Here is a 56,436-nt window from a genome sequence, read left to right on the forward strand (position 1 = left end):
GCGCCCTGATGGGCCCGATCCTCACGGGGCTGCTGCAGACCACCGTAGGGTTCCACTACGGCTTCGGTCTGGCAGCCGTAGGTATGGCCATCGGCCTTGTGCAGTATTCTCTCGGACGCAAGCGCCTGCCCGATTCCGCGCGCATCGTGCACGACCCGCTTCCGAGAGCGCGTTTCGCTGCGTACGGAGCGCTGGCCCTCGCGGCCGTTGCCGTCATTGTGGTGCTCTCCATGACCGGCGTCATCACGGCGAGCAACCTCGTCACGATCGTGATCGGTCTCACGATCGTCGCGACGGTCGTGTACTTCGCGGTGATCCTCACGAACAAGCAGGTCACCGGCGTCGAGCGCAACCGCGTGTACGCCTTCATTCCGCTGTTCATCGCGAGTGCTGCGTTCTGGTCGCTGTACCAGCAGCAGTTCACCGTGGTCACCCTGTACGCCGTCGACAGACTCGACCGTGGACTGTTCGGCTGGGAGATGCCCGTCTCGTGGGTGCAGTCGATCAACCCTGTCTTCATCATCCTGCTGTCGGGAGCGTTCGCCGCTCTCTGGACCTGGTGGGGCACCAAGCAGCCCTCCACGCCGATCAAGTTCGCGATCGGAACCGGAGTTATGGGTGCCGCGTTCCTGCTATTCCTGCCGTTCGTCGGCGGCGGCGACAACTCCACGCCTCTGCTCGCGCTTGTGGGAATCCTCTTCGTGTTCACGATCGCCGAGCTGCTGCTGTCGCCAGTTGGCCTTTCGGTCGCCACAAAGCTCGCCCCCGGTGTGTTCAAGACGCAGATGGTCGCCCTGTTCTTCCTCTCGGTCGCGCTCGGCTCGGCGATGTCGGGCCTTCTCGCCCAGTGGTACGAAACCGTGCCCGAGACGGTCTATTTCGGTGTTCTCGGCGGCATCGCTATCATCCTCGGCGTTCTCCTGGCCCTGATCGCACGCCCCGTTCTGCGCCTGATGGGCGGCGTGCGCTAGCCAGACCGAACGCGCTCAGCCCCACTCCGCTGCCGCTGCGGTGCTGTTACGCCGGGAGCCGGAGCGGCGACCCCAACTTCAGCGGTGATTTGCTCACCAGGAGGATCGGGGTTTGGGCGGGGTCGGTTGCGGGCGGCGGGATCAACCAGAAGACGGTGCCGAGGCGGATGATCTTCCATCCGTCATTATGGAGGCGGAGGTGGTGGGGGCTGCAGAGCAGGATGCCCTCCTCGAGGTTGGTGAGCCCTCCGTCTGCCTTCCACTGGTGTAGGTGGTGTGCTTCGGAGAAGCTGGGTGGTTTCAGGCAGTCCTTCCACATGCACCCGCCGTCCCGAAGCGCCAACGCCACGCGTTGCGGCTGCGTAAAGAGCCGTTGCTCCCGTCCGACGTCGAGCACCGATCCGTCGCGGCCGAACAGCACCGGGGTGAATCCGGTGTCGCACAGGGCCCTGTCGATCGTGGCGGCGGTCGCCGCATTCGAGGTTCCTTCGATGAATCCGTCTCCAAGGAACTCCAGCGCCGAGGAAGGTGTTGCGGGCGCCGGTGCCTCCATCACCACGAGCTTCACAGACGGCCGAATGCGGCCGAAGATTGTGCCCGGGTCGGCGCCGGCTGCGACCTTGATGGCCTCGATGAGTGATTCGGCGGCGATCTGGTCGGTTGAGCGGGGGTCGTCGATGATGCGTTGCGCTCGTTCCTTCTCGCCCTTCTCCACGAACCTGGGGCCGCCGGTGCGCGGACCGATGACCTGCTGCAGGAAGTCCTTGAAGTACGCCCCGTTCTCCGGATCGAGCTCAAAGCTGCCGTGGAGCATGCCGTCGGGCTTGTCACTGTACCTATCCAGTGCCGGCCCGCAGGTATTGCCGGGCTCGCATGGCGTCGGCGCGGGAGGCGATCCCGGCGGCGTCGATCGAGTCCCGGCAGTGCCTCGCGGCCTTCGCGGCCTGGTCGGCGTTTACAGTGCGGCACTCGGTAAGGAGATGCGCAACTGCTTCGGCCAGCATCTCCTCCGTGACACCGATGGCCGGTTCTCCGAGGCCCCGGCGAATGGCCGTGGCGGCTTCGGCGCTGAGCGTGCCGTCGGTGACGGCGTCGCCCAGTGGAGCGAACCAGGGCCGGTGCACCTCCACCGGCGGGGCCTCCGGGTGCTCGAGGGCCTGTTGGTCGGCCTCGTCCTGCCTGTCCCTGGCGGCTTCGGCTTCGGTGGCCATGGTGCCGGCCTCGATGAGGCGGCGGGTGTCTGCCTTGGTGCCTCCGCCTCCGCCGCCGAGGGCTTGTACGTAGTCTTCGGGGCTGTTGTAGCCCTTCTTTCGTGACAGTCCTTCTCTGCCGAGTGTCCAGTCGGATCGGTTGGCCATGTTCGCCGCCGAGAGGGCGTAGGCCGCGGTGACTTCACGTAGGTGGCGGGCGATGGCCCGGTGGGTGCTCTCCGACCCGTCGTCGGACAGCTCCGCGAACGCTTTCGCGGACGTATCTGACCGGGCTAACGCCCCGGCCAGATCAACGAAAACGACTTCGATAGGGGTTGTCATGAGAGAAGTGTGACAGGCACCACCGACACTCGACCGGGCCGCTGCAGCCCCTGCGCGACACGAGAATTGGGTCGCGATTCCTAGCGGGAGTTTCCTAGCTATTTCAGGGACGCCAGACTGCGCCGAGTCGAATTTCTGTGCTGGTCTGGCGTTCTTCGGCGTGGTGGCGTGACTTTTGGTCCTTGCGAGCGTATGACCTAAAGTATGGCTAGTTTGTATAAGAAGACGATCAACGGGAAGCCGTACTGGTACCTGCGCGAGATGGCGCGCGTCGACGGCAAGCCCAAGATGGTCTCGGAGCGCTATCTCGGTTCGGCGGCCGATATCGAGGCGTTGCATGACGCCCGCGAGGCCGAATCGTTGCCGTCGAAGACGCAGCACCTCGGCTTCGGAGACACGGCCGCGGTCTGGGAAATCGTGAACCGACTCGACGTGGCCGGGATCATCGATTCCGTCGTCGGTGCGCGCCGCAGCGACGCGGGAGCGTCGGTGGGGACCTATCTGGCATTGGCCGCGCTGAACCGGGTCGTCGCCCCCACGTCGAAGCTCGGCTTCGCGGACTGGTGGAAAAGCACCGCCGCGGACCGGTTCACGAAGGTGCCGGCGAGTGTATTGGATCACCGCCGGTTCTGGGACGCGATGCATAAAGTCACCGAGGATCAGCTCGCCGAGATTGAGCAGCGCCTCGCGGTCGCGATGATCACCACCTTCAACCTGGACATTTCGGCGTTGGCGTTGGATATGACCAACTTCGCGACCTACATCGATTCCGCCAACACCCTCGCCCCTATAGCTCAGCGCGGCAAAGCGAAACAGAAACGCACCGACCTGCGCCTGGTCGGTTTGGGATTGGTCGTCACCCGGGATGGCGGCGTTCCCCTGGTTGCCCATGCCTATCCCGGGAACAAGCCCGACGTCACGCAGTTCCCGTTGATGATTGATCTGCTCAGCTCCCGGCACGCGGCCCTGGCCGCGAAGGCTGGCCGGGCGACGCCGGCGGAGATGACTGTCGTCTTCGACGCCGGCCAGAACTCCCTCAGCAACTTCGCCCACGTCACCGCCAAAGGGCTCGCGTTTGTGGGTTCCATCCCGCCATCCATCGTCGCCGATCTCCTCGCGCTGCCCGCGAGCGACCGTCGCATCGTCGCTACGGACAGGTTCGGCGGACTCAGCGCCGTGGAGACCCGACGGGTTGTCTATGGCTCCGAACGCCGTGTGATTCTCACGCACTCCCCGACCCTGCACGAGAAACAAGCCGTCGGATTCGCGCAAACCCTCCACAAAGCCGAGGGTCTCCTGACCGAACTCGCGGCGACGCTGGAGCGCGGGAAAACTCGACGCAGCACCGAGCAGGTCGCAGAGGAAATCCGGTCGATCACTCACGACGCCTGGGTTCGCCGCGTCCTGATCTGGGACCTGACCGGCACCACGCCGGCCACGCACCACCTGACGTTCACCGTCGACGACGATGCCCGCCTGATGCTCGAGGCGGAGGTGTTTGGCAAACGCATCCTCGTCACCGACCACGACGACTGGCCAGTCAGTGACGTCGTGGCCGCTTACCGGTCCCAGTCCGATGCGGAGTTCAGCTTCCGACAGCTCAAAGACCCCCACGTGGTGTCGTTCTCACCCATGCATCACCGGACCGAGCACAACATCCGCGTGCACACCTTCACCTGCGTCCTCGCCCTCCAAATCGCGCACCTCATGCGCCGCCAAGCCGAGCACGCAGGTCTGCATCTTTCGGTCCGCGAGCTCCTCGACCAGCTCGAGAAAATCCAGGAAACCGTCATGATCTTCCCCTCGACCGGCGGGCGCCCCAAAGCCCGCCGCATGCTCACCACAACCACCCCCACCCAGGACCAGCTTGCCGAGATCTTCAACCTCGCCAAGTGGGCCCCGAAGAAGAATTAGGTCATACACAACACAGCAGCAAAAATCAAAGCTGACCAGCACATCCACAACTCTGACCAACGCTAGCTAGGAAACTCCCGCTAGGTATTCGCCGCCACCAGGAGCCAGACCGCGATCGTGGGGATGAACTTCACACCGAGAATGCCGGCGCCCAGGAGGAACCCGGCGAGGGACAGCCCAAAACCTGTCATGCTCGGATTGGCCTTGAGCTCTCCTCGTGCGACAACCCCGCTGACGACAGCCGCCACGGCCGCCAAAAAGGCCAGCACTGGAACCAGCATCAGGAGCGTCAACGACAGGGCGGCACTCGCGAAGCAAATTATGGCCGTGCCGGAATAGCTGCGAGGCTTCTTCGTGTATGTCAGGGGGTCAGCCATTCGCCAGTCCTTCGATGTCATCGAACCGAAGTTGCCCTCGTCCTACAGCTCCCGCGATGCCGGTCGACATCGGCTAAGGTCCGCTTATCAGCGTGACCATGACAACCAAAACCTGGATCAACGCAAAGCCCCACAGCGCGGACACGACCGCCCACCACGGGTGGCTGGCACGCACGGCGAATGCCGCGCCAATGAACCCCAAGACGACGGGGACCGCGAATATCCACAGCGGCCTCGCGTCACCGGAACCGGTCCAGTCCGGCATGAGCGCCACCACTGCCACGGCGAGACTCATCAGCGACCAGGTGACAATCGGCCGACGACCGGCAGTCGCCCCTGCACGGGTTGCTTCTGAGCTCGTCATGGGAAAAGGCTCCAGTCCTAGCTGAACGGGTTACACAGGCAATAGGTGAAATACGTGCTGACGGCAACGGCCATGGCCTTTTCCCCGCTCGTCATCAGATGGATGCTGTTGCGAATGTCGGCGACGATTTTACGGTCGCAGGAGCACGCGAAGTAGCCGCGATCTTCGTAACAGCGGTCATGGGTCTGGCAGATGGAATCCAATACGTCGACCGCCGATCCGCCGCCGTGGCCAGGGCCGCACCAATTTCCCCAGATCGGAACGCCGGCCATAGTGGTCATCGTGCCGTCGCCGGAACCCCGTTGGCCGGCGGCGAGTTTGTTGATCATCTCGCCGATTGCCAGGGTGGCGGCATCCGCCCCGCCGACGCGTGCCGCTGTCACGTCGAAGTACGTTGACCCATCCGGTGCCGTGCGCATGTACTGCAGGGCCAGGGACACCTGGGCATCGAATTGCTCAATTCCGGTCTTGTCCGGTGCGCCAGCGGCGACCGGCACGGGGGCCACTGCCGCTGCCTGCGCCGCGGGGGCAGGTGAGAAGCCGAGGGCGAGAGCCACCACAACTGTGAAAGTGAGCCAGGCGTGGATGGCGCGAACTGAATGTATTTTCGGTGATGACTCGGTCGGACTAATCACGATCGTGGAACCCCCGCAAGCTTTTCAGTACAAACGTCACCCAGTTATGTATGTGGTAGCGACCCTATGCGTTTGCGTGCTGGTGCGTCAAGAAACTTCCGGCGGGCTCTAGCGGGCCGTGGCGCGACGACGACGGTCGGAGCCGCCGCGCAGGTTGCGGTTAAGTCGGCGGTCGCCGTAGTAGAGCACGGAGGCCCAGTCGATGTCCATTGGCTCCTTCGGCAGGAATTCCGGGGCGGCCTGTTTCGGTTTGCGAGGCGCGACGTATAGCCAGCTGAGCATGGCGAGGAACACGTCCACGATCGAGTTGCGCAGGCCTATATAGGCCTTGATGGCGTAGGCGGCGAGCACGGCGTTCAGCACAGCGAAGGCCACGTTGCCCCAGTTGCCGGCGTCGACGTTGCGCCAGACTGTGAGCACGGAGAAGGCCACGATCAGGTACGGAACGACCACGTAGAGGGCGGGGGCCGCGGTGCGGTCTTTCACCTTGGGCGTGCGCACGAACGGGATCTTCTCGCCGGTGATGGCCTGCTGCATCGACTTCAAGACGCCGGCGAGGTTGACCGGAAGCAAGACGAGGTTGAACCCGTAGATGCGGAAGATGTCGCTGAAGCGGTGCCCGCATTCCCGGAGGTCGCTGCCCATCGCTAGAAAATAGGGCAGGGCGGCGAAGAAAACCAGCGGACTCAGCAGACGGCTGTCGTAGGGGTAGGCCAGCAGAAAGATGAGGCCGAAACTCGACCACGCGATAGAGGCCATGTAGTTGACCCGCAACAGGAGTTCCCGAAAGAGCACACGTTCGCGGTTGAACCGCCGGTGTGTCACTTGGTTCCACAGCTTGGGCAGAATCAGCAGGCCGCCATTCGCCCAGCGGCGTCGCTGCACCACCAGGGCTCCGAAGTCGGGCGGGGTGGCGCTGTAGCTGAGGCGTTCCGGGTAGTTGGCCAGGGTCCAGCCGTGCGTGCCCAGGTCGACGCTCGACTCGGTGTCTTCGATCACCGTGCGGTCCTGAATGTACGTGCGGATCTCGAAGCCGCCCACGCTCTCGACCTCCACAATGTCCTCGAGCGCGCGCTTGCGAATGACGGCGTTCGCCCCCACCCAGAATGTGGCGCCGTAGTAGGTCATGCCCTGGTGCAGAATGTGCTGGATGTCGGTGGTCGCCCCGGCAACGCGCTCGATGCGGGTCGGTGCGCCGCGAAAAGACGAGTATGGCGTCTGCGTCACGGCCACGCGTTCGTTGCCGGCCGACTCCAGAAAATACACCAGGCGCAGGCAGTAGTCCCGCAGCAGCAGCGAGTCCGCGTCGAGGGTCAGCACGTACATCGTGTCGGGCACCACGAGATCGTCGTCGGCCTCGTAAGCGGATGCGCGCAGCACGATAGATCCGGCGTTCTCGTCGCGGTGCCAGCGCCCGCCCATCAGGGAGATGTATGAGTTGAGGTTCATCGCCTTGTTGGCTTCGTGCGAGAGGTTGGCGTACATCTTGCGCTCGAAGGTCTCCATTTTCACGGAAAAGATTGAGGTAAGCCTGGCGTAGAGGCGCAGGATGTTGTCACGGTCAGGGGACCCGCCCTGCACGAGGGCAGATTCCAGCCCCAGCAGGGTGAGCCTCAGTTCGCTCGCGAGCCCCATCAATACCGAGTCCACGAAAAAGTCATCCACGTGGTCCTCGATGAGTTCCGCCTGGGCCATCTCCTCGAGCCACGCGGCGGCTGCTTCGTATTCCGCGATCAGGTGCGGGAGCTCGCCGTCGAGGGAAGCGTGGGCGGGCAGCATCCGCTGTTGGAATGCGGCGCTGGCCAGCGCGAATCGCTCGGCGGGCGCAGCAAGCGCCCGGGCGATGTCGTCGGCGAGGGCGCGCGTGCTGTCGAGCCGCTCGATGATGGCGGGATCGGTGGGGTACGGCGGGTCGTCCACGAGCAGTACGACGGAGAGGTCGGGAAATTCCTGCAGCGCGGCCGACCAGAGCGTACCGCGCACGACACGGGGTTCCTCGGCGTACGACGGCACCAGAACCGTGATCGCCTCGGCGTAGTTCTCGAAATGACGGTCGAGTTCGCCGCGGGGCACCCGTTCGTGGTCGCGGAAGCGATAGAGCGCGCCCTGCCGCGCGAGGAGGTACATCAGCGCCGAAAACGTCAACATGGTGACGACGATGAGGTACGAAACCGCCTCGAACTGAAACCGGGAGCCCGAGTTCGGGTTGTTGATCAGCTCGGCGATGATCGTGGTGACGACGTAGCTCATCCAGGCGAGGATCGTGATCACGATGCCGAGCCGGCCCAGGGCGATCTTGCGAGACGATGGGATCGGATGCACGATCGAGAGCGGTTCGGGGCGTTTTTCAGCTCCCCACTGGCGTCGACGTGCGGAAACTACGGACACCGATCGGCCGATCTCGCCGGTTGGTCCGGACTCGATGGTCGGCACTGTCGTGTCAGACATGATCCCCCTTGGGCTGCGCGTGCTGGCTGGCGTATTACGCAGTAGGGGCGTCTGTTGCCAATGTAACCCCCATAATAGGGTACGGACGCCGCGTTCGGGGCAAATGCACATTGTAGGTGGGGGATGCCGAAAAGGCTGGTCTTTCGCCGGTGTGTTTTTTCTTGGGGGTAATCATCGTGTTCCTCGGTTCGTCGAGGGCGTGAAATTGGAGAAGAATCGTGAGCCAACGTTTTCCGGGTCGACGGCTGTCTATCGTGCGCGTCGCCGCAGTGGTGTGCGTGGCCGCGATTGTGGTGGGTGGGGGTGTGTTCGGCCTGAACCAGATTGAAGACGCGAAGGCGGCCTCCACCGGGGATTCCTTCTTCGCCGGGTACGTCGACGTCACGGCGATTCCGGAATTCTCCTTCGAATCCGCCACGACCGATGACGGCCAGAGTGCGATGCTGTCGTTCATTGTGGCCGACGAACAAGACACGTGCAGCCCCTCGTGGGGCACATTCTTCGCGCCCGGCGAGTCTGGTCAGGGACGCGACCTCGACCGGCGCATCGCCCGGTTCGCGGAATCCGGTGGCGAGGTGGCGATTTCCTTCGGCGGTCTGCTCAATGACGAACTCGCCACTGTGTGCACCTCACCGAGCGAGTTGGAGAAGGCTTACGCGGCCGTTGTCACGCGCTACGACGTGGCAACGATCGACCTCGACATCGAGGGAGACAACCTGAGAGACAGCGAGGCGGGGGCGCGACGCGCCACCGCGATCGCGGCGGTACAGCAGGCTCGCGCTGCCGAGAATGCGCCGCTGGCTGTCTGGCTCACCCTTCCGGTCTCCCCGACAGGTCTCACCGAAGCCGGAACGACAGCCGTGCGCCAGATGCTCGCGGCGAACGTCGACCTCGCGGGTGTGAACCTGATGGTCATGGACTACGGCAGCAGTCGTGACGCCTCACAAACCATGTACGAGACAGCCGTCGCCGCGGCCGAGGCCACCCATTCCCAGATCGGGGACGCCTATGCTTCCGCGGGCCAGGATCTCGGAACCCGCGCGGTCTGGCGCAAAATTGGCCTGACGCCGATGATCGGCCAGAACGACGAGCCCGGAGAGGTGTTCGGTTTGCGAGACGCGACCCTGCTCAACGCCTACGCCCAGGACAACGGCGTGGGGCGGATGTCGGCATGGTCGCTCAACAGGGACCGCACCTGCGGTGGCAATTATCCCGACCTCACTCGGGTGTCCGATTCCTGCAGCGGCGTGGAGCAGGGTGACCTGCGCTTCGGCGAGGTGCTGTCCCTCGGGTTCTCCAACCGACTCGCCCCGGTCCCGAGCACGCCGGCGCCCGTGCCCACGCTGGTGGCCGACAACCCCGCCACGAGCCCATACCCCATCTGGGCGGCGGACAATTCCTACGTCGCCAACGACCGCATCGTCTGGCACGGACACGTCTACTCCGCCAAGTGGTTCACCCTGGGCGACCAGCCGGACAATCCGCTGGTAAACGCGGCATCGGCGCCGTGGAACCTGATCGGGCCTGTATTGCCCGGCGACCGCCCGGCCGTCGTTCTCGTGGTGCCCCCGGGAACCTACGACGGCTGGTCGAGCTCGGTTGTCTATCAGCAGGGTGAGCGCGTGCTCCTCGGCGACCGCGCTTTCGAAGCCAAATGGTGGACCCTTGGGGACAGTCCGCAAGCGTCGTTGGACGGTTCCGACAGTTCGCCCTGGCTGCTGTTGTCCGACGCTGACATACAAAAGATCCTCGACGCCCGGTAGTCACTTATCGCGGTGCGGTGGCTTCCACGATGGCGATCTCGCGGGTGGCCGTTTCCCTGTCGCGTTCCATCTCGTCATCGATCGCGAGGCCGACGGGAGCGGGGCGTCCGTCGCCGGCGTGATGCAGCAGCATCCGTGGTGACGTGCGCAGCCGCAGTTGCAGGCGGAGTTCTCGGTAACGGATCATCCAGAACAGGATCGCGGCGGCCGCGAGCAGGCCGGACGCCGCGGCGAGGCCGAGTGCCCAGCGCGGCCCGTATTGGTCGGCGACCCAGCCCACGAGCGGGGCGCCGAGGGGCGTGCCGCCCACGAAGATCGCCATGTAGAGAGCCATGACCCGACCGCGCATCTCCGGGCGGGTCGAGGTCTGCACGTAAGCGTTTGCAGTGGTCATCAGGGTGAGCGAGGACAGCCCCACGAAGGCCAGCGATACGGCGAAGGTCCAATAGCTGGGCATCACGGCGGCAACTGCGCAGGACAAGCCGAACAGCGCCGCACCACTCACGATCAGCCGCAGCCGGGCCCGGCTGCGGCGCGCGGCGAGCAGCGCGCCGATGACGGCGCCGATCGCCATGATCGAGCTCAAGAGACCGAATTCGGTCGCCCCCATTCCGAATTCGATCGTGGCCATGGTCGAGGTGAAGATCGCGAAGTTGAGGCCGAAGGTGCCGATCAAAAATACTGCGATCATCACCACCACAATGTCGGGGCGGCCTCGCACGTAGCGGAAACCGGCCATCAGCTGACCGCGTTCCCGGCCGGCCTTGGGGCTTTTTCGCAGCTGCGCGGTGCGTAACAGCGTCATGGCGAACACCGTCGCAGCGAACGTGACGGCGTTGATCATGAAAACCCAGCCCGCGCCGACGGCGACGGTGAGCAGGCCGGCCGCGGCGGGGCCGATCAGGCGCGCGCCGTGGAACGACGCCGAGTTCAGGGCGACTGCGTTCGAGAGATTGTCTTCCGAGACGAGCTCTGAGACAAAGGTCTGGCGGGCAGGGGCATCGATGGCGGCCACGACTCCGAGGCCAAGCGCGAAGAGGTACACGTGCCAGAGTTCCGCGAGGCCGGTCACCGTGAGGATACCGAGTCCGAGGGCGAGCAGGCCCATCAGGGTCTGGGTGAGAATCAGCAGCTTGCGGCGGTTGAAGCGGTCGGCGATCAGGCCGGACCACGGCATCAGCACGAGCTGTGGTCCGAGCTGCAGGGCCATCGTGATGCCCACGGCCGTGGCGTTGTAGTCCGTCAGTTGGGTGAGCACGATCCAGTCCTGGGCGGTGCGCTGCATCCAGGTGCCGATGTTCGACACCAGGGCGCCGGCAAACCAGATCCGGTAATTGACGACGCTCAGGGAGCGGAACATGGCACTCAACTGTCGGCGAGCTCCCTCATGATCACTGTCGCCTGCGCAAGAACTCGCTGCTGCTCGTGGCTGAGTGCGACCACTCGTTGGGCGAGCCAGGCGTCTCGGCGCTTGCGTGTTTCGCGCATCAGGGCGAGCCCGGCATCCGTTGCGGTCAGCTCCACCTTGCGACCGTCCTCGGACGATCCTGCCCTGTGCACAAGGCCGGCGTCGACGAGGGCGTTCACCGTGCGGCTCATGGACGGCGGGGTGACGCGCTCGTGATCGCTCAAGGCGCGCAGAGTGAGCGGGCCTTGCACGAAGAGGGCGCCGAGGGCCGAGAACTGGCCGGCGCTGAGCTCGTTGTCGACTTTCTCCTGTCGCAGGCGGCGAGCCAGACGGCCGTTGGCCAGCCGGAAGTCGTGACTCAGCTCGGCCACTGTGCTTTGGTGGTCGGGGGAGTCCGCAGAGGGGTGAGGTGTGGTTTCCGTTAGCATGTCTAATTAGCCTAGCCAATTAGCAATGCTAACTATTCCCGTTCTGCCACATAAGAGTGTCAGAATTATCCCGTGCCTACATACACGGATGCCTCGGGTCTCGTCGTCACCTACTACGTCTGGGCCGTAGACCAACCGCGTGCCATCGTGCAGATCGCCCATGGCGTGGGGGAGCATGCCCTGCGGCACGCGGAGCTGGCCACCACGCTCAACGCGGCCGGCTACACGGCGTACGCCGATGATCACCTCGGCCACGGCCAGACCGGTCTCGACCAACACCACGGCGACCGCGCCAAGATCGGAAGCCTCGGCCCCGGCGGCCTGCGCGCGGCCGTGGCAGGCGTTTACCAGCTGAGCACGATCATTCGTGAGAAGCACCCCGACCTGCCCCTCGTTCTGCTCGGACACAGCTGGGGATCGTTCATGGCGCAGATCATCGTGAACGAGCATGCCGCCGAGTACGACGCCGTCGTGCTCAGCGGCACCGCCTACCGGTGGCCGGGCTACCTCGATGGAGGCGATCTCAACCGCCGGCACAAGAAGCTCGGCAACACGGGCGCCGAGTGGCTAAGCCGCAACCCGGCGGTGGCCGAGGAGTTCATCGCCGATCCGCTCACCACGACCACGCCGCTCGCGAAGCTCTTCGGGGTACGTGAGGCCGCCCGCCTGTTCGGCCGCCCCGCCAAGGATCTACCGCCGGACCTGCCCATTCTCATGCTCGTCGGAAGCGACGACACCGTGGGTGGGGAGCGCAGCGCACTGCGACTCATGAAGGCCTACGCCGAGCGCTCGGGACTGCGTGACCTGCACCTCATCGTGTACGACGGGGCCCGCCACGAGGTGTTCCACGAGACGAACCGCGCAGAGGTCTTCGCCGATCTGGTGGCCTGGCTCACCGAACGCATGGCGCCCGTTCGCGAAATCGACGGAGATTCCCGCCCAAACTGACGGTTTCCGCATGCATCGGCCCGATACCGCGCCAAATCTCCGTCGATTTCGCGGGGCGGAGGGCAGTTAGGCTGGCGTTATGCACGGTGAATATAAGGTTCCTGGCGGCAAGCTTGTCGTGGTTGATCTCGATGTTATCGACGGTACGATCGTCGACTTTCGGCTGGCAGGTGACTTCTTCCTCGAACCCGACGACGCGCTCGAGCACATCAACGCTGCCGTGACCGGCCTGCCCGCCGACAGCGACGCACCCACCATCGCCGCCGCCGTGCGCGCTGCCCTGCCCGAGAACGCCGTACTGCTCGGCTTCTCCCCGGAAGCCGTGGCCGTGGCCGTGCGTCGTTCCCTCGTGCAGGCGAGCACCTGGCGCGACTATGACTGGCAGATCATCCACTCCAGGGCGGTCGCCCCGGTGCTGCAGATGGCCCTCGACGAGGTGCTCGCCATCGAGGTGGGCGAAGGCCGCCGGCAGCCCACGCTGCGCATTTGGGAGTGGAACGAGCCAGCCGTGGTGATCGGCAGCTTCCAGTCGCTGCGCAACGAGGTCGACCCCGAGAACGCCGCCAAGTTCGGCTTCACGGTGGTTCGCCGCATCAGCGGGGGTGGGGCCATGTTCATGGAGGCCGGCTCCGCCATCACCTACTCGATCTACGCGCCCACCGACCTCGTGCACGGCATGACCTTCGCCGATTCTTACGCCTTCCTCGACGAGTGGGTGATCACGGCCCTCAAATCCCTCGGCATCGACGCCTACTACCAGCCCCTCAACGACATCACGAGCCCCAAGGGCAAGATCGGTGGCGCCGCGCAGAAACGCCTCGGCAGTGGTGCCGTGCTGCACCATGTCACGATGAGCTACGACATGGACGGCGAGAAGATGGTGCAGGTGCTGCGCATCGGCCGTGAGAAGCTCAGCGACAAGGGCATCACGAGCGCCGCCAAGCGCGTGGACCCGCTTCGCAGCCAGACCGGCCTCAGCCGCAGCGACATCATCGACCGAATGAAGGCCACCTTCACCGGGCTGTACGGTGCCACCGTGGGAGATATCACGGACGACGAATACGCCAAGGCCGAGGCCCTCGTGCAGAGCAAATTCAGCACGGATGCCTGGCTCACCCGAGTGCCCTAGCCCGCGCGCCGCACCGGTGTTCCAGGGGCGTGAGCGGCCGCATCCGCTCGAAAACGCCGCCGAAAATGTAAGCTGGTGAGATGAACTGGTGGATTCTCCTCGGTATGGCGGGCATTGTGCTGCTTGGTTATGTGGCGAGCCGCCTGGGTTGGATCGATCTGTCGAACAAGAACTCCCGACGCGGCAGCGGTGCGAGCGTGCTCGGAATCGGAGACGAGATCTTCGCCCCGAGCCGCCATGAAGCCGCGGTCGAGATGGACCGCCAGACCGTGCTGCCCGCCCCGGCTCCGCTGGCCGGCGACCGGGGTGCCTTCGACTCCGGCATCTACGACGGCCGCATCGTGATCGACGTGGAACGCCCGGTGGCGAACGACCGCGTACGCCGTTAGCTCAGCAACTCGGCGCAGCTACCGCCCGCGGGTCAACAGGTCCTGGTATTCGGCGTGATCGTCGATCCAACGGGCCACATACGGGCATTGCGGCACCACCGTGAGACGCGAATTCGTGCAGAAGTCGGTGAGCGCGTGCTCGATCAGAATTCCGGCGAGGCCTTGGCGTCTTCGTCGCGGATCGATCTCGGTGTGCGTGAAGCGCACCTCGCGCGGCGTCAGGACGTAGTCGGCGATGCCGACGGTGTCATCGCCGATCACGAGCGAATAGCGGCGACGAGCTTCGTCGTGCCGCACCTCGGGAATCAGGTCGTCAGTCATCCCGACATCATAATCTGACCTGACAGAATAGAAGGATGCCAATTGCGTGGTCTCCGACAAGTCCGAGTCGGGTAATTCACGCCGACAACCTCGACGTGCTCCCGAACTTTCCCGACGGCGCATTCACCCTCATCTACCTCGACCCGCCGTTCAACACCGGCCGGCCGCAGACCAGGCAGACCACCACCTCGGTTCGGTCGGCCGTGGGCGCCGGAACCAAGGCCAAAGGCACGATCACGGGCTTCAAAGGCCTGCGTTACGAGCGCATCAAGGGCGACCTGCTCGGCTACGACGACCAGTTCGAAGACTATTGGGCCATGCTCGAGCCACGGCTGATCGAGGCCTGGCGCCTGCTCGCCGACGACGGCACGCTCTACCTGCACCTGGATTACCGCGAGGCGCACTACGCCAAGGTGCTGCTCGACGCGCTGTTCGGCCGGGACTGCTTTCTCAACGAGCTCATCTGGGCCTACGACTACGGCGCGAAGTCTAAGAACCGCTGGCCTACCAAGCACGACACCATCCTGGTGTACGTGAAGAACCCGGCCACGTACTACTTTGATTCCACGACGGTCGACCGTGAGCCGTACATGGCGCCCGGCCTCGTCACGCCCGAAAAGGTGGCCAAGGGCAAGCTGCCAACGGATGTCTGGTGGCACACCATCGTGTCACCCACCGGCAAGGAGAAAACGGGCTATCCCACCCAGAAGCCGATCGGCATTCTGCGCCGCATCATCCAGGCCTCGAGCCGCGAGGGGGACTGGGTGCTCGACTTCTTCGCCGGCAGCGGCACCACCGGCGCGGTGGCAGCCTCGCTCGGGCGCAAGTTCGTGCTCGTAGACCAGAACCCTGACTCAATGACCGTCATGCGCGCCCGCTTGGGCCCGCGCGTCGACACCGACTTCCTCGCCGGCACCGAATACGGAGAGCAGGTTGACTTCTTCCCAGGCGTCACCGTCGGGGTCGAGGGTACCGAGCCTGCTTCGGCGGCCCCGATCGCGCCACCAACACCAACCACAGACCAGAAACTGAATCCATGAAATTCCGCGTATTCACCGAGCCCCAACAGGGCGCCACCTACGATGACATCCTCGCGGTGGCCCAGGCCAGCGAGCGACTTGGCTTCGACGCGTTCTTCCGGAGCGACCACTACATGTTCATGGGCGATGAGATCGGACTGCCCGGGCCCACGGATGCCTGGACCACGCTGGCGGGTCTCGCCCGCGAAACCGAGAGCATCCGTTTGGGCACCCTCGTGTCGTCAGTCACCTACCGCCTGCCGGGCATTCTCGCCATCCAGGTGGCCCAAGTCGACCAGATGTCGGGCGGGCGGGTCGAACTCGGTCTCGGCACGGGCTGGTTCGAGAAGGAACACCTCGCGTACGGCATCCCGTTCCCGTCCAAGCGCTTCGGCATGCTCGAAGAGCAGCTCGAGATCGTGACTGGCCTCTGGGGCACGCCGGTCGGCGAGACGTACAGCTTCGCCGGCGAGCACTACGCGCTCGTCGACTCGCCTGCGCTGCCCAAGCCCACCCAATCGCGCGTTCCGGTGATCGTGGGTGGCGGTGGAGCCAAACGCACCCCGGCCCTGGCCGCGCGCTTCGCGACCGAGTTCAATCTGCCTTTTCCTGACTTTGCGGATGTTGCGGGCAAGTTCGCCGGCGTGCGTGCGGCGTGCGAAGCCATCGGTCGTGACCCCCGCGAGCTCGTATACTCGGCGGCGCTCATCGCTGTGGCCGGGGCTAACGAGGCGGAGTTCTCGCGGCGGGCGGCGGCGGTGGGTCGCGAGCCCGCCGAGCTGCGCGAGCACGGCCTCGCGGGAACCGCGTCGGAGATCGTGGACCGGCTCGGTGCCCTCGCAAACGACGGCGTGGAGTGCGTGTACCTGCAGATCATGGACATGTCCGACCTCGACCACCTGGACTTCATTGCCTCAGAGGTTGTGCCGCAGCTGCGCTGATCGGCGGGGGAGTTCCCTGTGTGTTTGCTGAAGTTGGTAACGGAACGGTAACAGGTTGGTGGGTTTCCAAACCTTTTCGAGGGTGGAACCGAACACCAGTCAGACCTCATCACCACCCCACACCATCACAGCACACAGACAAGGAATCCCTCATCATGCGTACATTCGCCAAGTCCACCATCGGTTTCGCTTCCGCCGGAATTCTGATGGCCGTCCTCGCCGGTTGCTCAACCGACGCCGCGACCACGTCCTCCTCCAGCGCCACGAGCTCCTCGAGCTCCAGCTCCGCTACCCCCGAGGCTCCCCTCGCATCCATCCCCAGCCTCTCCGGAGTCGACACGGCCGTTCTCCTGGACGCCGACTTCGCCGCCGCTCTCGGAACCCTCGGCCTGACGCCGGGCGTCATCGGAGGCGCCACCCTCGAAGAGGGCAGCCTGCACTTCCCCATCACCGGCGGAAACGTTGACTACTACGACCCGAACGGCACCGTGCGCCCCTACGTGCAGGGCACCCTCGAGCACGAAGGCTCCGGCTTCTCCCTCACCGCCGGCGACACCGTCGTGGAACTGACCAACTTCACCATCGACCCCGGCACCTCGGAGCTCTTCGGTGACGTGGCCGTGAACGGCGAGTCCGCCGCCACCCAGGTCAAGGTCTTCGACCTCTACGGCGGAACCCTGAAGCCCCTCGAGATGGACGGCGACAACGCCATCCTCACCGGCACCACCGTCCACATCTCCGCCGACGCCGCCGGCCTGCTGAACACCACGTTCGGAACCGACGCCGTCGCCGACCAGCTCCTCGTCGGCATCGCCACCATCACGGTCGCCACGAAGTAACAGCCCTCACCTCACAACAGAAACGGGCCCGTCGCACACGCGACGGGCCCGTTTCTGCGCGCCCCCGCCCGCCGTTCGCGCATAACTCCTGCAAATCGGCACGCTCGAGCCGCACGCCCGCATGATTCCGCGGCCAAACGGCGACCGGCCCAAAATCTGCAGGAGTTATGCGAGAGGAACGGGACGGGAGGCGAGTCAGGCCTCGTGGGCGGCGGCGATGAGGGCCGCGTAGGCGAGGCCGCTGTCCTTGATCGTGCGTTCGAGGGTGTCATAGTCCACACGCACGATACCGAAGCGCTTGTCGTAGCCGTACGACCACTCGAAGTTGTCCAGGAGCGACCAGACAAAGTAGCCGCGAACGTCTGCGCCCTCGGCGATGGCCTCGGCGACGGATGCGACGTGGTCGCGAATGAAGCGACTGCGGTCGGGGTCGTGCACCGCGCCATCCGTTGCGACAGTGTCGTCGAAAGCCGCGCCGTTTTCCGTGATGTAAAGCGGCGGCAGGGCCTCGTATTCCTGACCGAGGCGCACAAGCAACGACCGCAGGCCGTCGGGGTTGATCTCCCAGTCCATGGCCGTGCGCGGCAGCCCGCGGCTGGGAAACGTGATGTGTTCCGAACCCACCCAGGGCGAGCCCGCCTCGCGGTCGGCTCCGCCGGAGTGGCTGTCGGCGTCGGACGCGTTGGGACGGCCGCTCACGAGGTCGTCGTGGTAATGGTTCACGCCGAGGAAGTCGATCGGGGCGCCGATCATCTCGAGGTCGCCCGGCAATATGACATCGGCGAGGCCGTACGGCTCGAGGTCGGCGAGGGTGTCCGCCGGGTAGGCTCCGCGCAGGATCGGATCGAGGAAGATTCGATTCGCGAGGGAGTCGAGGCGGCGGGCCGCGTCGACGTCCACCGGGTCGGCCGCGTCGCGCGGTATCGCGTTCGTGAGGTTGAGGGTGATGCCGAGGTGCTCGGCGCCGGCGGAGCGCAGGGCGCCGACGGCGAGGCCGTGGGCGAGGTGCTGGTGGTGCACGGCCGAGACGGCCGCGCGTGGTTCCTGCCGGCCCGGCGCGTGCACGCCGGAGGCATAGCCAAGCAGCGACGAACAGAACGGCTCGTTGAAGGTCGTCCAGTGGGTGACCCGGTCGCCGAGCGCCGCGTAGACATCCGCTGCATAGTCGCGAAACCGGAAGGCGGTGTCGCGGTCGGCCCAGCCGCCGGTCTCTTCGAGGGCCTGCGGCAGATCCCAGTGGTAGAGCGTGAGCCACGGCAGAATACCCGCTTCGAGTAGTTCGTCCACGAGCCGGGAATAGAAGTCGAGCCCCTCGGGGTTCACTGCCCGGTCGCCCGGGCGCACGCGCGCCCAGCTCACCGAGAAACGGTAGCTGTCGAGGCCGAGCCGCTTCATGATCTGCACGTCGGCGGGCATGCGGTGATAGTGGTCGTCGGCGACCTCGAGGTCATGGCCGCCATACACGGCCCCGGGCAGGCGGGCGAAAACGTCCCAAATGGAGTCTTCCTTGCCGCCCTCGTGCGCGGCGCCCTCCACCTGTGCCGCGGCCGTGGCCGATCCCCAGATAAACCCGTGCGGCCACGTGCCCTGTGTGTACTCGCGCTCTGACATAGGGTCACGTTACCGTGCACGGGCATCTCCGTGGCGACCGCCCGACGCATGGCGACGTCGGGCGGTGCGAGCTCCCGGCTAAGCTCGAAATTGTGCCAGAAATTGCTCGGCCCGGCGGGGTATCGCGGCCGGCGCGCCACCGCCTGATCGCGATCCTGGCCTTCGTGATGCTCGCTGCGGCATCCGTCGCCGGGGGCGCGCTGAGCGGCACGACACGCAGCGGCACACCACACAGCGCGCCAGCATCAAGCACAACCCCGACAGCGGATGCCCCGCTCGCCTCCGCCACGCCGCGCCCGGCTCCCGCCGCTCTGCAAGCGCCGGTGCCGGTACTCGGGGGCACGGCGCTCTCGCTCGAAGACCCGGCGAGCCTGTGGGTGGTCGTGAACAAGCAGCGCCCCCTCCGGCCCGCTGACTATTCTCCGACCGACCTCGTGGCCGTTCCGGTGGCGCACACCTGGCAGCCGCAGCTGCGGCAAGAGGCATCCGGTGCCGTCGTGAACATGTTCGCGGCGGCCCGCGACGAGGCCGGGCTCACGCTCGCCTCGAACAGCGCCTATCGGGGGTTCGCGGCGCAGACCCGCGTGTACGACGCGGCCGTGGCCGCACGGGGAACGGCGTCTGCCGACTCGGGCATCGCACGCCCCGGCAGCAGCGAACACCAGACCGGCCTGGCCATTGATGTGGGTGCAGTGTCGGGCCGCTGCTCCCTCAACGCCTGCTTCGGGGAAACCTCCGAGGGTCGCTGGCTGGCGGAGAACGCCGGGCGCTTCGGTTTTCTGCTGCGCTACCCGGCCGACAAGGTGCCGGTGACCGGCTACGAATTCGAGCCCTGGCACTTTCGCTATATCGGCACCGACCTCGCCGCCGACATGCACGAACGAGGCATCACGACTCTCGAGGAATTCTTCGGTCTGCCGCCCGCTCCCGGGTATCCCTGAGGCCGCCGAGGGTCGTACTCAGGGGATTGCCAAGGGCGCCGTGTTTAGGTGGAGGCATCCCATAAGCGACAAAGAAACGAATCCGTGCGCCCAAATTTCACTCCAGAACACCGCGACCAGCTTCACAACCAGACCCGCGCCCAGCTCCGCAACCAGCTGGCACACACCCCTCGCAGCCCCCCGCGCCGCGAGTCCTTCGAAGCTCCCCAGCCCCTCACCCGCCGCGAGGCCCGCACTCAGCCGCGGCACCGCGTCGAGGCTGCCGCAGCTCCCAAGAAGACCCGCCACCTCGTTCTGACCGGCGTTATGGCCCTCGCCTGCGCCCCCATCGCCGTCGGCATCGCACTCGCTCACTCGGATTCCCCGGCCGGCGCCTCCAGCTCCGCATCCAGCGTCGCGTCCACGCCGACACCGTCGGCAAGTGTCACCGCCGCCCCCGTCGCCAAGCCTGAGCCCACCGTGAGCAGCATGGTCGCCTCCGACTCCGTCACCCCGATTCCGGCCGACGGCACATCGACCGGCCCGGTAACCGGCGGCACCGTCGTCACCCTCACCGGCGCGGACCTCGACACCGTCGCCACCGTCACCTTCGGTACGAACGCCGGCACCGTCGTTGAAGCCACGGAAACCACGATCACCATCCAGACCCCGCCGTCGACCGACTTCGACCCTGGCGTCGTGCCCGTCGAGCTCCTCAACGCCGCCGGCACTCCGATCGTCGTCACGGAGAGCCCCTCGCCGAGCGCCAGCCCAAGCCCCACGGCCACGCCGGCGCCCGCGGCATCCGCTGTGTCGCAGGCACTCACCTTCAGCTACGTGCCCGACCCCCGCATCACCGCACAGATCAACTACGTGAACGCGCACTGGAACGACTACAACACTGAGGAATACGGAAGCATTCGCGGCAACGACTGCGTGAACTTCGCGAGCCAATCGCTCATCGAGCGCGGCTGGACCATGGACGCCGAGTGGAACTTCAGCACCGAGGGCGCCATGTACAGCACGGCGTGGGCGAGCTCCACGGCCTTCGCCGCGTACCTCACGGCGCACCCCGAGCGGGCGACGCCCCTCACCGACGAGCAGCGCGACCAGGTGAAGGTCGGCGACGTCGTGCAGTTCGACTGGGACCGCTCGGGCGACCGGGACCACACAGGCATCGTCACGAGTGTCACCAAGACGGATGCCGGCGTCACCATCCAGTACGCCGGCCACACGTTCGATACCATCGACAAGTCCGTCGACGAGTCGCTCGCCAACTCCGGCGGAACGGTGTCGTACTTCAGCGTGAAATAGCGGTCACATGCAGCAGTAACCACACAGAGTGCTGCATGGGGGCCCGGCGCGATGCGCCGCACGGGCCGCATGTGGTTGTCTTGAGTCGTCCGGTCGGGGGTTCTCGCCGGCTCACCTACGAATTGAGGCAGTTGTGGTTTTTTCCCGGTGGCAGAGGGTCGGAGCGGCCGCGGTCGTCGGCGCCGTGGTCGTCGTGGGCGCGACGGCCCTGGTCGTGCAGGCGGTGACCGACCCGTCGGAGCCGACGGCGGCTACGACACCGGTCCCCACCGAAACGGATGCCGCCCCGCGCGCCACCCCGCAGGTCACCACCGCCCCGGTGCCCGTTCCCACCGCCCCGCCCCTTGACCCCGCCGTTCAGGCCCAAGTGGACTACGCGCTCGTGCACTGGCAGAACTACAACGCCGCCGAATACGGTGTGCTCGGCGAGAACGACTGCGTCAACTTCGCCAGCCAGACGCTCATTGAGCGCGGCTGGGCCATGGATGCGACCTGGAACAATCCGCTTACCGGCGACGCGTATGCGGCATCAGCCGCGTGGCGCAGTTCGACGGCGCTCATGCGCTACTTGGCCGACTCAGGGAGGGCCACTGCGTTGACGGACCAGCAGCGCGATCAGGTGAAGGTCGGCGACATCGCGCAGTTCGACTGGGACAACTCCGGTGACCGTGACCATACGGGAGTTGTCACCAAGGTTGAGCGCGTCGGCGACACCATCTCGATCTCATTTGCCGGGCACACGCTGGATTCCGACTTCCGCTCGGTCGACACAGCGATCACAGTGGACCACCCCGGCGGTACCGCGTACTACTGGTCTATCCCTTAGCCAGGCGCGAGGCTCGGCTCGCGTGGTCTCGATCCCTCCTTCGTCGCGCCTCGACCAGCGAATGGGTGGGAGGCTCGGCTCGCGTGGTCTCGATCGCTCCTTAGTTGCGCCTCGACCAGCGAATCCCGCTGGTCGAGGCGCGAGGCACGAGCGATCGAGACCCCGTGACCCGCTACGCGATCGCGGCGTCCACGATGGCCTTGGCCTCGAGCTGCACGGCGCGCAGGTGCTCGTCGCCGAGGAACGACTCCGCGTAGATCTTGTACACGTCTTCAGTGCCGCTCGGCCGGGCCGCAAACCACGCGTTCTGGGTGGTCACCTTCACGCCGCCGATCGCGGCGCCGTTGCCCGGGGCAACGCTGAACTTTCCGGTGATCTTCTCGCCAGCCAACTCGGTCGCCGTGATGGCGTCACCGTTGAGCTTGCCCAGCGCGGCTTTCTGCGCTGGCGTCGCCGCGGCATCCACTCGGGCGTACGACGGCGAGCCGAAGTGCTCCGTGAGCTCGGCGTAGCGCTGGCTCGGGGTTTTGCCGGTCACCGCGAGAATCTCGGCGGCGAGCAGCGCGAGCAGAATGCCGTCTTTGTCGGTGGTCCACACTGTGCCGTCGAAGCGCACGAAACTGGCGCCAGCGCTCTCCTCGCCGCCGAACGCCACCGAGCCGTCGATCAGCCCGGGAACGAACCACTTGAAGCCCACAGGCACCTCCCAGAGGTCGCGGCCGAGAAAGCCGGTCACCCGGTCGATCATGGTCGACGAGACGAGCGTCTTACCGACGGCGGCATCCGCTCGCCAGCCCTCGCGGTGGCTGTACAGATAGTCGATGGCCACGGCCAGGAAGTGGTTCGGGTTCATCAGACCGCCGTCGGGCGTCACGATGCCGTGCCGGTCGGCGTCGGCGTCGTTGCCGGTGAGTAGGTCGTACTCGTCTTTGTGGGCCACGACGGATGCCATCACCGACGCACTCGAGGGATCCATGCGGATCTTCTCGTCCCAGTCCAGGGACATGAAGCGCCAGGTGGAGTCGACGTGCGGGTTGACCACGGTCAGGTCGATCTCGTACCGGTCGCGGATGGCACCCCAGTAGCCCACGCTCGCGCCGCCGAGCGGGTCGGCGCCGATGCGGATGCCGCTGGTCTTGATGGCCTGCATATCGATGATGTTCTCGAGGTCGTTCACGTAGTTGCCGCGAAAGTCGTAGGTCTCGACAGCGCTCGGCTCGCTCATTTTCACGTCCTGCAGCCCGCCGGCGATGAGTTCGTTGGCGCGGTTCGCGATCCACGAGGTGGCGTCACTGTCGGCCGGTCCGCCGTGGGGCGGGTTGTACTTGAAGCCGCCGTCCATGGGCGGGTTGTGGCTCGGGGTCACGACGATGCCGTCGGCCAGGTCGCCGTGCTCCGCGCGGTTGTAGGCGAGGATCGCGTGGGACAGCGAGGGGGTCGGCACGTAGTCGTTGAACTCGTCAACGAGGGCGCGCACGCCGTTGGCCACGAGCACCTCGAGGGCCGTCGTGTAGGCAGGTCCGCTCAAAGCGTGCGGGTCCGTGCCGATGAACAGCGGCCCGGTGATGCCCTGGCCCGCGCGGTATTCCACGATGGCCTGGGTCGTGGCGATGATGTGTTCTTCGTTGAACGCCGTGTTGAGCGAGCTACCCCGGTGCCCCGACGTGCCGAAGACAACCCGCTGGGCGGGGATATCCACATTGGGTTTCAGGTCGTAGTACGCCTTCACCAATGCGTCGACATCGATCAAATCTGTTTCCTGGGCGGGTGTTCCTGCGCGTTCACTCATGTGCCCATACTGGCACCCACAGTAGGCTGTGAGCCATGCCAGAGACCCCCAATGTGACGTACAGCTTCCTGGGCCCCGCCGGAACCTTCACCGAAGCGGCCCTCGCCCAGGTGCCGGAGGCGCAGGGCAAGCCGTGGCGCGCGGTCAACAACGTGGGCGAAGCGCTCGCCGACGTCGTGTCCGGACGCAGCGTCGCCGCCATGATCGCCATCGAGAATTCAGTCGACGGCGGTGTCTCCGCCACGCAGGACGCCCTCGCGAGCGTGCCCGGCCTGCGCATCATCGGCGAGTACCTCGTGCCGGTGAAGTTCGTGATCGTCGCCCGTCCGGGCACCACGCTCAAGCAGGTGCGCGTGATCAACGCGCATCCGGTCGCCTACGCGCAGTGCCGCGTCTGGCTCGAGGCGACGCTTCCCAACCACGGCCACATTCCCGCTTCGAGCAATGTCGCCGCGGCGAGTTCCCTGTTCGAGAACGGCCTCGCCGATGCCGCGATCGCCCCACCCGGAATCGACAAGCACTACGACCTCGTCGAGCTCGCCCATGATGTGGGCGACAACCCCAACGCCGTCACCCGGTTCGTTCTGGTGGCGCGCACGAATGAGATCCCGCCGCCCACCGGCGCCGACAAGACGAGCATCATCGTCGAGCTGCCCGAAGACCGCTCCGGCGCGCTGCTTGACATGCTCGAGCAGTTCGCCACCCGCGGCGTGAACCTGAGCCTGATCCAGTCGCGTCCCATCGGCGACGCCCTCGGCCGGTACCGCTTCGTGATCGACGCCGACGGCCATATTCTCGACGAGCGCATGAGCGACGCGCTGCTCGGGCTGCGCCGCTTCAGCCCGAATGTGCTGTTCCTCGGCTCGTATCCCCGGGCCGACAAGGCGCCGAACGAGTTCACCTCGCGCTACGACAACGAGATCTTCATCGAGGCCCGGGAGTGGCTGACCGAACTGATCACGGGCGAGCCGAGAACCTGATGGCCCACGAGCCGGTCTTCGACCCCCGGCACGACGCCGTCTTCCAGCGCGGCTACGAGGCCGGCAGCACGCCGGGCACGCGCCCGACGGCGGCAGCGGATGCGCCAGCGCCCGCTCGAGAGGCGCCCGCCGCGGCATCCGCTTCCGTGCCCGGTCACCGGGCCGGCAGCGCCCCGAGCGGCGGCCCCAGTGCCCGCACGGAGGCGGACACCCTGCGGCAGAACCTCGCCGACCTGAACGTCGCCGAAGAGCAGGCCCCGCCCCTCGCCGAACTGGCAGACACGCACCTGCAGGAGGCCGCGCTCGTGCCGCCGCGCAAGCCGTCGAGGTTCAACCCGTTCATCCTTGCGCTCTGGGTTCTTGGCCCCGCGCTGTTCTTGGGGGGTTCCTGGCTGCAGGTGCAGGCGGCCACGCGGTCCTACAACAGCAATTTCTCCGGCACGGCGGAAATGCCTTTCGACATGGTGATTCAGCAATTCCTCTGGTCACTCACTCCCGCAATGGTGGCAGCCGGCATCACAACAATGCTCGGCCTGCTGTTCTGGCATGCCTGGCACTGGCGCGCCGCCCGCCGCTGACCCGCCCAGCCGCTCCCCCTCCTGCGAATTCGACGGAGATTACGCCCCATTCGGCCGCGTTTTGCCCCGAAACGGAGGGTTTCGTGTGAAATCTCCGTCGATTTTGCACAGGAATGGGGCGTCGGCTAGGCGGGAACGCGCACGAGCATCGCGCCACGGTCGGCCCGCAGCGTCACGGCCCGCACGAGGCCGAACTCGTCGCCGTCAAGCTCGAATTCCTGCGGATGCTCGAGCGCGATGCGCACGTTCGCGCCGCGCAGTGTGGTCATCACCCGCTCGGTCGACCAGGCCGTGCGCTCGATGATCTTGCGCCCCACGGCCGACCGCCGCAGCACCCCGTTCTCCCAGGTGACTCGGCGCCAGATCATCAGCCAGCCCAGCACGCCCTTGGGCTGCAGCACCGCAATGTCGAGAATGCCGTCGTCGAGGCGCGCGTCGGGCAGAAACTGGATGTTGCCGGGCAGCAGCCCGCAGTTCGCCACCAATATCGAGCTCACGTGCACCGGCCGGTCGGTGCGGCCTTCGATGCTGTAGCGGATGCGAAAGGGCCGCAGTTTGGGAAGTGCCCGCACCCCGGCGTCCACGTAGGCCAGCCAACCCACCTGCTTCTTCAGGGTGGAGTTCGTGTTCGCGATCATCTGGGCATCGATTCCCAGGCCCGCCATCACGAGGAACACGTGCTCGGTGGTCGTGCGCTCGGCCGAGGTGATCGACGCGATGCCGAGGTCCATGGCCAGGTCGGTCCCGCCGAACGCGATCGCGGTGGCCGCGTCCATGCTGGCAAGCGGGAGCTGCAGGTTGCGCGCGAGCAGGTTGCCCGTGCCGGACGGCACAATCCCGAGGCTCGCGTCCGAGCCGCGCAGGGCCTCCGCCACGGCCCGAACGGTGCCGTCGCCGCCGGCAGCGAGCACCAGGGTGGCTCCGGCGGCGAGGGCGTCTACGGTGGCCTGCTGGCCGGCATCCTCTTCGCTGGTCTCGAACCAGTGGGTCTCGGGCCAACCCGCAGTCGACTCGGCCGCGGCCACGCTCAGGCGCAGCTTCGCAAGGCCAACCTTGATCGGGTTGTACACGACGGCGGCCTGCCGGGTGATGCGTGTGGTGTCGGGGGCTGTCACGTTGCCTAGGGTAGCCGGTCGAGTTGCCGGGCGCTTGTAGACTTGCGCGTGTGATTGATCCGGTGCTGTTACGCGAAAATCCTGACCTCTTCAAGCGTTCGCAGGAGGCCCGTGGGGACTCCGTCGAGGCGGTGGATGCCGCGCTCGTCGCCGATGCCGAGCGCCGGGCGTCCATCACGGCGTTCGAAGACCTGCGCGCCACGCAGAACCTGTTCGGCAAGACGGTGGCCCAGGCCCCGCCCGAGCAGAAGAAGGCCCTCGTGGCCGAGGCCCGTGGCCTCGCCGCGGAGGTGAAGGCGGCCGGCGCGGTGGCCGCCGAGGCCGAGGAACGCTTCACGAAGATCGTGAAGACCATCGCCAACCCCATCATCGACGGCGTCCCGGCCGGCGACGAGGCCAACTTCGTCACCCTGCGCACGCACGGCGACACCCCCGTCTTCGACTTTGAGCCGCGCGACCACCTCGAGCTCGGCGAGCTGCTCGGCGCCATTGACATGCCCCGCGGCGCCAAGGTCTCCGGCACGCGCTTCTACTTCCTCAAGGGCATCGGCGCGCGCCTCGAGATCGCGCTGATGAACATGGCGCTCGACAGGGCACTCACGGCCGGCTTTGTGCCGCTGATCACCCCCACTCTCGTGCGCCCCGAAATCATGGACGGCACCGGCTTCCTCGGCGAGCACAACGACGAGGTCTACTACCTGCCCGGCGACGACCTGTACCTCACGGGCACGAGCGAGGTCGCGCTCGCTGGGTATCACAAAGACGAGATCCTCGACCTGAGCGACGAGCCGCTGCGCTACGCCGGCTGGTCGACCTGCTACCGCCGGGAGGCTGGTTCGGGCGGAAAAGACACCCGCGGCATCATCCGCGTGCACCAGTTCAACAAGCTCGAGATGTTCACCTACGTGCTGCCCGAAAACGCCGAGGTCGAGCACGACCGCCTCGTGGCGCTGCAGGAGAGCATGCTGCAAGATCTCGGCCTCAGCTACCGGGTGATCGATGTGGCCGCCGGCGATCTCGGCGGAAGCGCCGCCCGCAAGTTCGACATCGAGGCCTGGGTTCCCACCCAGGGCGCCTACCGCGAGCTCACGAGCACCAGTAACTGCACCACCTACCAGGCGCGCCGTCTCGACATCCGCTATCGCACCGAGACCGGCAAGACCAGCCCCGTCGCCACCCTGAACGGCACTCTCGCCACCACGCGCTGGATCGTGGCGATCCTCGAAACGCATCAGCAAGCGGATGGCTCGGTGCGGGTGCCGGCGGCCCTCCAGCCCTACCTCGGTGGCCTCGAACTGCTCGAACCCCTCAAGCCGAAGGGCGGCTCGAAGTGAGCGCGGTCGTGGAACGCTGGCTCGTGGCCCTCGACATCGACGGCACCACGATGCACGAAGACGGCACCATCAGCGACGCGATCATCGAGCAGGTGCAACGCCTCGAGGCGGCCGGCCACGCGGTCATGCTCGCGACCGGGCGCTCGGCCGCGGCCGCGCTGCCGGTGCTCGACAGGCTCTCGATCACGCCGCAGTACGTGGTGTGTTCCAACGGCGCCATCACGATGCACCGCGACGCCAGCGCGCCGATGGGCTACCGACGGGAGTGGGTGGAGACCTTCGACCCGAGCGACGTGCTCAACTCGATTCGCCCACACCTCGTCAATGCCCGCTTCGCCGTGGAAGACGAGCACGGCTTCTATCGCTACACCGAGCCGATCCCCGATGCCACTATCGGCATGGACAGCGAGCACGTCGACTTCGACGAGCTGTTACGCCACCGCGCCACCCGCGTCGTCGTGATCTCGCCCGACCACGACATGGAGGACTTCCTGGCGGTCGTCGAGCGCATGGGCCTCAGCAGAGTGAGCTACGCCATCGGCTGGACGGCGTGGCTCGACATCGCACCCGACGGCGTGAACAAGGCCACCGCCATGGAACGGGTGCGCGTCGAGCTGGGCATATCGCGCGAACGTGTCATGGCGGTCGGTGACGGGCGCAACGATATCGACATGCTCAACTGGGCGGCTGAGCAGGGGCGTGGCGTTGCGATGGGGGAGTCGCCCGACGATGTTCTCGCCGCCGGCAACGAGGTCACCGCCACGGTCGTCGATGACGGTCTCGCGCTCGTTCTCGCCACGCTGTAGCAGCCATTCAGCACCTGTTCAGGTGATTCTGTCAGTCTGGGCAGCCTGCCGTCCGTGTAGAATCGGGCGGTGTTCATCTTCGGACGAACCGGGAGGGCTGTCCGAGCGGCCGATGGAGCCAGTCTTGAAAACTGGTGGGCAGAAATGTCTCGTGGGTTCGAATCCCACGCCCTCCGCAGAGTTTTTTCTCCACGTGTGACAGTGTCATGGCCGGCACGCCGATGAAAGGACCTGAGTGAGCGACCAACTCCGCCCCCGCACGAACGGCTCGAAGAACCTCGCCACCGTGGCACGTCACGGTCGGTTGAAGCGATCGACGGCCTTCAAGACGGTGGCCAGGTTCGTCGCGGCAGGTTTGGCCGTGGTTTTGGTCAGTGGTGTGTCTGTGGCCGCGATCGCCACGTTCGACGTGGCGGTGAGTGCGCAGCCCAGCGTGCACCTCGACAACGAAACCAAGGGGCCGGTACCGTCGATCGGCGCCATCGACGGCGGCGTCAACATGCTCGTGGTCGGCAGCGACAGCCGCAAGGGCCAGGATGCGATCTTCGGCCCTGAAGATTCCACCGGGGACCTCAACGATGTCACCATGTTGCTGCACATCTCCGAAGACCACACGAACGCATCCGTCATCAGCTTTCCCCGCGACATGTTCGTGCCGATCCCCTCGTGCAACAAGGTGGACGGCAGCGGTTCCTACAATGCGATGAGCCGCCAGAAGATCAACACCACGCTCACCTACGGCGGACTTGCCTGCACCGTCGCCACTGTGGAGAAGCTCACAGGCCTAGAAATCCCCTTTGCGGCCGAGGTTCAGTTCAGCGGCGTGATGGCCATGTCGACCGCTGTCGGCGGCGTGCCCGTCTGCGTGGCGGAGCCGATCGAGGACGAGTACACCGGCCTCGATCTCGCCGCAGGGGAGTACACCTTGGAGGGGTATGAGGCGCTCCAGTTCCTGCGCACCAGGCATGGCGTCGGCGACGGCAGCGACCTGACCCGCATCAACAACCAGCAGCTGTTCATGTCGTCGCTGGTGCGTACGGTCAAGAGCGCAGACACGCTCTCCGACCCGGGCAAGGTCTACTCCCTGGCCAAGGCCGTCACGGGCAACATGCGGCTCTCTGACAGCCTCAACAACGTGTCGGTCATCGCCTCCATCGCGGTTGCTCTGAAGGACATCGACCTCGATAAGGTCGTTTTCGCCCAGGTGCCCACCGGCAACGTGGAGGGCGGCGTGGTGCCGTCCCAGCCGGCGTTCAAGAACATGTTCACGGCCATTGCAGCTGATGAGTCCATCCAGCTGAGCGGCACGACCGGCGGTGGCACGGTTGCCGACCCGAATGCGCCCGTCACCGAGACGCCAGTGCCCGCCGAACCCGTGGACCCCGCGGTGCCGGTTGACCCGGCGGCGCCGGTGGACCCCGCCGCCACGCCGGTCCCGACCGACACGCCGGGAACGGTCCTCGACGAATCTGTCACCGGCCAGACCGCGGCCGACTACACCTGCTCGGCCGGGCGCACCCTCCAAGACCAGTAGTCCTGAACCCGGCTCGCGTACGGCTAGGATGGACAGGTGTGTTTGCCTAGCAAACACCGAGGAGACGTCGCATAGTTCGGCTTAGTGCACCACCCTGCTAAGGTGGAGTACCCTTTACGGGGTACCGTGGGTTCAAATCCCACCGTCTCCGCAGTGAGGAATTCACGTAATTCCGGCGATTAGTTCATGAAATTCCTGCGGCAACACAAAACCGGCGATTGCATCGCCGGTTTTGTGCGGCCAGCGAGGCGAAGGCCTCCGGTCTTGTGAAGCGAGCACGTGAACATCTCCACTTCACAACCGGAGGCCTTCTTCACGCCCGAAGCTCAGGGCGTGTCACCACACAACCCCAGCCGACCTCTCTGGGCAGTACACCTAGTTGCGCTGGCCCGGCCGTTATTCGAGCAATTTGCCGGCCTGGCTGACGTTTTCCATCAGCGCCGCGATCTGGGCGGGAACCGGCGGGATCTGCTCATGGGCGATCGAGCCATCGGCTGACCACACCAGGTTCACCTGCAAGGCGGGGTCCATGTCCGGGTAATCGCTTCTGTTGTGAGCACCGCGGCTCTCCCGGCGCTCCAGAGCGCAGGCCAGGGTTGCTCGGGCGGCCATGAGGGAGGCGCGCAGGTCGAAGGCATGCGCGAGGCCGGAGAAGCCGGCGACATCCGGATGCACGCCGATTCGTTTCTGGCGATCGTCGAGTTCGTCCAGCTCGCGTAGGCCCTCGAGCAGCCCCGCCTCGTCGCGTACGACCCCACCGAAGTCGGTCATGGTGTTGCGGATGTCTCGCTGCAGGGCTCGCACATTCTCTTCTCCGTCCGAGGCAAGAGTGTCGGTCACCTCGCGTTCCGCGGCGTCGATTGCTTCCTGTGAGCGGTTCTGGGAGGTGATGCCTGCGCTGTATTCCGCTGCAGCCTGACCGACGATCCGGCCGAAGACGAGGAGCTCGATGAGCGAGTTTCCGCCCAGTCGATTTGCTCCGTGCAGCCCGCTGGAGGCCTCGCCGATCGCGTACATCCCCACGACATCGGTGGAGTGGTCGTCTGGTCGCACCCACACGCCGCCCATGGAATAGTGCGCGGTCGGGGCGATTTCGATGGCAGTGGTGGTGACATCCAGCACCTGCAGTTCCAGCATGGTCTGGTAAACGCGGGGCAGGCGCGTCATGATCGTCTCGCGGGGCAGGTGGGAGATGTCGAGCAGCACGCCGCCCTTCGCAGTGCCGCGTCCCTCCTTGATCTCGGTGTATGCGGCCAGCGCAACCCTGTCGCGGGTCGACAGCTCCATTCGCTCAGGGTCGTAGTTGGCCATGAACCGCTCGCCGAGTACGTTTCGCAGCACCCCGCCCTCGCCCCTGGCGGCCTCGCTGATCAGGGTGCCCGCGGCATTTTCCGGCTCGAGGATGCCACTCGGGTGGAACTGGACCAGCTCCGCGTCGCGCAGTCGACCGCCGGCATCCACCGCCAGCTTGAAGGAGTCGCCCGTGTTCTCGTCCCGCCGGCTGGAGGTGCGACGCCAGATGCGGTTATGTCCGCCAGCGGCGATGATGACCGCGTCTGCGATGATCGTCACCCGGCTGCCGTCGCGTAGATCGAAGCCGTACGCACCGAACACCACGTTGTCGCGCACCAAGATGCGGGTTATGTACACCGAATCCAGGATGGGAACCTCGAGCTGGGCGGCTCGGGCGACCAGGGTGCGCTGAATCTCGAGTCCCGTGTAGTCGCCGGCGAACGCGGTTCGACGGTACTTATGGGCTCCAAAATATCGCTGGCTGATACGACCATCAGCCTCGCGCGCGAACGGCATACCCCAGCGCTCGAGATCCTGGATGCCTCGGCCAGCGTTCTTCGTCACAATCTCGGCCGTGTGTGGGTTGGCGAGAAAGTAGCTCTCCTGAATGGTATCGGCTGCGTGCTGTTGCCAACTGTCTTCGGCATCCATCGTGGCCAAAGCCGCATTGATTCCGCCAGCCGCCAACGAGGTGTGTGCGTCGTTCTTGGGGCGTTTGCCGACGGCGAGAACGTCGACTCCGCGTTCGGAGAGTTCGATTGCGGCGCGCAGGCCGGAACCCCCGGTCCCGATGACGAGGACGGAGGTAGAGATGCGGCGACCAGTGACGGTGTTGTCTGGCATGAGAACGGCCTTTCCGGGCAGGAAGACGGAGACGCACCGAGTGCAACTCCCACGGTCAAGCTAGCTCGCGCTGCTGGACTTTTGCTCTAATTTGAGGACGACAGAGGTGCAATGTCCAGGGAGGTTGGTTAAGCGGCTGTGGGATGGTTCGCTTCCGGTTGCTGAGTGGAGTCTGTGGTGATTGTAGTAGTGCAGCCAGGGCTCCACGGCTGCGCGGCGTTCGGTGTCTGAGGTGTAGCAGCCTCCGTAGGCCCAGCCGCCGCCCGTCGCAACACCCCGATGGCGGTGTCGGCTTTCTCGTCAGCGCAGATCTCCGCGGAGGCGACGCTGGAGTTGTCATCGCTGACAGTATGCATGAACGAGGTGCCCGGCCGGGCCGCGCGGTTAGCTGCCCGAAGTCCGGCGTGCCGGGAAGTCGCCGCCCGGTTCGCGCAGCCCTGTTGGCGTCCGACGTAGCGGTGGCCGCCACCGTCGGGAGGAGCGATCCTGCATCCCGGCTACGCAGTGCTGGGCGAATCGGTCGGCCCACCGTTTCGCGTTCGGCTACGAGACCCGGAACATCTTCGCGGCTGACGAAACGCTCCATCCTTCGACGATGATCAGACGAGCCAGCTGAAATGAAACTGCTTTACCTGTGCCCGTAAGGCAGGATCATTACCGGCAACGCCTGCGGAATCTGCGGCTGCGTATGCCTTGCAATCCGCTGCTTCCTGGGCTGACGCGTTAAGAATGCCAGCTCTCGCAATGACGATGTCCACGACTTCCGCGGACGTGACCGCGGGGGCGGCAGCCTATGTTGCAGCAGGCGTGAACGGGATTGCCTGTCGCTTGTTATTCTCAATGCCGGCAGAACATGCAGTGAGGACAAACAGCCCAATGGACGGCAACTCGATTCCGGTGAGAAGTCGTCCGGGATTTGATTCCTCCGACCCCAGAGAACGCGAGGAAGTCGGAAAGCATGAGGGGCAGGTCGTCGAGGTCGTTGTCCTCGAGGTACTTCGCTCTTGTCGCCTCCGAGATAAAGCGTGTTTCGATGAAGTGGCCTCATTTTCGGTTGGGGTCCACAGAAGCCAAGTTATTCGCTGCGCCAACCTCCTCGAGGTGTACCGGTCGGGCACTGAGGTGGAATTAATTCGGCGATGTGATGGAATCGAAACTATTCGTCGCAGCTCCCTTTAGCTCTATGAGTGGCCTGTGGGAATTACGTAAACTACCCGCACAGAGGAATTCACGTAATTCCAGCGATTAGTTCATGAAATTCTTGCGGCAACAAAAAACCGGCGATTGCATCGCCGGTTTCTTGCATTAAAGCGCTGATTCCGAGAGTGCTACCCCGGAGAAACGCCGCTATCCGGGCGTGTTCGGCGGTTAAACACCGCATCGCCCTGTTTTTGGCAGGGCGAAGCGACTTGTGAGTATTTGCGGGTTTGGGGGCCAGTGAATATTGCCTTCGGGGGCCACCGGTATTGCCTCTGGGCGCCACGCAGTCGCGCGATCGGGGGCCAGTTGAGAAAACACACCCACCGCGCGAATGTCTGTGCCGCGACCTGGGCGGCGGTGTGTTCGCGCATGTTGTGGCCGCCGGTCTCGACCCAGATGGTGTTGTGCACGGTGCGGTCCATGTTCGCGTCGGCGTGAACCCCGAAGCTGAGGCGCTGGCGCCAATCCCGTTGCGCGTCCTGGGCCCAAATCGCCGTTGATGGTCGGTCGCAATGCCACTCGAGGAGTTCCAGCAGCATGATCCTGGGGCTTTGGTCGGGCTAGTTCAGGAGCTACTCATCGGCCTACAACAGCGAAAACGTGGCGTACTCGTTCACGGACTTCGTGGTCCCGGAGGGTTGGTCACGGGCCAGCTGCCTGGCCGCTTCGAGCTCTGGCCGGAAGGAGCAAAGCCGATGGCCCCCAACAGCAAATATTCAGTGGCCCCCGAGCACGCCACTGGCGACACCACCCGGTGGCCCCCAAAGTCAATATCGGTGGCCCCCAGAAGCGCTAATACTCAACTTGTACTGCACGTAACGGAATTGTTGACGACCTGGCGGCTTAGCTCGGTGGTGGTGACGGCGCCGTGTCGGTGGGCGGCGTCGCCGCAGTGATTTCCGCGCTGGAGTAGTACGTGCTCGCGAAGGACTTGTTCTTCGTGGTGAGGGGTACTCGGGCCAGCTCGCTCTGAATGAACGTCAGAATCTTTCGGATGTTGGCTGAGACGAGCGCAAGGGTGACGGCCAGTGACGCGAAGGTATTGCCGCGGGCACGTCGCTTCATGGGGGAATCAATGTCTTCAGTCGCAGAGTCCTTGATGAATGCGTTCTGCGATTCGACGGTGTCGCGGGGGCGTAGAAGCTCTTCCACACGGGACTTTTATGCGGGTAGGTCTGCGCGTATTTGAGAGCCCTGTCCTTGGCAGGGACTTCCCCGGCGGGTATCACCGTGCCAAACGCTCCAATGCGCTCACGTCTCACGTCCACCCCGCTGCCTCCGTGTTGTGCAGAGGAGTACTAAGTAAAAAAAATGACTTTAGTGCAGAGGAGTAGGGAAATTCCATCGCTCAACACTCGCCTGCACAACCCCGGAAACACGCGGCATCTTGTGCAGACGTGAACGGAAAATGACATTTCAGCTGCGAGATGCGAGCCGCGCCTGTGTCTCAGGAACCTTTACTTTTCTGAGGCTTTCCATGGCCGCCGCCAGCCAAAGCACTGGACGACAGCGACGACGAGTGCTTCTGGACCAGCTTTCTGCGGTCGTTGAAGGCCCGCGGCCACGCCGGGTCAAGCTGGTCCTGGCTGACGCTCACACCGGCCTGAAGAAGGACATCGGGACAATGTTCCCGGGAGCGGGCTGGCAACACTGCCGGGTGCACCTCATGCGCGACGTCCACGCCGTGATCCCGCAAGGATCGCAGACTGTGGTGGCCTCGATAGCCGGACCATCTTCACCCAGCCCGACAGCGAGCACATCGACAGGCAGTTCCGCGAGGTCACCACGATGCTCGGCCGCTCGCATGGCGAGTAGCGCTTGTAGGTAGCGGTAGTCCAGCGACTCGGTAGCAGGATTCCGGGAACACGGTAGCGCTGGCGCTAATGAACTGCTGGGCTGTGGAAGGACAACGCGCAAGGCGTTGTCGTTCCATTGTTAAGGGCGGGTCATGGCGGATTATCGGAAAATATTGGGGTTGTTGCTCGAGGGGCGGAGCTACCGCGAAGTCGTAGAGATCGCTGGGTGCTCGCATCGCGACGTCGCCCGGGTCCGGCAAGAGGTCCAGGAACGAGGTGTCACCTCGGCGGTCGCGGTCAGCGACGCCGAGCTGACGGAATGGTTCCCCGACGGGCGCCGGAAAGTGTCGGCGGAGTATGACCAGCCCGACTTGTCTCGGGTTCTGGCATCAATGAAGGCGAACCGGCACTTCACGTTGCTGCTGGCGTGGCGTCGGTACGTCGACGCCAAGGACGCCGGGAAAAAGTACGGGTACTCGCAGTTCTGCGCCCTGTTCACCGGCTACCTCCGCACCCACGATCTCGTCGCGGTGCTGCGCCATGAGCCGGGTCGGGCGATGCTGGTCGACTGGGCCGGCGACACGATGGACATCGTTGACACGATCACCGGCGAGGTGGTCCGAGCGATCTTGTTCGTCGCGGTGTTGCCGTTTTCAGGGCTTCTGTTCTGCCGAGCTTACGCGGATATGAAGTCCCCGGCGTGGCTCGATGCGCACGTTCGAGCGTTCGCATTCTTCGGCGGCGTGACGCAGATCGTCGTGCCGGACAACCCGACGACCTCCACTCACCAGACACATAAGGGCGATGCGGAGCGGGTCGTCAACGCGAGGTATCAGCAGCTCGCGGATCACTACCAGACCGCGATTGTCCCGGCCCGAGTGAAGAAACCCCGCGATAAGGCGGCTGCGGAGAACGCGGTGAACGTGGTCAACAAACGAGTCATCGGCTACCTCGAGGACGACGTCTTCACGACGCTGAGCGAGTTGAATACGGCGATCGAAGAGCGCGTGCGTGAGATCAACCATGACATCCGCCGCGCCGACGACACGACCAGGTGGGAACGCTTCGACATGGAGGAGCGCGAGTTGCTCGGCCCTTTGCCCGATGCCGGGTTCGAGGATGTGCAGTGGAAGGAGCTGAAGGCGGCCCGGAATTACCACGTCACCGCGGACACGCAACGGTATTCCGTGCCCTTCGGGTTGGCGGGCAAGCTGCTGCGGGTTCGGCTGACGTCGTCCCTGGTGACGGTCTTCGACGGGCACGAGAGCATCTGCGAACATCCTCGGCTGACGGGGAGGAAAGGCCAGTACTCGACTCTTCCGGACCACGTCCCGCCGCAGCACCGCGATATCGACGGGTTGTGGTCAAGGCGGTGGTTCATCGACCGGGCGCGCAGCGTTGGGCCGGCCACCGTCACGGTGATCGAGCACATCCTCGACAGCCAGGTGATCGAGGCGCAGGGCTACCTGGCCTGCCAGAACATCCTCGACGGGCTCGGTAAGAACAACCGGGAACGGCTGGAGGCGGCCTGCCAGGCACTCGTGAACCGAGGCACCCATCCGACGTATTCGACGCTGAAACGGTTGATGGCGGCGATCGATAGTGACGCGAAGAAGCCCCGGCCGGTGACCCCGGCAGCCTCGACAGGCAAACGCAGCAACACGGTCGTGTTCCGCGACACCATCTCGGACGTTTACGTCCGCGATGCCTCCCACTACGCAGGCGACGAGGAGGGGAAGTGATGTTCACCAGCATCGATTACGACAAGTTCCGGGCCCTGCGCGTGACCCACGTCGCGACGCGCCTGGAGGAACTCATCCAAGACGAAGGCAACGACACCCTCACCCCCGAGCAGCTGTTCCTGACCGCGGTCGACGACGCGTTGGAGTCCCGTCGTATCAACAAGGTCGACAAGCTCATCCGCCAAGCTGCTTTCCCGATCCCGGGGGCCACGGTCGCGGAGGTCGACTACCGCGACGGGCGCGGGATCACCCCAGTCAGAATGCGACGCTATGCCGCCCATGACTGGCGCTCCGATGCGACGAACCTCCTCATCATTTCGCCCACCGGAGGCGGGAAGACCTACCTCGCCTGCGCGCTGGCCATCGGCGCCTGCCAGAGTGAGCACTCCGTTCTCTACTTCCGGATGGACGACCTCGCCCGAAGGCTTGTCATCGCCCGCGGCGACGGAATCGCCCATCAGAAGCTGTTGAACGAGCTCTCCAACATCGACCTGCTCATCATCGACGACTTCCTCACAGTCGGCATCGACAGCGACGCCGCCAGCGACTTGTTCGCGATCCTCGCGAACAGGGAACACCGACTACCCACGATGATCGCCTCGCAGACCGGGCCAAAGCACTGGGTCGCCGAGCTGCCCGACCGGGTCGCCGCGGACTCGATCGTGAACCGCCTCGCCAACAACGCCCGGATCATCAACCTCGGCCAGATTGACATGCGCCGGCACCGCAACGACCAAGCCCGCGCCCACGAGACCTACTGGGAGTGACCGAAGCGGCCCGGGCGCAAAACCCGGGCCGCTACCGGCTCTTCAGAACTGCGCTACCAGGTGCCTGGACTACCGCTACCATCAAGCGCCACTCGCCAGCTCGCACCCGAAGGTCGCCGCGATGCTCGTCGACGCTCTACCGGACCTACTCGCGTTCGCTGCGTTTCCTTGACGTAAAGCACACTTCTCCTGTTTAATGACCACAGAAGGGGAGTAATCCTCGCTTCGCATCGTCAATACGTTCCCGCCGCGGGTTCCGGTGCGCAGGGCCGCAAGGCAGATGAGACCTTCACGAACATTTCGTGGAGGTCTTTGTCATGACTGTCCCCCTGTGGGCGTGGTTCGCTGTCCTGGGTGTGATCCTGCTGATGCTCGCCGTTGATCTGGTCGCCCACCGCACAGCTCACGTCATCGGCGTACGGGAAGCCGCCGTCTGGTCGATCGTGTGGGTGACTCTCGGTGTCGTGTTCGGCGTGCTGGTGTGGACGTTGTGGGGGGCGGAATTCGGGCAGCAGTACTTCGCTGGCTACCTGATCGAGAAATCCCTCGCGGTAGACAACGTGTTCATCTGGGCGATCATCTTCGCCGCGTTCGCGGTCCCGCGCGAGTACCAGCACCGAGTGCTGTTCCTCGGCGTCTTGGGCGCCCTGATATTCCGCGGGATTTTCATCGCCGCCGGCGCCGCGCTGATCGAGAACTTCTCATGGATCCTGTACGTATTCGCCGCGTTCCTGATCTACACCGGGTGGCGGATGTTCCGCTCCCGCAACGACCACGTGCACCCCGAGAAATCCCGCATCCTCAAGATATTTCGCCGGTTCGTGCCGATGACCGACGCCTACCACGGGCAGAAGTTCCTGATCCGAAAGGCGGGAATCGTCTTGGCGACCCCGCTGCTGGCCGTGCTGGTACTAGTGGAAATCACCGACATCATCTTCGCCGTCGACTCGATCCCGGCCATATTCGCCGTCACGAGCGAACCGTTCCTGGTCTTCACCGCGAACGCGTTTGCCATCCTGGGGCTTCGGGCGATGTACTTCCTGCTCGCGGACCTGATCCATCGCTTCATTTACCTCAAGATCGGACTCGCGTTCGTCCTGATCTGGGTAGGTATCAAGATGCTGCTCCTGGACGTCTTCTACATCCCCACCACTATCAGCCTGGCAGTAGTCGTGACCATCATCACGGTATCCATCACGACCAGCCTCCGCGCCACCCGCGGTCAGGGCCGACGCGAAGTGCAAACCGAGGCCGCAGGGGCGTTCCGGATCGCCACCGTCGAGGAACTTGCCGCGGTCGAGCCGGTCTTCCGCCGCCGCGGACGAGTGCCCGCCGGTAGCGGGAAGGATCGCTCCGATGAGTGACCTCGACCCTTCGGTGGCACCGGTCTCTGATCCCCAGACAGTGCGGAGAGGCCGTCGAGTCTCTTCGGCGGCGGTGTTTGCGTTGCCTCTGCTCGCCCTGGTCGGCATTCTGGTCGTCGCGTGGACCGCAGGTGTCGAGGACACCTGCGGGGGCCCTGTGCCGGGATGCAGCAGTCTCCGCAATGCAGGAGACATCCCGGTGATGGTCCGGGCTGTCATCGATCAATACGATACGGAGACTCTGGTCGAGGGAGGGGAACGGGTGCTGCTGGGTGACTGGCGAAACGGCGTGAGGGTGGATCACGGGCAGTGCCTCGTCATCGAGGGTGGCCCGTTCTGGGACGCCCTCACGGTAATCGACCGCACCACTGAGGCGACCGGGGTGTGGCATCCGTTCGATGACTGGGGCGCCTGGCTGTGGCTGCACGGCGGGGCCTGCCCGGAACCGAGCGGATCACGATGACGCACGCTCCCCGCGGCTGCCAGCTCCGCGGCCCCGCGCACGAAGCGCCGGACGGCAGCATGGCCCTAGCTGGGGTTCTGTGGCCTGCAGACCTCCTCAAGCTCACCCGCCACGATGACCTGTGCGTGCACATCATCCTTCCCCGCGACAAGGACCGCTGGGCGGGACTGTTCGCCGGCGTGCGAGTGCTGGCCGAACGGACCGCGCACGTCGGGGTGCATGTGCAGCCGGAGCGTGGCGGATTCAGCATCGATCCGGTCGTACTTTTAGGATCCAGTGATCGCCGACGTCGGGCGATGCTCGTCGCGGTAATTCGGGATGCAGGCACTGCGGGTGTAGAGCTGACGCCATCGCAGGTCTACGTCGAAACCTTTAGCGCCACGCGCGCGACACTTCGGCTCCCGGTTCCCGCTGGAAGGTTCAGCGAATGGGGGCTACTGTGCGTCGCGTGGTTCCCACTCACCCCTCTGTTTTCTTCGAAACCCCAGATCCCTTGGTGATGCTGGGGTAGTCGACCGCTTTGTCGGTACCCGTATTCCTCAGCTACGGAAAGGAGCACGCATGAACTGCCCCCACGATGGAGCCGTGCTGGTGGTCGCTCGCCCCACTGGCATCGAGATCGAAGTCTGCCCGTGGCGACGACCATGGCCTGGGAGAAGACGCGGTGGTTGACGCCGGCCTTGCAGTACGTGGCGTCGAGGAACACATAGGGGTAGCCCGTCACGCCGAGATCACGTCCACGGAACGTGGCCACTTCCCTGTCGAGATCGGCGCAAATCCGGGATACTTCGGACTTGGAGATGCCGGTGTCGGCGGTAAGGGCTTTGACCAGGTCGTCAACTTTCCTCGTCGAGACGCCGTGGAGGTAAGCCTCCCTTACGACGGCGAACAGGGCCTGGTCAACACATCGGCGACGCTCGAGGAGAGCGGGAAAGAACGACCCTTGCCGCAGCTTGGGGATCTTGAGATTCAGGTCGCCGGCCGTCGTCGTGAGGACGCGCGGGCGGGTGCCGTTGCGCTGGTTGGTGCGGTCCTCGGAGCGTTCGAAACGGCCGGCGCCGATGTGCGCGGTGGCCTCGGCGTCGATGAGTTCTTGGTAGAGCGTTTCGGTCACCGTTCGGATTCGGTCGGTGACGTCGGTGAGCTTGAGTTCCGAGAGGAGCGCGAGCAGGGTAGACTGGTCTAGAGCCATCGTGTGATGTGTCTTTCTGCGAGGAACTTTGAACGGTTCTCACTGACCATCGCACGGTGGTTCGTTTCGTTGTTATTCCAACGATCGAACCCCGGGAATTAGACCACTCAGGGGGACGTGACAGCCGTGAGCCCCGGCCAACACCGGAGCTCACGGTTTTTTGTGCGTCCGAATCGGCGTTTGCCCGCATTGTGCCCACGAGTGAGACAGCTGAAGCATAAAAAATGCTCGTAGTGTTGTTGACCGGAGGGATGGCAGCAGTTCCGGATGCCGCAGATCCTGGGCGAGGTTGGAACATGCCGAGTGGCTTGAGGTGAAGTGTTCCGGTATTTGGTCGGCACTCATGGATTGCAATGGTCGCACCCTCCTGGATCGGCGTGGGTATGATTTCGTGGTGTACGGGTGTGGTGAGCGCACCGGCCGCAGCCATTGATATCGGCTGCGATGGCCCGGGTTGCGGTTCCGCACAAAGAGCAGGGCAGGCCGAGTTCGACATTGGTATGGCCAAACCCGGGCGCTCGGCAGCGCGGACACTCTGTGGCCAGCCGCTGGGCCATTTTTTCGCAGAGCGAGCGGATGGCTGCGGCGCGGGACGGTGCCTTGTGGGCACGGTAGTCCGGAAGGATTACCAGAGAGTGGCGCTGTCTCAGAAGCGCTTCAGCGGTGTCGCCGAGGACCTCGAGTTGGGTGATGTTCTTATGGGCGGTCGTTCGGTCGTTTCGGGTGCTCTGCAGTATGACTCCTTGGCCCGGGAAGCCAATAGCTAGCGCGAAGGTGAGGGCTTCGTGGGGGCTGGCGATGTGGCGTCCCCCGGGCACTGGAGATATGGTGATGCTCCCTTCGACAATTTCCAGGCCCAGGGTGTCGTCAATGAAGATGAGAAGTTCAATGTTCTTCATGAGGGGTCCGAATTCGGAGGTAAAGGTGCCTTCGGAGGCCAGGCCGAGGGCGGTTCCGGCCAATTGCATGCCGAGTTGGGCTTTCGTGCGTGCCGCCTCGCGGGGGCTGAGGGTGCGGGGGATTTCGCCAGCGAACGTGCCGAACTGGTCGGTGTCCAGACCGGTCGCCGCGGTGACGGTCGCGCCCAGGGCGTTCTGGAATGCGTCGTGGGCGAGCAATTCTTTGCCGTGCATTGTGGCGAAGGTGATGGCGCGTCCGGTGTAGGCCGTGCGAGGGCGGGTCACTGGAAGTATTCAGGCCGGGAGACGTAGGTGTCGGAGACGAACATGACACCACTGGAGGTGCTGAGAAGTTCCTGGACCGCGCCGATCAGCTCACCGGCGTTGGGCGGCGGGAGCACGGTTATGAGCATTGTTAGGGTGTCATATTCGTTGAAGAGTAAAGCCCCGGAGTGCTGGCCATGGTGTCCGATTCCGGACACCCCTGACACTGACGTGTAGCCGGTGGCTCCGGCGGAGGTGATAAGTTCGCGGATTGCGGGGGCGTCGCGGGCGGGAACGACAACCTCCAGCCGGGTCATTTGAGTCAGGTTGTTCATGGTCAGATGCCTTTCAGTGCGGTGGAGGCGACCGTCCAGCCGTAGGTCGTGTATCGGTACCACGAGGCTGCGGGGTCGGTGCGTGCGGTCAGGGTGATCCAGTCGTTGTCGAGCAGGTTTCGCAACACCTGGTTGCGCGAAACGATGCGTCCGATGCTGCCCAGGGGCGCTTGGATGATGACGGTCAGGCGCAGCGGTTCGTGGAGCAGCTGATCGCCCAAGCCAACGGATTGCCAGGGCAGGCCGCGGCGAAGGTCGCCGGCGTGGCCGGCGAGTACTCCGATGGTGCCGACGGCATTGTGAATTGTCTTCGTTCCGGCACCGAGGGTGGCGGGGTTGAGGGCGGAGAAGTAGTACTGGTGGTTGATCCACTGGGCGACCACCAAGGGTGCGGTCATGATCGTTTCCAACGCGGTACCGTCCAGGTCTAACTCTGTTTGGTAGGAGTGAAGGAACACTCGCCGGTTCAGGTTGACGCCGCGGGTCATCTGACGAGGTCCGATTATCATCGCGGCGTTTCCAGCGAGCCCGAGCTCTGGATAGACTTCCGCCCAATCGTGGGCGCGCCCCTGTACCCGGGCGGGGGAGTGCGGGGACGCTCCGGGCAGGTCCTGGGCGCGTTCCCTGACCAGCCTTTCGGCGGCGGTGTGCTGGGCTCGGTCGAAGGCGTGCGCCGCATCGACATGACTCTGCGGGATGAGGTGCCGGTCAAGGAGCGCGACGGCGTCGGTGACGGTGTTGTGCTCAGCTGCGATGAAGAAGCTGTCGGAGGGGATGTCGATTCCGCGGACCGCCAGAAGGGCGCGGACCTCGGGGTCGTTGAAGATGGCGGCGGAGGCGCGGGCATTAGCCGCTCCGGGGTTGCCGCCGCAGGCACCACAATCCAAAGCGGACTGGTACAGGTTGTTTGTCGACTCGGATGCGTGGCCGGCCAGCACGATCAGCGGGGCGAAACGGGTGATGCCCATCATCCGTACCGCGGTTTCCGCCATCGCGGTGCGCTCTTCCAACGTGAACGTGTCGGCGACTGTCACGTTGCTCGGGAGAGGGGTCGTCGCTGGGGTCAGGAATCGGTGGATTCGTGCCTGCAACGTGGGGGTGAGAGTGCGGAGCACGCTGACGGCGCCGAACAGCCAGCCAGATACCTCCGCGAACGCGAAGGGTGTGACTGCGCCGGAGTCGGCACGGTGGGTTGATCGCCGGAGCGCGTCCCGGGTGCGACCGCGCAGGACGTGGTCTTCAGCCTGTGCCGAGTGGGTTGGGTGTTCGGTGAGGTGGTGCCGTGCGGTCAGGAGGGCCGGCAACGCATTAATGCCCCCGCGGGCTCTGTACCGGGAGAAGCGCACGGGGACGCCGAAGAATCCGGCGAACCCGAACGTTTCCACGTCGGGCAGGACTTCGAGGTGACGTCGCATGCCTTCGGATCGAGGATCGATGCACATCACCAGTTGAAGTCGGGGACGAGGTGTGGAGGGACCGGTGGTCCTAAGGGCGTCCATCAGGGTGGCTCGGTAATGCAGTTCGTAGGCCTTCTGCCACGTCAAAGCGTGGTCGGACAGCGGATGGGTGGCCAAGACCCAGCTCACGGCCACGGTGTCGCCCCGGTCTGCCCGACTGCCGGCAATCGACCGGGCAACCTGCTCGGCCCTGTTCCAGAGGGACGGTGGCGTCTCGTCGGCCAGGACCGGTCTGTGGGGTGATAGCAGGCGGGTTGCGCCGAGCACGGCGTTGAGGGTCAATCTCACGCCCAGGTAGGAGAGCAGATCGATGTCCCCGATCTTTTCGGCCCGCCACTTGATGTGGCTGACCCAGCCCGGCAGATGCTGGAGCTCGGTTCGGAGCGTCTCTGTCACCGCCTCCGGCGGGACTCCGAGTTTGCCCAGCGCCCACGACAGTGCGGCGTCGGGCTCGCCGGGCAATTCGGCCAGCGTGCGGCGCGCCGCTCGGGGGAGTGCCGGGTCCCGCCGGGCCAGGGTTCGCCACGCTTGGTAAAAGCCGTGCTGCTTGTGGGGCATCGCCCAGAGCGGGTCCGGGTTCAGGTAGGACGACACCCAGGTGGCCAAGTACTCGTCCAGCCAGGGCGCTGATGGTGCAGTAGCGGCGGGAGAATGCCACTGCGCGTTCTTCATGTCCAGGATAGCCACGCTCATCGCCGACACGCTTTTCCCGCCGAGGGTGAGCTGGCCGGCGAGTTCGGGGACGCGCTCGATCAGTGCTGCCTCGAGGTCTGCGGTGACGATGCGGCCACAGGCGGCGTCGGCGAGGTAGGCGTCTCGGGACCGGGCGAGGACCACGCCCGGGGTGACGGCCGTCTCGAATGGACGAGTTTCGTGGCCCGCGAGAGGGTTCACAGCAATGAAGGACTCCACCGGCCAGGACGGGACAATGTCTTGGGCCGCTCTGGCCACTTGGGCACGAAGAATCAAATTCATGACAGCACTCCTGTGGTCACTGGCGGGCGGGGGATAGCGGGCGGGCGGGGGAGGGCGGTCGTCACGGTTCTGGAGTAAACGAGGTCGCGCAGGTGCACAGTCCGGTACGGGTTGCGGGAGAGCAGTTGGACCGCGATAAGGCCGACGGCGGGCACGGCCAGCAGCCAGGCGGGGGCGGCGTTGATCGTGGTCGAGGGCTCCAATGTCGTTGTGAACACCTGCAGAAGGGCCACATATCCGAACGCCAGCACCACTATGGAGGCCGTGCCGGTGAGGAACGTTCGGGGGGAGAAAGTGGTGCCCAGCGCTGTGCCCAGGGCAACGCCGGCGGTCACGGCTACGAACATGAGCAGAGCGCTTCCGGCCGGTGACACGGTGGGGGCGAAGACCCATTTTGCTGCGGCCAGCGCCGCCAACGGAACCAGCGCCGAGATGGTCACGGCTGCAGCGAGTGCAAACGGAGAGTGGACCTTTCGGGGTGGCAGGTCCCGGTCGATGGCGTGCTGGCGCACCCCCATGCCTGCCCCGAGAAAGAGAGTCGACTTGAACAGGGAGTGGGCTACCAGATGGAAGATTGCGGCCGCAAACACGCCCAAACCGCAGGCCATGATCATGAACCCCATCTGCGCCATTGTGGAGAACACCAGCCGTCCCTTCACATCCGGCCGGACCAGGCGGACCGCCGATGCGTAGACCAGCGTCACGGCACCGGCCACAAAGACCCCGATCATCACGGCCTGGTGCGGCGCGATGGCCGGGGCGAATCGGATCAGCAGGATCGCACCGGCGTTGACCACGCCGGCGTGCATCAGCGCAGACACCGGCGTGGGCGCCGCCAACGTGAACGGCAACCAGCCATGGAAAGGGATCTGGCTGGAGCGAGCCAACGCCGAGACCACGAGGAGCGCGGCACTGGTCAGTTGAACCGGAAGCGGCAACGACTCCGCGACCGCACCAAGCTGATCCAGACGAATGTCTCCTCGGGCGGTAAACAGCAGGATGGCGACCGGAATCAGGAAAGCGGTGTCAGCGATCATGAACCGGAATCCGGCGCGCCGGATCCCATCGCGGGCCTGCGCAAGCGGGAGATAGGTTGCCAGGAGCATAACGAGGGCCGCCCCCGCTCCAATCCAGGCGACGGTGAACAGGGCCACTGACCCGGCGCACACCATCACGACGGTGAAACCGGTGAGCAGGTTGGCTGCAACGACAAACCAGACCTGTCGAAGGTCGCCCCGGAGGTATCGAATCGCGAAGACCTGAATCAGCGCGCTGAGTCCCAGCACCAGCATCGACAAGATCAACGCCAAGGCATCCAAGCTCACAGAGGTGGACCCGAACACCACCTCTTCGGGCTGGTACGGCGCGGCAGCGGACGCGATAGCGACCGAGACAGTCGTGACAAACCCTATCCCGACCACGATCGCCGCCAAGCGGGCGGCCCTGTCCCCGCCTGCCCCCACCCAGCCGAGGAGCGCGGCGCAGAGCCCTGCGATCCACGGCGTGAGTGTCACTCCACCCACAACAAACCAATCAGACATCGCCACCTCTCAAAGCACGACTTATAAAACAGGAAAAGCATAGCACGTGTTTAGTGTCTGGAATTGAGTGTAGAGAGAAGTTCGTCGGGTGGGAGATAATTGAGAGATGGCGACCTGGACGTTTCTGACCAATCACGCCCACGTGTTGTTGTGCGTGGCGGACAACGCGAACGTGCGGCTGCGCGACGTCGCCGTCCAGGTCGGTATCACTGAGCGAGCCGCACAGCGCATCGTCACCGAGCTGGAAGAGGCGGGCTACCTAGACCGCGAACGCGAAGGACGCCGCAACACCTACCGGCTTAACACCGCGATGCCACTTCGGCATCCCCTGGATCGCGATCATCGCATCGGGGAGCTTCTTGCTGCCTTCGCCAACAGTCAAGGCAAGTAGCAGATCCGCGGGTCTCGCTGTCTGACTCCGTATGGGTGTGCCTGGCTGCCGTTCTTCCCGCCGCCGCTGTCGCTGGCTCGACTTCTCTTGGGCCCGACCGCCGAGCGAAGTCCACTGTTGCGAGGGATAGCCACCATCGGCAGCGGGGAAGAATTCACTACTGTCGCTGTGCGAAATGGCTGCGGCGACTTTCGGCTGGCCTGCCGAAATTGTAGCCCTGGAACGATTCGGTGGCCCCGAACCCGGAGGTCAGCAGAAATCGAGGCCAACGGCCTGTTGGCGCGGTGAAGGTCGTCTTGGAAACTATTTCGGCAGGTTTACTGACGGAGTTGCCCCGTGGCCGAAAACGGTAGACACCAAGTTCCACCCCGTGTCGTTCTCACCCTCGGGCTCGCCGACCAGACTGAAGTGCTGTCTGCTGCGATTCTCGCGAGCAATTGCTTCCGCGGGGCGGGGGCCCACGCCATCTGGCTGCCGGCCCTGCGCGCGAACTCGTGGTACTGATGGGACGCGCGGCCCTCGTGGCCAGCGAACTCAGAGCCTGCTGGGCCGTGGCCTGGGCCGACCTTCGTGACACCCCGACCCGGGCGGCACCCCTGCCGACCTGGAACTGCTCGACCTAATACCGGTTCCGGGCCCGGTCCGTGGCCCCGAACTCGAAGTGCTCGCGCTCGTGGCCAACGGGCATTCGAACGGCCAGATCGGCGAGGCTCTCGGCTGCAGCCCCCAAGCCGTGAAATGGCATCTCGCCCGTGTCATGCGTGAATGGAAGGTGTGCAACCGCGCGTCGCAATGTTGGCTCTTCGTACAACGTTCCGGGCGGCGCGCACGCGCCGAGCTAGCCTCAACACGGACCTGTTCGGCAGGATCCCGTTCAACCTGCGACGCATGCACCGCACCCGTGAAAACGAGAAAGTTGTGAGGCACGCGCATCATGAAACTTCTCATGTCGTCAGTCGGAGCAGCCAGCATTGGCGGCCTGCTCCTCGCACTTCTCCCCCCGATCGCAGCGATCGGGGCTTGGGTCAGGAGTCCTCGGGCTGGTGTACTTCGGCTGGAGCCTGCTTCGGGTCGGCGGTCGGGGCCACACCGGGCGCGTGCTTATCGTGATAGAGCTCATCGTGCAGGTCGGCGGCCGACTCTTCTTTGAGGTGCTCCCACGTGGACTTCGATACGTGCTTCATCAATTGGCTCTCCCTTCGTTCCCGACGGGGGAACCAGTGCGTAGTATCCTCGGTCCCAACGCTGGACTCCAGCGTTGAGAAGGCCAACAGCGGGCTGTGAATATCAAACGGATGTCGGCGCCGTCGCCCCACTGCACTCTCACACTTTCGTCATGGGTTGCTCATAGCATTCCCACATCACGCCTCCAGATCCGCGCGCCAGTCTGATCGTGCTCGGAAAGGAGCACACGATGACCGATACAACCCCCGGCGCCACCCCTGCACAGCCTTCCAACAGCGCCGCCGTGGACGGTCCAGTGGTTTGCGCGAGCGACGTCTCTCTGCCAACCGACTCCGCCTTCGGCCCCGCCGCGACCAGGATCGGCAACCGTCGTCGCCGCACTGCCCTGATCGCGACGCTCGCCATCGGCACGATGCTGGGCGGGGTGTCCGGGGCAGGTGTCGCCGCCCTGCTCGCGTCGAACAACAGCGGCACGCCCGTGGTTGCGGCTCAGACCTCCGGCGTCACCGGAAGTGTCGTGGTCAACGACACGTCTACCGCGAGCGCCGTGAGCAGCGCCGCGGCGAAGGCAGCGCCGAGCGTTGTCACGATCAGCGTCACGAGCGGCAGTCAGGGCGGCACCGGCTCCGGCGTGATCCTCTCTTCCGACGGCTACGTGCTCACGAACACCCACGTCGTTACTCTCGAGGGCGCGGTTTCTGACGCGACGATCGAGGTCACCGCGAGCGATGGAACGATCTACGCTGCCACGCTTGTGGGCACCGACCCCACCTCCGACCTCGCCGTCATCAAGCTCACGGATGCAACGGGGCTGGCCCCCATCACATGGGCCGACTCGAGCAAGCTCAACGTGGGCGACCAGACCATCGCCATCGGCGCCCCGCTCGACCTCCCCGGCACCGTCACCACCGGCATCGTCAGCGCGCTCAACCGCAGCATTTCCATCGCCTCGTCGGCCGCACCAGACTCGACAGACCAAACCACGCCCGACCAGGGCAGCGGCGCGAGCCCCTACTTCAACTTCGACCTGCCGGGAACCCAGTCGCAGTCCACGCGGGCAGCGACCACGAGCATCTCGCTCTCGGTGATCCAAACGGATGCTGCCATCAACCCCGGCAACTCCGGCGGCGCGCTGCTGAACGCCCAGGGTGAACTGATCGGCGTGAACGTGGCCATCGCCAGCGCGGGTTCGTCGTCGGGCTCCGCATCCGGGAGTATCGGCGTGGGCTTCTCCGTCCCGTCGAACCTCGCCAAACGCGTCTCCGATGAAATCATGGACACCGGCTCGGCCACCCACGGCCTGCTGGGCGCAAGCGTCACCGACTCCACCACCGGAAGCGTGGGTGCCCTCATCAACGAGGTCAGCTCCGGCGGCGGCGCCGAAAACGCCGGACTGCAGAAGGGCGACATCGTCACGAACCTCGGCGGCTACCCCATCACCGACGCGAACGACCTCACGGCCCAAGTGCGCGCCCTAGCCGCCGGGGCTGAGGTCACTGCCACCTATATCCGCGCCGGCCAGACGTACACAACCACCGTCGCGGTCGGCTCCCTCTCCTGAGCTGAGGCCGGCAGAGCGGATGCCGACGCTGCTGCCGTGCTTCAGGCATCCGCTTTCTGGATTCCCGGCGGCCGACGCGCGTGGCGAAATCAGGTAATCCGAGCCGACCGGATGCTGCCACGCGCGAACCAGTGCGGCAACCGCGCCGGGTCACGAACGATTTCCTGAATGCGCCCCTGCGGCCGCGGATCGCCCCTCAACCCGTGTCTCACCTGCCGTCCGACAGGGCGGTAAAATCAGACCAACACGAGGAAGTGGTGGTGCAATGGGTCGGGGTCGTTCGGGGCGAAAGGCCGTCGTCGAGGTGGAGGATGTAATCGTGGCTGCGGATTCAGCTCCGATCGAGCGAATCGTCGACGAAGGATTTCTCATCGCGCTTTCCGCAGTGCGCATGGCCGTGAAGAACGACATCATCATCGGTGCCTTGCGGGAGCATGCGGACTTTGATCCGGCGCGCTACGCCGAAACCGCCCGCAACGAACTGAGCCTGCTGGCTCGCCAAAACGAGGCCTACGCCCGGCGTGTCAGTCGGCTGAAGAAGGAGCTCGGCAAGGGACGCTGGGGCTTCGACCTCACCGAGGACCAGCGCGGAGACCTGCATCAGTTCACCCTGCGCCATCGCGTGCACAAGCGCCTGACTCTCGCCCTCGACGCCGAGGCTGCCGACGACGAACGGGTGGCGCTCCTCGTGGAACGTGCCCAGCGGGCAGCAAGCGAAGAGATTCGCGATGCCGTTTCGGCGCGGCTGATCTCGCTGGCCATTGACCCGAGCGAGCCCGAGTACGCCGAGAAACGCGCCGACCGGCTCGACATGTTCTTGCTCGTGAACATGGCCTTGCTCACGTCGGCCCACGCCGCCAAGAGCGCCCCCGCAGACAGCGATTACTGACCCGCCCCGCAGTTTCCGCTTCTCACCTCAGGGCGTCAGCGCAGCAGCTCCGTGACGCAGATGAAGTTGCCCTCGGTGTCCCGGAACCAGGCTGACTTCATCTCGTCGGTGGCTGCGACGCCGTCGACGGTCTTCATGCCGGGGATGTCATAGTCCTCGAACACGACGCCGCGTGCGCGTAGCCGCACCATCTCGCCATCCAGATCGTCGGTGATGAAACTCATCTGGGTGTTCTTGGCCGTCCCGGCGTTCTCGGTCTCGTAGATCTCAAAACCGGACCCCGGTGACGAGTACACAAGCAGGCCGTCAAGCACCTCGACGGGTTCTAAGTCGAGCGCGTCGTGGTAAAACGACCGTGCCCGGCTGAGATCTGCTGCGGGCAGAACCGGGTGTATTTCTTTCAGCATTGCAAACGCCTCCTCTGGCGGGTATTTTCATGGGCGCGAAAATACCGACCGGTCGGCCGCGAGTGCTGGACGCGGAGGTGGCCGGCGTTTCCGCAGGCGAAGCCCCGTCTGGTGGACTCCCGCCCCCAGGTCGCAGGCGATGACTATCGCATTTCGCTCTCAATATACCCCGCCAAATGCCGGCCCGCTAGAAAGAAATATCGAGCCATGTGTAAATATGTCATGACATATGAACTAAAGCTGCTATCGTGAACGTATCCGGTCCACGAACCAGAAAGTTGTACAGCGACGTATGCCAGACATGACACTCACCCCTGCACTCGATGTACTGACGATCGGCCGCGTCGGCGTGGACATCTACCCCCTCCAAACCGGCGTCGGGCTCGAACACGTGAGCACCTTCGGCAAATACCTCGGAGGCAGCGCCACGAACGTCGCCGTGGCCGCGGCCCGTCACGGGCTCGACTCCGCCGTGATCACCCGCACCGGCGACGACCCCTTCGGCCGCTACATCCACCAGGAGCTGCGCCGGCTCGGCGTCCGCGACGAGTTCGTCTCGAGCGTCGACGGCCTAAACACCCCCGTCGTGTTCTGTGAGATCTTCCCGCCGGATGACTTTCCCATCTACTTCTACCGCGAGCCCAAGGCCCCCGACCTGGTCATCAATGCCGCTGGACTCGACCTCGACGCCATCCGCTCCGCTCGCATCTACTGGTCGACCGTCACCGGCCTGTCGCAGGAGCCGAGCCGCGCGGCACACCACGCCGCGTGGGCCGCCCGGGGCCGCTCGCCGCTCACCATCCTCGACCTCGACTACCGCCCCATGTTCTGGAACTCCGCCGAGGAGGCCAGCGCCGAGGTGTCGAGGGCGCTCGAGCAGGTCACCATCGCCGTGGGCAACAAGGAGGAGTGCGAGATCGCCGTCGGCGAAACCGAGCCCCTCCGCGCTGCCGACGCGCTGCTCGAACGCGGCATCGAACTGGCGATAGTCAAGCAGGGCCCGAAGGGCGTGCTTGCCCGCACCCGCACCGAAACTGTCGAGGTGCCGCCGTACTTCGTCGACGTGGTCAACGGCCTCGGCGCCGGCGACAGCTTCGGCGGCGCCCTCTGCTACGGCCTGCTGCAGGAGTGGCCGCTGAAACGCATCCTGAAATTCGCCAACGTGGCCGGCGCGCTCGTCGCCAGCCGGCTTGAATGCTCCACAGCCATGCCCACGACCGCCGAGGTCGAAGAAATCCTGAAGGGACTCGACCAATGAACCGACTCGATTTTGACGCTCTCCGCCAGACCCGCGCGCAGCATCCGCACCGCATCAGCGAGATTCTCGCGAGCCGCACCCGGCGGGAGCTCATTCGCGGCGACGGCAAGCTCTTCATTGTGGCCGCCGACCACCGCGCCCGCGGCGCCCTGGGCGTACGCAACGACCAGAACGCCATGGCCAACCGCTACGAGCTGCTCGAAGGCCTCGCCACCGCGCTCTCCCGCCCGGGCGTCGACGGCGTGCTCGGCACTCCCGACATCATCGACGACCTGGCCCTGCTCGGGCTGCTCGAGGACAAGATCGTCGTGGGCTCCATGAACCGCGGCGGGCTCAAGGGCGCTTCGTTCGAGATGGACGACCGCTACACGGCCTACTCCGTCGACCGTATCCAGCGCGACCGCCTCGACTTCGCCAAGAACCTGCTGCGCATCAACCTCGCCGACCCCGGCTCGGTCGCCACCCTCGAAGCCACCGCCCAGGTGGTGAGCGAGGCCGCCGCCGCCGGGCTGCCCATCATGCTCGAGCCCTTCATGAGTTCGTGGGTAAACGGCACGGTGCGCAATGACCTCACAACGGATGCCGTGATCCTCTCAATCGCCATCGCCGAGGGCCTCGGAGACTCGAGCGCCTACTCCTGGTTGAAGCTCCCCGTGGTACCCGAGATGGACCGCGTGATGGCAGCCACCACACTGCCTACCCTGCTGCTCGGCGGCGACCCCGTGGGCGACCAGCACGAGACCTTCGAGAGCTGGCACAACGCTCTCCAGCTTCCCGGAGTGCGCGGCCTCGTCGTAGGCCGCAGCCTGCTGTACCCGCTCGACGGCAACATCGAGAAGGCCATCGACCTGGCCGCCACCCTCGTACACGGCGCCTGAAACTTTCCCTCGCTCAACTCTCGTTCAGAAAGAAGATCACTATGCCTGCAACAGCAACCGACCTGCACCTCGTTTCGCACTGGATCGACGGACAAGAACAGGCGGGAACCTCCGGCCGTACCGCGCCGGTCTTCGATCCCGCCCTCGGAACGATCACCAAGAACGTATCGCTCGCCAACCAGACCGAGATCGCTGCCGCCATCGCAAGCGCCAAAGCGGCCTTCCCCGCCTGGCGAGACCTCTCCATCGCCAAGCGCCAGCAGATCCTCTTCAGCTTTCGCGAGTTGCTGAACGCCCGCAAGGGCGAGATGGCCGAGATCATCACGAGCGAGCACGGCAAGGTACTCTCCGACGCGCTCGGCGAGATCTCCCGCGGCCAGGAGGTCGTGGAATTCGCCTGCGGCATTCCGCACCTGCTCAAGGGCGACTACTCCGAGAACGTTTCCACCGGCGTCGACGTGTACTCCACCCGCCAGGCTCTCGGCGTCGTCGCCGTGATCAGCCCCTTCAACTTTCCGGCCATGGTACCGATGTGGTTCTTCCCGCTCGCCCTCGCAGCCGGCAACACCGTCATCCTTAAGCCGAGCGAGAAAGACCCGAGCGCCGCCATCTGGATGGCCAAGCTTCTCAAGGAGGCAGGCCTCCCCGACGGCGTGTTCACGGTGCTGCAGGGCGACAAGGAATCCGTTGACGGCCTGCTCGAGCACCCCGACGTGAAGGCCATCTCCTTCGTGGGTTCGACCCCGATCGCCCAGTACGTGTACGAGACCGGCACCCGCCACGGCAAGCGCATCCAGGCCCTCGGCGGAGCCAAGAACCACATGCTCGTGCTGCCCGACGCAGACCTGGACCTCGTGGCCGACTCCGCCATCAACGCCGGCTTTGGCAGCGCGGGCGAGCGTTGCATGGCCATCAGTGCGGTCGTCGCGGTCGAACCCGTCGCCGACACGCTGATCGACAAGATCGTCACCCGCATGAACACCCTCACTGTCGGTGACGGTCGTCGCTCCTGCGACATGGGCCCGCTCGTCACCGAGGTGCACCGCGACAAAGTCTCGAGCTACATCGACATCGCCGCCGAAGACGGCGCGAACATCGTCGTCGATGGCCGCGGCATCGAGGTTGACGGCGACCCGAACGGGTTCTGGCTCGGCCCGACCCTGATCGATGCGCTGCCAGTGACCTCGAAGGCGTACACCGAAGAGATCTTCGGCCCTGTACTGTCAGTTGTCCGCGTGGCGAGCTACGAAGAGGGCGTCGACCTCATCAACTCCGGCGCCTTCGGCAACGGAACCGCCATCTTCACCAACGACGGAGGCGCGGCCCGCCGTTTCCAGAACGAGATCGAGGTGGGCATGATCGGCATCAACGTTCCCATCCCGGTGCCCGTATCGTACTTCTCCTTCGGCGGCTGGAAGAACTCGCTCTTCGGCGACACCAAGGCCCACGGCGTTGAGGGCGTGCACTTCTTCACCCGCGGCAAGGCCATCACCAGCCGCTGGCTCGACCCGAGCCACGGTGGCATCAACCTCGGCTTCCCCGAGAACAACTAGGACAGGAAGACGATGACAGCGCCATCCGCACACGACTGGTTCTACGCTCAGGGCGCCCTGGAGCGTGACGGCTGGGAAACCGTCGTCGACCAGGCCATCAGCGGATGGCGCTACACAGGCATCCGCGTGGCAGCGCTCGCTGCGGGGGACTCCCGGGCGCTGCCCGCGGAGGCGGTGGAGCGCATCGTGGTTCCCCTCGCAGGGTCGTTCATGGTGCGGTACACGCTTGCGGGCGAGACCGAGGAGCGCTCCCAGGCGCTCGCAGGTCGGGCATCCGTCTTTCACGGACCCACCGACACGCTCTACCTGCCCACCGGAACCGCGCTCGCCATTGACGGCGCGGGCAGGGTGGCCGTGGCGGAAGCGCCCACCGACACGGCGCTGCCGGTGGCCTATATTCCGAGAGCGGATGTGCCCATCGAGCTTCGTGGGGCCGGTCGCTCCAGTCGCCAGGTACACAACTTCGGCACCCCGGCCAGCGTCGCGGCCGACCGGTTGATCGTGTGCGAGGTGATCACCCCGGCCGAGAACTGGTCGAGTTACCCGCCGCACAAGCACGATGAGTACTCGCCTGGCGTGGAGTCGAGCCTCGAGGAGATCTACTACTTCGAGACCGCCGTCACCCGCGGCCAGGCCGCACCGGAGACGGCGCGCCCGTTCGGCCTCATGCGCACCTACTCCTCCGATGCTGGCGCGATCGACATCAACGCCGAGGTGCATACCGGCGACGTGGCACTCGTGCCCTTCGGCTGGCACGGCCCCTGCGTCGCGGCCCCCGGGTACGACCTCTACTACCTCAACGTGATGGCCGGGCCGGATCCCGACCGCACCTGGAACATCAGCGATGATCCGGCGCACGGCTGGATTCGCGACACCTGGCTGGGTCAGGAGTTCGACTCCCGACTTCCCTACACTTCTTAACCTCACCCGCAGCACCCGAAAGGACACACAGTCGTGACAACCCGTCGCATGACAGTCAGCCAGGCGCTCATCGAGTTCCTCGGCCACCAGTACACAGTGGACGGCGACGTGCGCGAACGCACGATCGTGGGAACCTTCGGCATCTTCGGCCACGGAAACGTCGCGGGAATCGGCCAGGCCCTCAAGCAGCTCTCCGTCGAAGACCCTGCCCTCATGCCTTACCACCAGGCGCGCAACGAGCAGGGAATGGTGCACGAGTCGATCGCCTACTCCCGCATGACCCGTCGCCGGTCCACCTTCGCCTGCGCGGCATCCGTGGGCCCCGGCGCCACCAACATGCTCACCGGCGCGGCCGTCGCCACCACCAACCGGCTGCCCGTGTTGCTGCTGCCGGCCGACACCTTTGCCACCCGAGTCTCCGACCCCGTGCTGCAGCAGCTCGAACTGCCGCACGACGCGAGCATGAGCGTCAACGACGCCTTCAAGCCGCTCTCACGCTTCTTCGACCGAGTGAACCGCCCCGAGCAGCTGTTCTCCGCAGCCCTCGGCGCCCTGCGCGTGCTCACCGACCCTGTCGAGACCGGCGCCGTCACTATTTCCCTGCCGGAAGACGTTCAGGCCGAGACCCTCGAGGTGCCGGCAGAATTCCTCGCCGACCGCGAGTGGCACATCCGTCGGCCCCGCCCAGACCGCGGCATCATCGCCGAGGTCGCCCGCGCCATCTCCCGCGCCAAGCGCCCCATGATCGTCGCCGGTGGCGGCGTGATCTACTCCGACGCCGCCGCGGCCCTCCGCGACTTCGTCGAGGCCACCGGCATCCCGGTGGGTCTCTCGCAGGCCGGCATGGGCTCACTCACCTGGAACCACCCGCAGAACCTCGGCTCGGTCGGCGCCACCGGCACCACCGCAGCAAACCGCGCGGCAGCCCAGGCCGACCTGATCATCGGCATCGGCACCCGCTACAGCGACTTCACCGCCGCGAGCCGCACCGCGTTCCAGAACGCCGACGTGCGCTTCATCAACATCAAC

At 65.2% G+C, this 56,436-nt stretch carries 53 protein-coding genes, 2 tRNA genes and 2 pseudogenes (2 of these 57 running past the window's edge); 35 read left to right on the top strand and 22 right to left on the bottom strand.

Going from position 1 to position 56,436, the window contains the following annotated elements; all coding sequences use genetic code 11:
• Positions 1-971, top strand: the 3' portion of a protein-coding gene (locus BJ997_RS19410) for a peptide MFS transporter (RefSeq protein ID WP_035839518.1). 517 nt of this gene lie to the left of the window's left edge; 971 of the gene's 1,488 nt are visible here — the last part of the coding sequence; the start codon falls outside the window, past its left edge; the stop codon is at positions 969-971.
• Between the two features lie 46 nt (positions 972-1,017).
• Here BJ997_RS19410 and BJ997_RS19415 read toward each other — a convergent pair whose 3' ends face one another.
• The gene (locus BJ997_RS19415) at positions 1,018-1,785 is read right to left on the bottom strand and encodes an HNH endonuclease signature motif containing protein (protein ID WP_183323686.1); all 768 of its coding nucleotides are present in this window, start codon (positions 1,783-1,785) and stop codon (positions 1,018-1,020) included.
• A gap of 22 nt (positions 1,786-1,807) precedes the next feature.
• A complete protein-coding gene (locus tag BJ997_RS19420) occupies positions 1,808-2,503 on the bottom strand; it encodes a hypothetical protein (protein ID WP_035841156.1) in 696 nt (231 codons plus the stop codon).
• 204 nt (positions 2,504-2,707) lie between these two features.
• Here BJ997_RS19420 and BJ997_RS19425 point away from each other — a divergent pair, with 204 nt between their 5' ends.
• On the top strand, positions 2,708-4,417 hold the full coding sequence (locus BJ997_RS19425; RefSeq protein ID WP_035840983.1) for an IS1634 family transposase: 1,710 nt from the start codon (positions 2,708-2,710) through the stop codon (positions 4,415-4,417).
• Between the two features lie 80 nt (positions 4,418-4,497).
• Here BJ997_RS19425 and BJ997_RS19430 read toward each other — a convergent pair whose 3' ends face one another.
• From BJ997_RS19430 to BJ997_RS19445, 4 genes are all read right to left on the bottom strand, one after another.
• On the bottom strand, positions 4,498-4,794 hold the full coding sequence (locus BJ997_RS19430) for a hypothetical protein (RefSeq protein ID WP_035839662.1): 297 nt from the start codon (positions 4,792-4,794) through the stop codon (positions 4,498-4,500).
• 73 nt (positions 4,795-4,867) lie between these two features.
• Entirely contained in the window at positions 4,868-5,158 is a 291-nt protein-coding gene (locus BJ997_RS19435) for a hypothetical protein (protein WP_035839665.1), read from the bottom strand.
• Between the two features lie 17 nt (positions 5,159-5,175).
• Positions 5,176-5,793 carry a phospholipase A2 family protein gene (locus BJ997_RS19440; RefSeq protein WP_052542660.1) on the bottom strand — a complete coding sequence of 206 codons (618 nt, stop codon included), beginning with the start codon at positions 5,791-5,793 and terminating at the stop codon, positions 5,176-5,178.
• A 108-nt stretch (positions 5,794-5,901) separates the two neighbouring features.
• The gene (locus BJ997_RS19445) at positions 5,902-8,241 is read right to left on the bottom strand and encodes a glycosyltransferase family 2 protein (protein WP_084141704.1); all 2,340 of its coding nucleotides are present in this window, start codon (positions 8,239-8,241) and stop codon (positions 5,902-5,904) included.
• A gap of 218 nt (positions 8,242-8,459) precedes the next feature.
• Between BJ997_RS19445 and BJ997_RS19450 the strand changes: the two genes are divergently transcribed.
• Positions 8,460-10,004, top strand: a complete 1,545-nt coding sequence (locus tag BJ997_RS19450; RefSeq protein WP_035839667.1) for a glycosyl hydrolase family 18 — start codon at positions 8,460-8,462, stop codon at positions 10,002-10,004.
• A gap of 4 nt (positions 10,005-10,008) precedes the next feature.
• Here BJ997_RS19450 and BJ997_RS19455 read toward each other — a convergent pair whose 3' ends face one another.
• Complete coding sequence (locus tag BJ997_RS19455; RefSeq protein WP_183323689.1) at positions 10,009-11,364, bottom strand: MFS transporter; 1,356 nt, start codon at positions 11,362-11,364, stop codon at positions 10,009-10,011.
• A gap of 5 nt (positions 11,365-11,369) precedes the next feature.
• A complete protein-coding gene (locus BJ997_RS19460) occupies positions 11,370-11,840 on the bottom strand; it encodes a MarR family winged helix-turn-helix transcriptional regulator (RefSeq protein ID WP_052542661.1) in 471 nt (156 codons plus the stop codon).
• Between the two features lie 72 nt (positions 11,841-11,912).
• Between BJ997_RS19460 and BJ997_RS19465 the strand changes: the two genes are divergently transcribed.
• The 3 genes from BJ997_RS19465 (at position 11,913) to BJ997_RS19475 (ending at position 14,306) form a co-directional block, all read left to right on the top strand.
• Entirely contained in the window at positions 11,913-12,788 is an 876-nt protein-coding gene (locus tag BJ997_RS19465) for an alpha/beta fold hydrolase (protein WP_035839672.1), read from the top strand.
• Positions 12,789-12,867: 79 nt separating this feature from the next.
• Positions 12,868-13,917, top strand: a complete 1,050-nt coding sequence (locus BJ997_RS19470; protein ID WP_035839673.1) for a lipoate-protein ligase LplAB — start codon at positions 12,868-12,870, stop codon at positions 13,915-13,917.
• 80 nt (positions 13,918-13,997) lie between these two features.
• Entirely contained in the window at positions 13,998-14,306 is a 309-nt protein-coding gene (locus BJ997_RS19475; protein WP_052542663.1) for a hypothetical protein, read from the top strand.
• Between the two features lie 18 nt (positions 14,307-14,324).
• On the opposite strand, the gene BJ997_RS19480 is transcribed toward BJ997_RS19475, so the two are convergent.
• Complete coding sequence (locus BJ997_RS19480) at positions 14,325-14,627, bottom strand: GNAT family N-acetyltransferase (RefSeq protein WP_035839676.1); 303 nt, start codon at positions 14,625-14,627, stop codon at positions 14,325-14,327.
• 35 nt (positions 14,628-14,662) lie between these two features.
• Between BJ997_RS19480 and BJ997_RS19485 the strand changes: the two genes are divergently transcribed.
• The 3 genes from BJ997_RS19485 to BJ997_RS19495 all read left to right on the top strand — a co-directional run bounded on the left by BJ997_RS19485 (position 14,663) and on the right by BJ997_RS19495 (position 17,426).
• Positions 14,663-15,667 carry a DNA-methyltransferase gene (locus BJ997_RS19485; RefSeq protein WP_084141707.1) on the top strand — a complete coding sequence of 335 codons (1,005 nt, stop codon included), beginning with the start codon at positions 14,663-14,665 and terminating at the stop codon, positions 15,665-15,667.
• Complete coding sequence (locus BJ997_RS19490; RefSeq protein ID WP_035839679.1) at positions 15,664-16,587, top strand: LLM class F420-dependent oxidoreductase; 924 nt, start codon at positions 15,664-15,666, stop codon at positions 16,585-16,587. Before BJ997_RS19485 ends, BJ997_RS19490 begins: the two co-directional genes overlap by 4 nt.
• Positions 16,588-16,742: 155 nt before the next feature.
• Positions 16,743-17,426 carry a hypothetical protein gene (locus BJ997_RS19495; protein ID WP_183323226.1) on the top strand — a complete coding sequence of 228 codons (684 nt, stop codon included), beginning with the start codon at positions 16,743-16,745 and terminating at the stop codon, positions 17,424-17,426.
• Between the two features lie 195 nt (positions 17,427-17,621).
• Here the strand turns inward: BJ997_RS19495 and BJ997_RS19500 are convergent, their stop codons facing one another.
• Positions 17,622-19,037, bottom strand: coding sequence for a GH1 family beta-glucosidase (locus BJ997_RS19500; RefSeq protein ID WP_035838402.1), 1,416 nt, complete (start codon positions 19,035-19,037; stop codon positions 17,622-17,624).
• Positions 19,038-19,129: 92 nt separating this feature from the next.
• On the opposite strand from BJ997_RS19500, the gene BJ997_RS19505 reads away from it, so the two are divergent.
• The 3 genes from BJ997_RS19505 to BJ997_RS19515 all read left to right on the top strand — a co-directional run bounded on the left by BJ997_RS19505 (position 19,130) and on the right by BJ997_RS19515 (position 22,097).
• The gene (locus BJ997_RS19505; protein ID WP_052542522.1) at positions 19,130-19,978 is read left to right on the top strand and encodes a M15 family metallopeptidase; all 849 of its coding nucleotides are present in this window, start codon (positions 19,130-19,132) and stop codon (positions 19,976-19,978) included.
• 84 nt (positions 19,979-20,062) lie between these two features.
• Complete coding sequence (locus BJ997_RS19510; protein ID WP_035838404.1) at positions 20,063-21,271, top strand: amidase domain-containing protein; 1,209 nt, start codon at positions 20,063-20,065, stop codon at positions 21,269-21,271.
• A 133-nt stretch (positions 21,272-21,404) separates the two neighbouring features.
• A complete protein-coding gene (locus BJ997_RS19515; RefSeq protein WP_052542523.1) occupies positions 21,405-22,097 on the top strand; it encodes an amidase domain-containing protein in 693 nt (230 codons plus the stop codon).
• Positions 22,098-22,269: 172 nt separating this feature from the next.
• Here the strand turns inward: BJ997_RS19515 and pgm are convergent, their stop codons facing one another.
• The gene (pgm, locus tag BJ997_RS19520; RefSeq protein ID WP_183323691.1) at positions 22,270-23,886 is read right to left on the bottom strand and encodes a phosphoglucomutase (alpha-D-glucose-1,6-bisphosphate-dependent); all 1,617 of its coding nucleotides are present in this window, start codon (positions 23,884-23,886) and stop codon (positions 22,270-22,272) included.
• A 35-nt stretch (positions 23,887-23,921) separates the two neighbouring features.
• Between pgm and pheA the strand changes: the two genes are divergently transcribed.
• Entirely contained in the window at positions 23,922-24,866 is a 945-nt protein-coding gene (pheA, locus tag BJ997_RS19525; protein ID WP_035838406.1) for a prephenate dehydratase, read from the top strand.
• On the top strand, positions 24,827-25,444 hold the full coding sequence (locus BJ997_RS19530; RefSeq protein WP_152602301.1) for a hypothetical protein: 618 nt from the start codon (positions 24,827-24,829) through the stop codon (positions 25,442-25,444). The genes pheA and BJ997_RS19530 overlap by 40 nt, the downstream gene beginning before the upstream one ends.
• 125 nt (positions 25,445-25,569) lie before the next feature.
• On the opposite strand, the gene BJ997_RS19535 is transcribed toward BJ997_RS19530, so the two are convergent.
• Positions 25,570-26,559, bottom strand: coding sequence for a diacylglycerol/lipid kinase family protein (locus tag BJ997_RS19535; protein WP_035838410.1), 990 nt, complete (start codon positions 26,557-26,559; stop codon positions 25,570-25,572).
• Between the two features lie 50 nt (positions 26,560-26,609).
• Between BJ997_RS19535 and serS the strand changes: the two genes are divergently transcribed.
• The 5 genes from serS (at position 26,610) to BJ997_RS19560 (ending at position 30,384) form a co-directional block, all read left to right on the top strand.
• Positions 26,610-27,893, top strand: a complete 1,284-nt coding sequence (gene serS / locus BJ997_RS19540) for a serine--tRNA ligase (protein ID WP_035838412.1) — start codon at positions 26,610-26,612, stop codon at positions 27,891-27,893.
• Positions 27,890-28,699 (top strand): HAD family hydrolase, encoded by an 810-nt coding sequence (locus BJ997_RS19545; protein WP_035838414.1) that lies wholly within the window; start codon positions 27,890-27,892, stop codon positions 28,697-28,699. Before serS ends, BJ997_RS19545 begins: the two co-directional genes overlap by 4 nt.
• A gap of 91 nt (positions 28,700-28,790) precedes the next feature.
• A tRNA-Ser gene (locus BJ997_RS19550) sits at positions 28,791-28,875 on the top strand.
• A gap of 59 nt (positions 28,876-28,934) precedes the next feature.
• Positions 28,935-30,233, top strand: a complete 1,299-nt coding sequence (locus BJ997_RS19555) for an LCP family protein (protein WP_035838416.1) — start codon at positions 28,935-28,937, stop codon at positions 30,231-30,233.
• A 60-nt stretch (positions 30,234-30,293) separates the two neighbouring features.
• A tRNA-Ser gene (locus tag BJ997_RS19560) sits at positions 30,294-30,384 on the top strand.
• Between the two features lie 245 nt (positions 30,385-30,629).
• Here the strand turns inward: BJ997_RS19560 and BJ997_RS19565 are convergent.
• From BJ997_RS19565 to BJ997_RS19580, 3 genes are all read right to left on the bottom strand, one after another.
• Complete coding sequence (locus BJ997_RS19565) at positions 30,630-32,369, bottom strand: FAD-binding protein (RefSeq protein WP_035838418.1); 1,740 nt, start codon at positions 32,367-32,369, stop codon at positions 30,630-30,632.
• 1,328 nt (positions 32,370-33,697) lie between these two features.
• Positions 33,698-34,108: a hypothetical protein gene (locus tag BJ997_RS19575; RefSeq protein WP_052542524.1), complete on the bottom strand. Its 411-nt coding sequence runs from the start codon at positions 34,106-34,108 to the stop codon at positions 33,698-33,700.
• Between the two features lie 304 nt (positions 34,109-34,412).
• Positions 34,413-34,721, bottom strand: coding sequence for a hypothetical protein (locus BJ997_RS19580; RefSeq protein WP_035838420.1), 309 nt, complete (start codon positions 34,719-34,721; stop codon positions 34,413-34,415).
• Between the two features lie 353 nt (positions 34,722-35,074).
• On the opposite strand from BJ997_RS19580, the pseudogene BJ997_RS22000 reads away from it, so the two are divergent.
• From BJ997_RS22000 to BJ997_RS19610, 6 genes and pseudogenes are all read left to right on the top strand, one after another.
• A pseudogene (locus BJ997_RS22000) lies at positions 35,075-35,375 on the top strand (transposase); the annotation flags it as partial.
• Between the two features lie 142 nt (positions 35,376-35,517).
• Positions 35,518-37,107: an IS21 family transposase gene (gene istA / locus BJ997_RS19590; RefSeq protein WP_035840902.1), complete on the top strand. Its 1,590-nt coding sequence runs from the start codon at positions 35,518-35,520 to the stop codon at positions 37,105-37,107.
• Positions 37,107-37,874, top strand: a complete 768-nt coding sequence (locus BJ997_RS19595) for an ATP-binding protein (RefSeq protein ID WP_035840905.1) — start codon at positions 37,107-37,109, stop codon at positions 37,872-37,874. Before istA ends, BJ997_RS19595 begins: the two co-directional genes overlap by 1 nt.
• Before the next feature lie 317 nt (positions 37,875-38,191).
• On the top strand, positions 38,192-39,238 hold the full coding sequence (locus tag BJ997_RS19600) for a TerC family protein (protein ID WP_035836686.1): 1,047 nt from the start codon (positions 38,192-38,194) through the stop codon (positions 39,236-39,238).
• Positions 39,231-39,701, top strand: coding sequence for a hypothetical protein (locus tag BJ997_RS19605; protein WP_035836685.1), 471 nt, complete (start codon positions 39,231-39,233; stop codon positions 39,699-39,701). Before BJ997_RS19600 ends, BJ997_RS19605 begins: the two co-directional genes overlap by 8 nt.
• Positions 39,698-40,201, top strand: coding sequence for a hypothetical protein (locus BJ997_RS19610; RefSeq protein WP_035836684.1), 504 nt, complete (start codon positions 39,698-39,700; stop codon positions 40,199-40,201). Before BJ997_RS19605 ends, BJ997_RS19610 begins: the two co-directional genes overlap by 4 nt.
• Positions 40,202-40,329: 128 nt before the next feature.
• Here BJ997_RS19610 and BJ997_RS19615 read toward each other — a convergent pair.
• The 5 genes and pseudogenes from BJ997_RS19615 to BJ997_RS19635 all read right to left on the bottom strand — a co-directional run.
• A pseudogene (locus BJ997_RS19615) lies at positions 40,330-40,893 on the bottom strand (transposase); the annotation flags it as partial.
• A gap of 341 nt (positions 40,894-41,234) precedes the next feature.
• Complete coding sequence (locus BJ997_RS19620; protein WP_052542252.1) at positions 41,235-42,077, bottom strand: DUF6671 family protein; 843 nt, start codon at positions 42,075-42,077, stop codon at positions 41,235-41,237.
• Positions 42,074-42,391, bottom strand: a complete 318-nt coding sequence (locus BJ997_RS19625; protein ID WP_035836682.1) for a P-II family nitrogen regulator — start codon at positions 42,389-42,391, stop codon at positions 42,074-42,076. Before BJ997_RS19625 ends, BJ997_RS19620 begins: the two co-directional genes overlap by 4 nt.
• Positions 42,392-42,393: 2 nt before the next feature.
• A complete protein-coding gene (locus BJ997_RS19630; RefSeq protein WP_035836681.1) occupies positions 42,394-44,823 on the bottom strand; it encodes a DUF2309 domain-containing protein in 2,430 nt (809 codons plus the stop codon).
• Positions 44,820-46,364: a proton-conducting transporter transmembrane domain-containing protein gene (locus BJ997_RS19635; RefSeq protein ID WP_052542251.1), complete on the bottom strand. Its 1,545-nt coding sequence runs from the start codon at positions 46,362-46,364 to the stop codon at positions 44,820-44,822. Before BJ997_RS19635 ends, BJ997_RS19630 begins: the two co-directional genes overlap by 4 nt.
• A 106-nt stretch (positions 46,365-46,470) precedes the next feature.
• Between BJ997_RS19635 and BJ997_RS19640 the strand changes: the two genes are divergently transcribed.
• The 3 genes from BJ997_RS19640 (at position 46,471) to BJ997_RS19650 (ending at position 47,677) form a co-directional block, all read left to right on the top strand.
• Positions 46,471-46,755, top strand: a complete 285-nt coding sequence (locus BJ997_RS19640; RefSeq protein ID WP_035836680.1) for a helix-turn-helix transcriptional regulator — start codon at positions 46,471-46,473, stop codon at positions 46,753-46,755.
• 336 nt (positions 46,756-47,091) lie between these two features.
• Positions 47,092-47,259 (top strand): hypothetical protein, encoded by a 168-nt coding sequence (locus BJ997_RS19645; RefSeq protein WP_160175872.1) that lies wholly within the window; start codon positions 47,092-47,094, stop codon positions 47,257-47,259.
• Positions 47,260-47,416: 157 nt separating this feature from the next.
• The gene (locus BJ997_RS19650; protein WP_268871366.1) at positions 47,417-47,677 is read left to right on the top strand and encodes a LuxR C-terminal-related transcriptional regulator; all 261 of its coding nucleotides are present in this window, start codon (positions 47,417-47,419) and stop codon (positions 47,675-47,677) included.
• A gap of 103 nt (positions 47,678-47,780) precedes the next feature.
• On the opposite strand, the gene BJ997_RS19655 is transcribed toward BJ997_RS19650, so the two are convergent.
• A complete protein-coding gene (locus BJ997_RS19655; RefSeq protein WP_160175871.1) occupies positions 47,781-47,939 on the bottom strand; it encodes a hypothetical protein in 159 nt (52 codons plus the stop codon).
• 230 nt (positions 47,940-48,169) lie between these two features.
• Between BJ997_RS19655 and BJ997_RS19660 the strand changes: the two genes are divergently transcribed.
• A complete protein-coding gene (locus tag BJ997_RS19660) occupies positions 48,170-49,501 on the top strand; it encodes a S1C family serine protease (protein ID WP_052542250.1) in 1,332 nt (443 codons plus the stop codon).
• A gap of 319 nt (positions 49,502-49,820) precedes the next feature.
• Entirely contained in the window at positions 49,821-50,390 is a 570-nt protein-coding gene (locus tag BJ997_RS19665) for a hypothetical protein (RefSeq protein ID WP_152602184.1), read from the top strand.
• Between the two features lie 35 nt (positions 50,391-50,425).
• Here BJ997_RS19665 and BJ997_RS19670 read toward each other — a convergent pair whose 3' ends face one another.
• Positions 50,426-50,797: a VOC family protein gene (locus BJ997_RS19670; protein WP_035836678.1), complete on the bottom strand. Its 372-nt coding sequence runs from the start codon at positions 50,795-50,797 to the stop codon at positions 50,426-50,428.
• A gap of 301 nt (positions 50,798-51,098) precedes the next feature.
• On the opposite strand from BJ997_RS19670, the gene iolC reads away from it, so the two are divergent.
• The 5 genes in view from iolC to iolD are tightly spaced (at most 48 nt apart) and all read left to right on the top strand, a layout consistent with a single transcriptional unit that may run on beyond the window.
• A complete protein-coding gene (gene iolC, locus BJ997_RS19675) occupies positions 51,099-52,055 on the top strand; it encodes a 5-dehydro-2-deoxygluconokinase (RefSeq protein ID WP_035836677.1) in 957 nt (318 codons plus the stop codon).
• On the top strand, positions 52,052-52,933 hold the full coding sequence (locus BJ997_RS19680; protein WP_035836676.1) for a class I fructose-bisphosphate aldolase: 882 nt from the start codon (positions 52,052-52,054) through the stop codon (positions 52,931-52,933). Before iolC ends, BJ997_RS19680 begins: the two co-directional genes overlap by 4 nt.
• A gap of 41 nt (positions 52,934-52,974) precedes the next feature.
• Entirely contained in the window at positions 52,975-54,486 is a 1,512-nt protein-coding gene (locus BJ997_RS19685; protein ID WP_035836675.1) for a CoA-acylating methylmalonate-semialdehyde dehydrogenase, read from the top strand.
• 12 nt (positions 54,487-54,498) lie between these two features.
• Positions 54,499-55,407, top strand: coding sequence for a 5-deoxy-glucuronate isomerase (gene iolB / locus BJ997_RS19690; RefSeq protein ID WP_035836674.1), 909 nt, complete (start codon positions 54,499-54,501; stop codon positions 55,405-55,407).
• Positions 55,408-55,455: 48 nt separating this feature from the next.
• A protein-coding gene (gene iolD / locus BJ997_RS19695; RefSeq protein WP_035836673.1) for a 3D-(3,5/4)-trihydroxycyclohexane-1,2-dione acylhydrolase (decyclizing) crosses the window boundary here: on the top strand, positions 55,456-56,436 show its 5' portion. The gene runs 924 nt beyond the window's last position; only the first 981 of its 1,905 coding nucleotides appear in the window; its start codon is at positions 55,456-55,458; its stop codon lies beyond the right edge, outside the window.

The sequence above is a fragment of the Cryobacterium roopkundense genome, from assembly GCF_014200405.1.
Lineage (GTDB): Bacteria > Actinomycetota > Actinomycetes > Actinomycetales > Microbacteriaceae > Cryobacterium > Cryobacterium roopkundense.

What these genes read in the sequence shown, in the direction of transcription:
- BJ997_RS19415 (WP_183323686.1), bottom strand. Translation starts at nt 1,785, where the DNA reads ATGCTCCACGGCAGCTTTGAGCTCGATCCGGAGAACGGGGCGTACTTC.
- BJ997_RS19420 (WP_035841156.1), bottom strand. Translation starts at nt 2,503, where the DNA reads ATGACAACCCCTATCGAAGTCGTTTTCGTTGATCTGGCCGGGGCGTTA.
- BJ997_RS19425 (WP_035840983.1), top strand. Translation starts at nt 2,708, where the DNA reads ATGGCTAGTTTGTATAAGAAGACGATCAACGGGAAGCCGTACTGGTAC.
- BJ997_RS19430 (WP_035839662.1), bottom strand. Translation starts at nt 4,794, where the DNA reads ATGGCTGACCCCCTGACATACACGAAGAAGCCTCGCAGCTATTCCGGC.
- BJ997_RS19435 (WP_035839665.1), bottom strand. Translation starts at nt 5,158, where the DNA reads ATGACGAGCTCAGAAGCAACCCGTGCAGGGGCGACTGCCGGTCGTCGG.
- BJ997_RS19445 (WP_084141704.1), bottom strand. Translation starts at nt 8,241, where the DNA reads ATGTCTGACACGACAGTGCCGACCATCGAGTCCGGACCAACCGGCGAG.
- BJ997_RS19455 (WP_183323689.1), bottom strand. Translation starts at nt 11,364, where the DNA reads ATGTTCCGCTCCCTGAGCGTCGTCAATTACCGGATCTGGTTTGCCGGC.
- BJ997_RS19460 (WP_052542661.1), bottom strand. Translation starts at nt 11,840, where the DNA reads ATGCTAACGGAAACCACACCTCACCCCTCTGCGGACTCCCCCGACCAC.
- BJ997_RS19470 (WP_035839673.1), top strand. Translation starts at nt 12,868, where the DNA reads ATGCACGGTGAATATAAGGTTCCTGGCGGCAAGCTTGTCGTGGTTGAT.
- BJ997_RS19475 (WP_052542663.1), top strand. Translation starts at nt 13,998, where the DNA reads ATGAACTGGTGGATTCTCCTCGGTATGGCGGGCATTGTGCTGCTTGGT.
- BJ997_RS19480 (WP_035839676.1), bottom strand. Translation starts at nt 14,627, where the DNA reads ATGACTGACGACCTGATTCCCGAGGTGCGGCACGACGAAGCTCGTCGC.
- BJ997_RS19485 (WP_084141707.1), top strand. Translation starts at nt 14,663, where the DNA reads ATGCCAATTGCGTGGTCTCCGACAAGTCCGAGTCGGGTAATTCACGCC.
- BJ997_RS19490 (WP_035839679.1), top strand. Translation starts at nt 15,664, where the DNA reads ATGAAATTCCGCGTATTCACCGAGCCCCAACAGGGCGCCACCTACGAT.
- BJ997_RS19495 (WP_183323226.1), top strand. Translation starts at nt 16,743, where the DNA reads ATGCGTACATTCGCCAAGTCCACCATCGGTTTCGCTTCCGCCGGAATT.
- BJ997_RS19500 (WP_035838402.1), bottom strand. Translation starts at nt 19,037, where the DNA reads ATGTCAGAGCGCGAGTACACACAGGGCACGTGGCCGCACGGGTTTATC.
- pgm (WP_183323691.1), bottom strand. Translation starts at nt 23,886, where the DNA reads ATGAGTGAACGCGCAGGAACACCCGCCCAGGAAACAGATTTGATCGAT.
- pheA (WP_035838406.1), top strand. Translation starts at nt 23,922, where the DNA reads ATGCCAGAGACCCCCAATGTGACGTACAGCTTCCTGGGCCCCGCCGGA.
- BJ997_RS19565 (WP_035838418.1), bottom strand. Translation starts at nt 32,369, where the DNA reads ATGCCAGACAACACCGTCACTGGTCGCCGCATCTCTACCTCCGTCCTC.
- BJ997_RS19575 (WP_052542524.1), bottom strand. Translation starts at nt 34,108, where the DNA reads ATGCTGCTGGAACTCCTCGAGTGGCATTGCGACCGACCATCAACGGCG.
- istA (WP_035840902.1), top strand. Translation starts at nt 35,518, where the DNA reads ATGGCGGATTATCGGAAAATATTGGGGTTGTTGCTCGAGGGGCGGAGC.
- BJ997_RS19595 (WP_035840905.1), top strand. Translation starts at nt 37,107, where the DNA reads ATGTTCACCAGCATCGATTACGACAAGTTCCGGGCCCTGCGCGTGACC.
- BJ997_RS19600 (WP_035836686.1), top strand. Translation starts at nt 38,192, where the DNA reads ATGACTGTCCCCCTGTGGGCGTGGTTCGCTGTCCTGGGTGTGATCCTG.
- BJ997_RS19605 (WP_035836685.1), top strand. Translation starts at nt 39,231, where the DNA reads ATGAGTGACCTCGACCCTTCGGTGGCACCGGTCTCTGATCCCCAGACA.
- BJ997_RS19610 (WP_035836684.1), top strand. Translation starts at nt 39,698, where the DNA reads ATGACGCACGCTCCCCGCGGCTGCCAGCTCCGCGGCCCCGCGCACGAA.
- BJ997_RS19625 (WP_035836682.1), bottom strand. Translation starts at nt 42,391, where the DNA reads ATGAACAACCTGACTCAAATGACCCGGCTGGAGGTTGTCGTTCCCGCC.
- BJ997_RS19630 (WP_035836681.1), bottom strand. Translation starts at nt 44,823, where the DNA reads ATGAATTTGATTCTTCGTGCCCAAGTGGCCAGAGCGGCCCAAGACATT.
- BJ997_RS19635 (WP_052542251.1), bottom strand. Translation starts at nt 46,364, where the DNA reads ATGTCTGATTGGTTTGTTGTGGGTGGAGTGACACTCACGCCGTGGATC.
- BJ997_RS19640 (WP_035836680.1), top strand. Translation starts at nt 46,471, where the DNA reads ATGGCGACCTGGACGTTTCTGACCAATCACGCCCACGTGTTGTTGTGC.
- BJ997_RS19655 (WP_160175871.1), bottom strand. Translation starts at nt 47,939, where the DNA reads ATGAAGCACGTATCGAAGTCCACGTGGGAGCACCTCAAAGAAGAGTCG.
- BJ997_RS19660 (WP_052542250.1), top strand. Translation starts at nt 48,170, where the DNA reads ATGACCGATACAACCCCCGGCGCCACCCCTGCACAGCCTTCCAACAGC.
- BJ997_RS19670 (WP_035836678.1), bottom strand. Translation starts at nt 50,797, where the DNA reads ATGCTGAAAGAAATACACCCGGTTCTGCCCGCAGCAGATCTCAGCCGG.
- iolC (WP_035836677.1), top strand. Translation starts at nt 51,099, where the DNA reads ATGACACTCACCCCTGCACTCGATGTACTGACGATCGGCCGCGTCGGC.
- BJ997_RS19680 (WP_035836676.1), top strand. Translation starts at nt 52,052, where the DNA reads ATGAACCGACTCGATTTTGACGCTCTCCGCCAGACCCGCGCGCAGCAT.
- BJ997_RS19685 (WP_035836675.1), top strand. Translation starts at nt 52,975, where the DNA reads ATGCCTGCAACAGCAACCGACCTGCACCTCGTTTCGCACTGGATCGAC.
- iolB (WP_035836674.1), top strand. Translation starts at nt 54,499, where the DNA reads ATGACAGCGCCATCCGCACACGACTGGTTCTACGCTCAGGGCGCCCTG.